Genomic DNA, 57,671 nt, shown 5'->3' with positions numbered 1-57,671 from the left:
TGGTGCTGCTGTATCGGCAGCCGATCCAATCTCCATTGACGTCATACGCGTGCATATGGGTTCCGCTCCCCTGCGCGGTTATCAAGACGGAGCCGTACTGCTCGCACGTGTCGTTGTCCGGATCCGCGTCCGTGATGCTGCTGTTCCCTGATGAGGTGTGGATGGCGAGGTCGTCATAGGCGGTCAAATACCTATGCCTGTATACGGTGGATCCTGCATAGTAACTGGTAGCCCCCGGGATATTCTCCCTCGGATATTCCACCTGGATGACGCCGCAGGCGAGAATGGCGCTGCCTTTGCCCAGGGAGGCGGTATTTCCCAGATGGTCCGATCTCGCCGCTACCTTCGGATAAACATAGTCGTTCTCGATACCCGAGAAGGTGACGCGAATCCTCTGGTCGGGCGTCCCGACGCCCTGGGTCGCCGTCATCGCTCCCGAGTTCATGGCTGCATTGTCCGCGCTTCCGCTCTCCGCTCTGGAAGAGTATGGGAGGACGCGCCTGCCCATATCGGCATCGCCATTGCCGCTCATAACGGTCATATCTTTGCCCAACTGACCGGTGGTGGCGTTGTTGTTCAGAACCAGGGAGTAGTCGTATAGCCGCGGGGTGTAGGCTCCCAGCGTCGCCGACGACGTGTTGTCCTGATACACGCCCGGTTTGCACTTCGAATAGTACCCGGCGTAGATGTCGAAGGACGCCTCGTCGATATCCACGAACATCCCGCGCATCCCCTTCTCCGTCTCGGGAACGGAGGCGTTGAGGGTGACCGCATAGCTGACGATGTAAGAATCCGGCCCAAAGGTGCCGGGATCCTTTATCCCGATTTCTTCGATGTCCACGTCGTAGGCGGCCTTCGCGCTCACGGCGGTGGCGGCGGGCGCCAGCGTCTCCGCAGGGGCGGAGACGTGGTTCTCGTTGTCCCCGTCGTCCAGCCACAGCTCGAAGGTCGGGCGCACCTCGGCGCCGTCCGCCATCGCCTTGATGGAGACGGCGAAGCGCACCGACCCCGTCGAGGGCACGGCGCAGTCGCCCGCGGCCGCCTCCGCGTCGTAGCGGCCGGTGAGCGTCTGGACGGCGCCGGCGTCGTCCACCCGGGCGTCGGAGAGCCAGGGCATGGCGTCCAGGTCGAAGGCCGCCTGCTCCTTGGGCAGGGGCAGGGTCGCCCTCACGTAGACGCCCGCCTTCCTGTAGCCCGAGAACATCCCCTGGTAGCGGTCCTTCAGGTTCAGCGTGTAGCCGACGTTGTAGAAGACCGTGTCGAAGGAGCGCACGACGTCGTTTGACGCCGAGGAGTCGTTGCCCGCCGAGTCGTCCGCGTCGAAGGGCGCGGTGCCGGTGGCCTTGGACACGTTCAGGCCCGAGACCTCGCCCGTGCCCGGCACGTAGTCCTCGGCGACGCCGCCGGCGGGCGCGTCGGTCACCTTGATCTCGACCACGTCGCCGTTCGGGAACGCGCAGACGAGCCTCTCCTCGGTGGAGAAGGCCGCGAGCGACGCCAGCCTCCAGTCGCCCCCCTCCCGCTCCACGGAAAGGAGGGCCGGGTCGCTGAACTCGCAGGAGACGACGTCGGCGGCCTCGCGGCCCACCGACAGGCGGGAGAAGACCTCGGAGAGCAGGACCGAGGACTCGCCGGCGATGGAGAACGTCCCGCCGTCGAAATGGAAGTCCACCGTCCAGGTCACCGCGCAGGTCGGGAAGCCTTGCGTCCTTGTATCGGCCGTCTTCTCCTAGGATGGGGATGCCCGCTTCCCGCGCGTATGGAAGGAGACCAGGTATGGGTTCAGCAGGTATCGTCAATCACAGCGTATGCATGTCGGAACAGACGGCCTTCGGCGATCGGCTCATATGCGACTACATCGACTTCTTCGTAAGTATGAAGGAACGCAGCGGCGCCATCGAACGGTCGACCGTGCGGGACTATCACGCGGTGGCGAGGCTCATCGTGCGTTATATCGGCACCTGCACCGTTTCCGATATGGAAGTGATGGCTGTCAGCGATTGGATGGCGTCGATGGTCAGAGACGGCTATGCCCCGAAGACGTGCAGCAAGGCGTTCCGTCTGTTGAGCCAGGCGTTGAAGTTCGCTGTCGGTCAAGGAGCGATCGACAAGAACCCCTGCGACTTCTGCAAGCCTCCCAGGCAGATACGATCGCGCTTCATCGCCTTGGATCGTGCGGAAAGATCTCGGATGCTCTATCTGGCCAGGCAGGACGATAGCCCTCTTGGTTTCGCGATCGAGATCGCCCTGACGACAGGCATGCGGAGGGGCGAGGTGTGCGCTCTGAAGTGGTCGGATTTTTCAAGCCGAGGAACCCTCACCGTCCGCAGGGCGCTCGGCAACGCCGAGGGAGGGTTCTACATCAAGGAGCCCAAGTCGTTGAGCGGCATTCGCACCATTCCTCTGGCGAGCGACACGAACGAGGCCCTTGGAAGGCTGAAAGGTGCGTTTTTAGAAGCGAATCGGAGCGAGGGCAGCGCTTCCGCGGACGGTTATATCGTCGGTGCGGGCGAATCGGGGGATCAACCTTATAACCCTGATCGACTGGGCAGGGATTTCGCTCAATTCTGCCGCGACAACGGTTTCGAATGCACATTTCGGGATTTGCGCCATACCTTCGCGACGTTCATGGTCGGCGCGGGCGTGGACGTCCGTACCGTGGCGAGCCTTCTCGGGCATGCGAACGTCGCGATGACGCTGAATATCTATGCAGAGGCCGATCCGGAAGCGAAGCGCCGGGCGGCAGGCGCGATAGAGCGCGCATTCGATGACGCGGCCTGGCAAAGGAAGGCGTTGACGGCTTTGGCATCCGAAGCCGTATCAAAGGTTGACGGAGCAGGCCCGTGCCTTCGCATGGGTTTTTCTGTAAGTTAACGTCGAGGCATTCTAGGTTTCTTCGGCGCCGCGGCGATGTCGGCGATTGGACGGCATATCCAGGTTGGGGAGGGTATATGGTTCCGCGTATATGGAGGATCTCGGCCGCGTTCTTCATTGCGGCGGTTGCGTTGGTTCTCGTGGCAGCCTATACGGTGGTCGCGTCTGCGGATACCGACAATGCGGCGGTCTCCCCGACCGAGGTCGCGGCTTCTGCGGCGGATGAAGATCCGGATACCGCCGAGGCGCCTGCGGCGACCGACGGCCAGAAGGCTGCGGCGGATGATGCATCTGACGAAAAGGCTGGCCAGCCCGAGGGGAACGCGACGGCCGATTCAGACGGGGACGCGACGGCTCCGGATAACGGGCCTTCGAACGGCGGCGCTGCTCCTGATGACGAGAAGAAGCCCGCCGACGATCCCGCCGCGCAGAAGCCTTCATCCGACGAGGGATCGACGGAAAAGGATCCTGCGCCTGACAACGGAGCTTCGGATGAGAAGAAGCCTGCGCCCGAGGGCGATTCCGGAGGCGGTGCGAGCTCCGATGCCCAGCCGCAGGCTCCGTCTCAAGATCCTGCCGAGCCGTCGGAACCCACGGATCAGCCCAGCGCTTCCATTGTCGAAGGACCCGGAGACGAATCGGCGGATACGCACGGGGCCGGCGGGCGCTCGGAGCGGGGTGAAACGACCGATGGCCAGCACGAAGATTCGCGCGTGTCCGAGACATGGAATATCGATTATGCCGTTCCGTCATGGGCGACGTCGGGAAACGTCGACTTGCGGGGTAGCCTTTCGACCGCTTGGGAGATGCGGTTGCTTGAAATAGGTCTCGAGAAGGATGCGGAGTCCGTTCGTTTCCTTGCGGCAACCCGTATTATGCCGGGCTTTCGCGACGCGCGTATCGCGGGCGAGCGCGATGTCCTCGCGATTTACGCGGTCATGCGCGGCGAGACCGACGGCTTTCCTTACGGCGTCACGATAGATTCCGCCGCCGACGCCGAACTCCTCGGCAGCGTCTACTGGGCTGCGAACCGCGTCACTGCATCGCCCTCGGGCGGACTGAAGGCGGAAATGCTGAGCCTCTCCGAGACGGGCAAGTCGCTGGGGCTTTCCGACGAAGAGATAGCTCGTGCGCAGAATCTGTCCGATGCGGATACCGGTGCCGGGGTCGGCACGATGCTGGAGGGCGCGATCTCTTCGAAACTCACGGAAGACGAGCTTTCGGCCATCGATGCACGCATTCCTGACGGGATTTCCTATGGCCGCAGGGCGGTTCTCGAAGCTGCTTTGTCCCTCGAGGGCAAGGTGGATTATTTCTGGGGAGGCAAGAGCCGGGCGGTCGGCTGGAACGACAGCTGGGGAAGCCCGGGTATCGTCGCGAGCGCGGGAAGCACGGCCACCGGTTCGATCGAGCCCATAGGACTTGACTGCTCCGGCTTCGTCGAGTGGGCCTTCGTGAATGCGGCGGGCGATCCCGCTGCAGCACGCTACATCGGGACGGGAACCTCCGAGCAGATCGGGAATTCCTATCCTGTCAAGTGGAACGAAGTCAAACCAGGCGACCTTCTCTTCCTGGCGGGAACGAACGCAGGGGCCCTCAATCACGTGGGCATCGTGCTCAGCGTGAATGACGACGGTACGCCGCGGGAAGTGGTGCATTGCTCGGGTTCGGCCGATAACGTCGTCGTGACCGGTCCTAACGTATTCTCCATCGCACGAAGGCCGTACGTGTACGGAGAATAGCCATCCCGACAGCCGCCGGCGTCGAGCCCTTCTTCGCCAAGGCCGTGCGTGCCTGGCGGCGGCGTGGTGTGCACATGCTCCTGGCAGCGTGCCGCGCGTACGCCTCTCGGCAACGTCTTCGGCTCCTATGGCGCGTCAAAAGTGCCCTGCCGCCTATCGACCTGCGACGCAAGCCGCTCTCCGTGTCGTTCCCATGAATGCCTCGCGCTAGGAGTATAGTGCGCATATACCCCTATGGGGTAACAACGACGTAGATGGAGAACGCGCATGGCCGATGAAGAAGAACACGCCGCAAGCACCCATGCATGCGGGTGCCGGCATAAAGACACCGAGCGGAGCCTTGAGTTCCAAGAGGACCTCAAGAAGCGGTTGAATCGTGCGATCGGCCAGCTCAATGGCGTGAAGAATATGATCGACGACAACCGCTACTGCGGCGACGTGCTGATGCAGCTCGCGGCTGCAGAGGCCGCTGTGCGTCGCGTATCGGAGCTCGTCCTGCACGATCATCTGGAAACCTGCGTCGTCGAGCAGGTCAAAGCCGGCAACACGGACGTGCTCGACGAGGTCATGGATCTCATACGCACGTTCAAATAACCGCGGCTCGCCGGCACCTACGGCTCGCCGACGATCCCTTCGCTGCAGCGAGCGAATCGTCAGGCGCACCGATCCGGTCGGGGCCGTCTCGCCGGCCAAGAGGAAGAAGGCAGGATATGAAGCAGACGTTCGATGTGACGGGCATGTCGTGCGCAGCCTGCTCGGCACGCGTCGATACCTGCACGCGCGCCGTCGAAGGCGTGGCCGACGTGTCCGTGAATCTGCTGAAGAACAGCATGGAAGTCGAATACGCCCCGGATCTTTCGCCCGAGGACGTCGCGCGCATCAACGAGCGCATCGCCGCTTCGGTCGACAAGGCGGGCTACGGGGCCGAGCCTCGGCGCAAGGCTTCTGCGTCCGCGTCGACCGGCGGGAAGAGCACCGCGCAGCTTGCGCACGAGGCCGCGACCACGCGCGCCGCTGCCGAGGAAAAGCGCATGCGCATGCGCCTCATTACCTCGCTCGTCTTCTGCATTCCCTTGTTCTACCTGGCCATGGGCCATATGATGGGCTGGCCTCTTCCGAGCGTCTTCCTTGGCCGCGAGCATATGATGGTCACGGCCCTGGCCGAGCTCGTCTTGGTCGCCCCGATCATCTTCGTCGATTTCAAGTTCTTCAGCAACGGATTCAAAAGCCTGTTCCACCGTGCTCCCAACATGGATTCGCTCATCGGGCTCGGCGCGGCGGCATCCACCGGTTACAGCATCTGGAAGATGTTCGTCATGGCCGCTTCCCTGGGCGCAGGCGATCTGGAGGCCGCGCACGATGCCTTCATGGGACTCTATTTCGACTCGGCGGGCATGATCTTGACGCTGATCACGCTGGGGAAGTATTTCGAAGCCCGTGCGAAAGGCCGCACGACCGACGCTGTGAGCAAGCTCATGGACCTTGCACCCAAGACGGCCACGGTTTTGAAAGGCGGCGTTGAAGAGGTCGTCCCTGTCGAGCAGGTCCGCATAGGCGATGTGCTCGTGGTGCGTGCGGGTGAAGGCGTGCCTCTCGACGGCGTGGTGATCGAAGGCAGCGCTTCCCTTGACGAGAGCGCCCTTACCGGCGAAAGCGTACCGGTGGACAAGGCTGCGGGCGACGAGGTCACGGGTGCGACCTTGAACGTCGCGGGATATTTCACGATGGAGGTCCGCCGCACCGGCGACGACACGGTCCTTGCGGGCATCATCGCGCTCGTCGACGAAGCTACCGGGTCGAAGGCGCCGATCCAGAATACGGCGGACAAGATCGCCGGCGTCTTCGTGCCTGTCGTGATCGGATTCGCGGCGCTCGTCCTCTTCGTCTGGATCATGCTGGCCGCTCCGTTTTCCAGTGCGCTCAACTTCGCCATCAGCGTGCTCGTCATCTCCTGCCCCTGCGCGCTCGGCCTGGCCACCCCGACGGCCGTCATGGTCGGCACGGGGCGCGGCGCCACGCATGGCATCCTCATTAAATCGGCCGAATCGCTCGAGATCGCGGGCACCGTGCGGACGGTCGTGCTCGATAAGACGGGAACCATCACGGTCGGCCGTCCGAGCGTGCAGGCCTTCCTGACGTCCGAAGGCGTGGAAGTCGAAGAGGCGCTGCGCACGATTGCCGCCATCGAGCAGCGTTCCGAGCATCCGCTCGGCAAGGCGGTGGTCGCATACGCCGCCGAGAAGGGCATCGACGCATCCGGCGTAGATGTCGACGATTTCGCGCAGGTGCCGGGCCAGGGCGTGCGTGCGCAGATCGGATCGGCGTCATGTCTGGTGGGAAACCTTGCGATGATGCATGCGCATGATGTTCCGGTCGAAGGTTTCGCCGCTCGTGCGGCATCGTTCGCCGACGAGGGCGCGACCCCGTTGTTCTTCGCGCGCGGAGGACGCCTGGAGGCCGTCGTCGCGCTTGCCGACATCATCAAGCCGACGAGCGCCCGCGCGATTCGGGAGCTTTCCGCCATGGGCATCCGCATCGTGATGCTGACCGGGGATAACGAACGCACCGCCGCCGCCATCCAGCGCCAGGCGGGCGTCGACGAGGTCATCGCCGGCGTGCTTCCCCAGGACAAGGCCGCGGAAATCGCGCGCCTTGCCGATCAAGGCCGAGTCGCCATGGTCGGCGACGGCGTGAACGATGCGCCCGCTCTCGCCCGCGCCGATGTGGGCATCGCCATCGGAGCGGGAACCGACATCGCGATCGAGTCGGCCGACATCGTGCTCATGCGCAGCGATCTCATGGACGTGCCCGCCGCCATCCAGCTTTCCCGGCGGACGCTTCGCACGATCAAGCAGAACCTGTTCTGGGCGCTCATCTACAACGTGATCTGCATCCCTATCGCCGCCGGATTCTTCAGCTGGGCAGGGCTGACCATCAATCCGATGATCGGCGCCGCGGCCATGAGCGTGAGTTCGGTGACCGTCGTCGGCAACGCCCTGCGTCTGCGCAGGTGGAAACCGCGCTTTACCGATCAGGCGCCGCAGTCGTCCCCGCATGCCGAGGATGCACGTATGCAGGGACGCGTGGGCGATGCCGTCGCTTCAGGCGAGGAATCGACCGAAACCGACGCGATTCGAGCATCGATGGATGGTGAGGCCCGGGTATCGGCGGGCAATGCGGTCGTTCAGAAGCGCGCAGGCGACGAACCTGCGCACGAATCGGAAGGAAAGGAACCTCTCATGGAAAAGACCCTGAACGTCGAAGGCATGATGTGCCAGCACTGCGTCGCCCATGTGACGAAGGCGCTCGAGAAGGTGGAGGGCGTCGCGTCGGTCGACGTCAGCTTGGAAGAAAACCGCGCTACCGTCGCCCTTTCCGCCGATGTCGCCGATCAGGTTCTCATCGACGCCGTCGTCGATGCCGGATACGAGGCGGCGATCGCTTAGGATCCAGATCACCTGGGATCCGGATCGCCCGGAGTCAGGCGCACGCCGTTCGCGAGGAACCGGTCCGTTCTTCCGGCGCCGGTCGGCTATCTGCGAATGGCCGATGTGGCCTCCAGGGTCGACCGGTTGCCTGCGCGCGGCAGATGCGGCCTGCGAGGAATCTGCCCTGGCGCCGGCCCCTCGGGCTCCTCATTAGTTTTCGGGGCCTTCGACCTTCAGATCCTTGAAGGCCGCACGAACGTCCTGCCGGACGATGATGCGCGAGAGACGGCTTTCGGGGTTATTGATCAGGACCGTCAGCCACATGCCGAGGACAATAGGCAGGTAGAAGGTGTACAGGCGCCAGATGAAGGTGGAAAGCGCCACGAGCGAACTGCTTGAATACACGGACGAGAAGAACGCCACGTAACTTCCTTCGGCGGCTCCCATCGCGCCGGGCAGCGGCACGAACGACGAGATCATGTACACGAAGGCCTGGTAGGTGATGACGGTCAGGATGTCGCTTCCGGTTTCCCCGAAGCCCAGATAAATGGCGAAGGATATCGAAAAGAACACAGTGAGCTGCACGAACGTGACTCCTGACACCTTGAGGAGCAGCTTCGGTTCATGCAGGAGGAACGAAACGCCGTCGTAGGCCTCGTCCATGGAATGCAGCGCGCGCTCCTTGGTGCGTTCGGGATGCCTTACGATCCTGATCTTCGCCAGAATGCCGATGACCCACAGCGCGAGCCGCGTGGTCGACTTGCGCGCGAACGCGAGCGCAAGCAGGGCGGCCACGAGTCCGATGCCTCCGACGAACCCGACGACGACAAGCGCCATAAGCGCGTCTATCTGCGACGATATGCGATTGAAGTGCAGTGCGAGCACAATGAACGAATAGAGCGTCACGGTTGTCTGGTAGACGATGAAGCGGCAGAGCAGCATAGGCATGGCATCGGAGAGCGGAAGCCCCAGACGGCGGTAGTAATAGGCCTGCATGGGCTGACCGCCGCTCGAAAGCGGCGTGATGCCGTTGAAATACTGCCCGATGATCGTGACGACGTTCGTCTTGAGGAACGAAAACCCCGGATGCAGCTTGTTGACCAGTATCTGCATACAGAGGGATTCGAGCAGCCAGTAGACGGCCATTCCCGCGAACGCGACGAGCAGGAACCAATAGTTGAACCGGCGTACCGCTTCGAGCGTCTTAGGGCCTTCATCGGCGATGAAAAGGTATCCGAACAGCATCACGAAGGCCAGCGCGATGAGGATGGCGTTGAAACGGCGGCCGGTGATGCGCGGCGGCTCGGAAGGGAAATCCGTGCGGGAAGAGCCCTGCCTCGCGCCCGATGAGGACCTTGCGTTGTCTTCTGTGCGTCTCGCGTTCACGAATGTCCGGCCTTTGTCGAAAGCTTGCCGCCTAGGCAAACTTGTATTTCCTCTGCGCGTACGAGAATACCGCGACGGCGGCCTTGCGGAACAAGGCGGTGCGCCGGTTCGCAAAGCCGGCGAGCGATCGTGCGACGCGCGCGTGCAGGGCGGGGTTGGTTCGCTTCATGTATGCCCAGAGCTCGCGGTTCTTCGCGATCGCCTCAGGGGTTCCGATCATGAACAGGTGGATGGTCGATACGCTCATCATGGCCGATACGTAGCGCGCGTAGAGTTCCGCCATCGGCGGGTCCTGCTGCTTGAGGCGGTTGAAATCGTGATCGCCGATGCAGAGGCGCGTGGCCAGAAGCTGCTGGTCGATGCGCTTCTTCACCGTTTCGATGCCGATGGACTGGTCTTCGCGGCCGATCAGGTAATGGTAGACGTCCGCATTGACGTAGTAGAGCCGCTTCACGAGCGGCAGAGGATGCAGCATGAGATAGCCGTCCATGTAGCAGACGTTCGTGGGAAGGGTCACGCCGCTTTCGCGCAGAAGATCGGTCCGGTACCAGGTTGCGTGGACCATGATGTACTGGTCGATGCGCGGCTTTCCGAATTCTTCCCATCCGAAGGGCCGGTCTTGCGGCATGAGGCCGTCGTAGCGGATGGCGTGCTTCGTCCCATCCGTCACATGGTCGTAGACGAAGTTCGAGAACACGAGGTCGAAGGCGGTCTCGGGCGTGGCATGGGCTTTAAGCACGTCGAGGACCCGATTGAATGCGGGAACGTCGAGCCAGTCATCCGAATCGACCACCTTGAAATACGTCCCGCGCGCGCAGGCGAGCCCGTTGTTGACGCCGCCGCCCCATCCGGCGTTCTTCTGATCGATGACGCGGATGGAATCGGGGTGTGTCGCTTCGTATTCGCGGGCGATGGCCAGCGTCGCATCGGTGGAGCCGTCGTTCACGATGATGGCTTCGCAGCAATCGAGGGCGGGCACGAGAGAATCGATGCAGGTGCGCATGTAGGCGGCCGAGTTATAGCAGGGTACGACGAACGAGACGATCGGGCGGGTCGAAGGCGCGGCCGGCATGCCGGATGCGGCCGTCGCTGCATATGTATGCACCACGCGCCCCTCCGTATCCTGATGCGTTCGCGTTTCGGTCGTTCGGGGGGAACCGCATGCGGTGGTCTGGGATGATGAGATGCGCCCCCGAAGCATCGATTCATTCTATAGAAAATGTCGCGGCTATGGGCAAGGCAAGGCGGTATTCGCGGATAGCCATAGAACTTTTGCGCATCCGTTACCCGCGCGTGAGGTTGCGAAGGGCGGGCTCGACGGCATTCCCGCGCCATCCATCAGGCGATGGCATTCTTGTCCGGAGCATTCCGTTCGGGGGTCTTTCTCATGCGCGCAAGCTCGGGGATCTGGGTCATGGCGATGCCGGCGAGCACGAAGGCGACGCCGAGGACTTTGAGCGGCGTCGCCGATTCTCCGAGCACGAGGACGGCGAGCAGAATGCCGACGGGCAGCTCGCTCGATGCCATGATGGTCGTAAGGCCTGCCGGAAGATGCTTCGTGGCGATTCCGAGCAGCACGATGGGTAGCAGCTGCCCGACGAGCCCGAGCGAAAAGCCCGGAAGGGCGATGCCGTGCGCGAGGGCTCCGGACGTGAAGAAGGCGGGGCAGAAGATGAACGCAGGAATCATCGTGCCTATGTTCACGAACAGGCCGCGCACGGCCCAGTTCGTGAAGACGCCCATTCGTCCGCTGAGAAAGAGGTTCGCGGTGTAGCAGGCGGCCGTTCCTACGCCTGCGACAAAGCCGACGATGCTGAGGGCGCCGATGCCTTCGTCGGCGAGACCGCTTCCAAGATACGCTCCTGCCAGCACGAACGCCGTCGCTACGAGCTCGACGGGCTTGGGAGGCCTACGGGCGAGGATGGCTTCGAGCGCGATTCCCATCCAGACGAACTGGAAGAGCAGCGTGAGCGCCATGCTCGCGGACACGAGCGAGAGCGTGAATGTGTAGAGCAGCGTGACCGAGCAGGTGATCAGGCCGAGCGTGACGAGCCTGAGCGCTTCGCGCAGGTCTATGCGCGTGCCCGGCGCCTTTCGCGCAACCGCCCCGGCTGCGGCGACGGCGAACAGGACGAGCCCGAAGAGGCACTGTGCGAACGTCGTCTGCTGCCACGTGAAGCCGCTTGCCTCGGCCGCCTTGATGATCGGAGGCGATGCCGCATAGCATGCTCCCGCCAGGAACACGATGGCGGCGTAGAAGGCGGTGGGACGGGTTCGAGACCGCGGCTCTTCGTGCACGCTCGAGCAACCTTAGCGCTTGTTGAAGGGGACGAGCGTCGCCGGACGGCCGCCCTCGAAGACGAGCTTGGGCTCTCCTTCGATGAGCGGGCGGAAGTAGTCGAGCGCTTCTTCGGTCACGCCCTGGTAATCGGGCAGGATCCATTCGGCGGGGAAGTTCCTGACGGCGTTCGCGAATTCGCTTGCGGGGCCGGCGAAGAACTCGGCGTTATACGCTCCGTCGGCGGAGGCGCGGCGGATGCCGACGACCTTGCCGGTGAACGACGGGTCGGCTGAGCGCATATGCGCGCTCATGCCCAGTTCGAACGCTTCGGTCACGTCCACGAGGCTTTGCGCGAAGTTGCTGGAGCGCGCGGCGCGCGACAGGTCCTGCACCACGCCGCGGGGCGCGATGCCCGAATCGAGGATGATCTGCTTGAGCGCCTGGCCCGCGCCGCCGAGCACGGCGTGCGAAAAGCCGTCGTTGGCGGCTTTGCCTGCGGCGATGTAGGTGCCGTCGGCATAGTGGGCGCCTTCGCTCACCACGATGTAGCATTCGCCTTTGAGCGCCATCTTCTTCTGAACCTGGTTGAGGAACGCCTTGGCGTCGAAGTCGACCTCCGGCAGGACCAGCAGGTCGACGTCGCCCGAAACGCAGCAGCTCGCGGCCAGCCAGCCGGCGTCGCGCCCCATGGTTTCGAGGATGAAGACTTCGGGACGGGTGTAGGCGGCGTAATCGAGATAGGTGGCATGCGTGATTTCGATGGCGACTTTGGCAGCGCTCGGGAAGCCGGGGCAGTGGTCGACGGGGACGAGGTCGTTGTCGACCGTCTTGGGGATGCCGATGAAGCGCTTGGAAATACCGTTGGCCTGGGCCCATTCGGACAGGGCGTCCACGGTGTCCATCGAATCGTTGCCGCCGATGTAGAACATCGCGTCGATGCCGTGTTCATCCATGACTTCCACCAGGCGCTTGTAGTCCTTGTCATCGCCGCGCTTGAGCTTGTAGCGGCAGGTGCCCAGGGCGCTCGAGGGAGTCTGCTTGAGGATGTCGATATCGCGGCCGGAAAGATCGGTCAGGTCGTACAGGGATCCGTCAAGGACGCCTTCGATGCCGTGGATGCCGCCGAAGACGCGGTCGTACACGGGATTGAGCTGGTTGGCGCGTATGACGCCGGCGAGGCTGGCATTGATGACGGCGGTGGGGCCGCCCGACTGCGCGACGAGGCAGTTGCTCATGGTTGGTCTCCTCTATGGATTCGATGCGGTGCGCGCCGCCTGCCCGAGGGGAGACGGCTGCGTATTCGTGCCCAAGGCACGTGCCATTATACGGCGTTGCAGCCGCGTGCGGGATGCCTGTGGAAACCCTCCGCATTGCTGCCAGGTTTCATGCCGGAAGGTCGAGTCGTTGGAAAGAGAGGCGGCTCAGAACAGCCCGACGAAGCTCGCGATCGTGGCATCCGAGAGCCGGACGATCTGCTCGCGTTCCCGTTCGGCGGCCGGATCGAGCACGCCGATGATAGGGAATCCCGCACGCTTCGCCGTCTCTATGGCATGGAGGGAATCTTCCATGACGACGGTCTGGGAGAGGGGCGTGCCCAGACGTTCGCGCGAGAGGTTGAAGATACGCGGATCGTTCTTGTCGGAGCCGACGGTTCCGCAGGTGTGCAGGAAGCCGAAGCGGTTCCAGACGCCGAGCCGTTCGAGCGCGGCGCGCGCCAGGTCGTAGTCGGTGGCTGTGGCGATGCCCATGGGGATGCCGTTGCCGTCCAGCACGTCGAGCATCTCGCGCACGCCGGGCTTGAGGGGGATGAGTTCGCGATAGGGGCGTTCGATGCCGGCGACGATGCCGGAAATCACCTCTTCGACGGGCTCTTCAAGGCCGTAGGCTTCCTTCATGTAGGCGGCGGAGCCTTCGAGCGTGCGACGTTTGAATTGCGCGCGGATATCAGGAGCGGGCGTCTTGCCTCGGGAACGCAGGTAATCTTCGCCAAGATTTTCCCAATAGGGCATGGAATCGAAGAGCGTGCCATCAAGGTCGAAGATGATGCCGCGGACGTCTATAGGCAGGTCGGCGATGCGCATGGGGCTCCTTCTATGCGGGTGCGTGCGGAAGATTGTACGGCATCGCATCGCAGTGGCGCCCGAGAGCTTTTCATGCCTCATCATTCAATTTGATGCATCAAACTTCCAGCTGATGATGCATCAAATTACGATTGCCGTGCACGGCGTCATCCGCGTCGGGGGTTCGAGCCTGTCGGCGGCCCGCGCGATCATAGCTTCTTCGCACGGCCGCGTTGCCGTCGGCCGATCGGCGTTCGTGGGTGATAATGGCGGGAAAGCGAATCGATGCGAGGAGGCGTGCGTGCGCATGGAATTCAAGGGCGGGGAAACGCCGCGGCTCATGAAGGCGGATCTGCTGAGTCCTGGCTGGCTGAATAAATTCGACCTGCATTTCGAGCTGCCTGACGGAAGCGTGCATACCTATGAGACGGTGTCGCGCAAGAAGGACGCCGTCTATCGCGCCGCTCTTGACGCTGCCGCTGCGGGCGAGGATGTTGCAGGAGACGGCGATGCCGTCTGCATCGTCGGCGTGACGCGCGCAGGCGCCTTCGTGCTGACTCGGGAATTCCGATGCCCCGTGAATGCATGGACGATCGCGTTTCCCGCCGGTCTCGTGGAGCCGGGCGAGGACATCCTGGAGGCCGCCGATCGCGAGCTTCGGGAAGAGACCGGCTATGCGTTCGTGCGCGAGGCCGACGGCACGCCGACACGGGCATTCAGGTTCGCGCATCCCGGGTTTTCGACGCTTGGCGTGACCGACGAAAGCGTGGCCTTGGTGTTCGCGCTGGTGGAAAGGGCGGGAGAGCCCCATACCGAGCCGACCGAATTCATCGAGGCGTTCGAGCTCGCGCGGGCGGACATTCCGTCGTTTCTTGAAGCATGCGCCGATCCGATGTGCGTGCGTACGCAGATCGTGCTCGGCATGACGGCATTCGGGCTGGTGGGGTAAATGACGGAGAAAAGAACCAGGGAAACGGCCGGTGCCGCGCAGGACGGCAGGGAGATCGGCGGCCTTGAAAACCCCGACGGCACCGCATCGAGCACCGCTGCATTCGCACATGATGCCGCTCTCGAATGCCCGGTGTCGCGCATCGGCGAGATCGTCGTGCCCGACCCTTCGACGGGGCGGGATGCGAAGGTGCCCGTATGCGACAAAGGCGCCGATCAGTTCGCTGCCCGCCTGCGCAAGGTCGCCAAGGAGCGTCGCAAGTGGGCCGCCAAGTCGGGGGTGTCGTGCTATCGAATCTACGACGCCGACCTGCCTGATTTCTCGGTGGCGATCGATCGGTACGACGGCGTGCGGCAGAGCGCGGGCGAAAGCTACGTGGTGGTGGCCGAATATCAGGCGCCGAAGACGATCGACCCCTTACGTGCCCAGGCGCGTTTCGCTGATGTGATGAGCATCGTGCCGGTCGCGCTGGGCGTTCCGGCCGAGCATGTGTTCGCCAAGACGCGCAGGCACGAGCGCGGCGGCGGGCAGTATGTCGATCAGCAGAAGGAAAGCTGCGTGGCCTACACGCAGGAGGCAGGCCATGTATTCGAGGTCGATCTGGGAAGCTATCTGGATACCGGCATCTTCCTCGATCATCGCGACACGCGCGTCATGGTGGGGAAAATGGCTGCGGGCACGCGGTTCCTGAACCTGTTCGCCTATACGGGCACGGCGACGGTGCATGCGGCCGCGGGCGGTGCGAAGGCCACGACGACCGTCGACCTTTCGCAGACCTATCTTGCATGGGCACGGAAGAATATGGCGTTGAACGGGTTCGATGGGCCCGAGCATCGATTCGTGAGAGCCGACGTGCTGCGTTGGATCGAAGAGGAATGCATGCGCGGCGGGGTGTACGATCTGATTTTCGTCGATCCGCCGACGTTTTCGAATTCCAAGGCCATGGGGAAGAACACATGGAGCGTGCAGCGCGACCATGTGCGCCTGCTCGCATATGCGGTACGCATGCTGGCGCCGGGCGGCACGGTCGTGTTCAGCTGCAACCTGCGCAATTTCCGCCCCGATCTCGAGGGGCTGGCACGTGCCGGCGTGGCGCTGGAGGACATTACGAAGCGGACCATCCCGCACGATTTCGAGCGCAATCCGCGCATCCATTGCTGCTACATCGCGACCAGGGCGTAAGGACGCTTTAGCCCGGCGTGTCGCGAGGCTTTTCATTAGAAAGGGCCTCGCGATAAGAGGCTGCTGTCCAGGAAATCTTCGGTCAGGTTCTGCATCGTCGTCCAGACGCGTGTCCTCATGATCCCAACCAGGTCTGACGGAAAATCGTAAAAACCGCAATCCTCTTGAAGGCGTTCTCCGCGGCTCTCATAGTGAGGCTTGACGTACAGGGGGAGGGACGTCGTGAAACGGGCAAGGGGTTGCCTATCGGTTGAAGGCCGCCCCATGCGGACGCTTCTCTTCCCCTTCATCAAGTTCGAGGGTAAGGGGGTACCAATGTCTCGAAACACAGAGGATGGGTCGAAGTCTCTGCGGCGTCGAAGCTTCCTGAAGCTGGCGGGCGCGGCCGGTATCGGAGCCATCGCTCCATCGGTGCTTACGGCCTGTTCCGCGGGGTCCAACCAGGAGAAGGCGCCGGCGACCGGCATGGCGCAGCCCGACCACGACAGGGTCGCGCGATGCACCTGCGCGCCGAATTGCGTGGGCAGCTGCGGCATCAACGCGTTCGTGAAGGACGACACGATCATCAAGGTCGAGCCGGCGGACTTTCCCGACACGAACTATAATCGCATCTGTCTGGGCGGCATTTCGAATGCGATGCAGCGCGTGTATTCGCCTGACAGGGTGAAGTACCCCATGAAGCGCATAGGCGAGCGCGGCGCGGGGGAATGGCAGCGCATCTCGTGGGATGAGGCAATCGACCTCATTTACGAGAAGATGAGCTACAACATCGAGCATTACGGCCCCACCGCGAATTCCTGGTTCACGATGGTGGGCAATTACGGCATCATTCCCCAATGCTATTCGGCCATGATGGCCAACACCTACGATGGAACCCAGTGGACCAACTTCGGCATCATGGGCGACCTTGGCTGCAATATGGGCTGGATGCCGACCATGGGCATACAGCAGGACTCCGCGGGCTGGGAAGACATGGTGGGTTCTAAGTCCATCATCATGTTCGGCTGCAATTATGCAGAGACGAACAAGCAGGAGATGCACTTCGTCTTCGATGCCCAGGAGGCCGGCGCCCGTCTGATCGTCGTCGATCCCCGCTTCTCGAGAACGGCGGCGAAAGCGGACTGGTGGGTTCCCATCCGTCCCGGCACCGATGCCGCCTTGATGATGTCCATGATGCATTGCATCATCAAGGACGAGGCATACGACAGCGACTACATCAGGACGTATACCAACGGCGCTTTCCTTGTGGACCCCGAAACCCGCAAACTTGCGAAGTCGGGTGCGAACTATCTTGTGTGGGATGCGTCTGCGAAATCCGTGGCCGAGGTCGCGCCTCTCGACGACGCGCTGAAGCCCGCCTACCCGTCGGTGACCGTTCAAGGCGAGGTCCCTGCAGCGTGCGAGGTTCCCAAGAACGCGGCTCTCACGGGCAGCTACGAGGTCGAGCTCGATGGCGTGAAGCGCAGCCTTGTTCCAGCCTTCCAGCTCATCGTCGACTCGGTCAAGGACTACGATCCCGAATCGGCAAGCGCGATATGCGAGGTGTCTGCCGAGGACATCGTCGAGCTCGCGCGCATCTACGTCGAGGAGACGCCGAGCAAGCTGCAGATCAGCCAGGGAACGAATCGATACTGGAACGGGCATCTTCCCACGCGCGCAGCCATTCAGATGGCGGCTATAACCGGCAACGTGGGAAAGCCCCACGCGAACGTCAACTGGGCGGGAGGCACCCTCATGCGCATCCTGTTCAGCGTGAATCCCGAAGGAGTCGTTCCTCGTCCCGGTCATGCAGCGACCCCTCTTCCAGGCACGCAGTGGATGGATCTCGTGGCGAGCCAGCAGCCGCATCCGGTCAAGCTCGTCTGGTTCAACAATTACGGATGGGGCTCGCAGATGCCCGAAGGCGTGAAGATGATCGAAGACGTATTGCCTCAGCTCGATTTCATCATCACGTCCGAGCAGATGATGAACGGAGGGGCCGACCTTTCCGACCTCGTGCTTCCCATAACCTCGTATTACGAGGAGCCGTGCGAGGTCATCAGCTCCTGGTCGAATTTCTACCTTCAGATGAGGAAGCAGGTCATTCCTCCGCTGTACGAAGCGAAGACCGATTACGAAGTGGGGCAGATGCTCGCCGAGCGCTTCGGGATCAAGGACGAGACCTCGTGGAAGCATGACGTGAAGGATTGGTTGCGCAAGTTCGCCATCGAAGGAAACGCCGCTCCCGAGTTCAATACCGTAAGTTTCGACGAGCTTGAAGAGAAGCAGGTCGTACGCGCGAATTTCGACGACCCGTATATCCCCTTCACGAGCCAGCGCTATGCGACCCCGTCGGGCAAACTGGAGATCTACACCGAAGGCCTGACCGATTTCGGCGAGGAGATCGCCACCTACTACGAGCCCATAGAAAGCAACCGCAAGAAGATGGCGGGGGATTATCCGCTGACTTTCATGAACGCGCGCACCGTGTACACCACCCATGGGCAGCACGTGAATCTACCGTGGATCCGCGAGGTCATTCCCGAGCCGTGGATAGAGATCTCCGCCTACGATGCGCACGAGCGCGACATACGGACGGGGGATATGGTGCGCGTCTTCAACGAACGCGGGTCGTACAAGGTGAAGGCTCTGGTGACCGAAGAGATCAAGCCGGGCTGCGTGAACCAGCGTCAGGGCTGGTGGCCGAGGGATTTCCCCGAAGGGCACTACAGAGATCTGCTTCAGATGGAGCTCAATCCGGTACAGGATGCGATCTTCGAAACGAACTTCGCTCCGTACGACAATCTGGTCGAAATCGAGAAGGCATAGGAGGTGCGAGGGATGACTACGTACGCTTTCGCAATCAACCTGCATCGTTGCGTCGGATGCCGCACCTGCACCATAAGCTGCAAGATGGAAAACAAGGTAGCCGACGACCTGCAGAGGATTCGTGTGCTGAACGCGGAAGGCACCACGGTGCTCGATACGCCGACGGGATCGTACCCGAAGCTTGAATTCATGTGGCGCCCCGTGCCATGCCAGCATTGCGATACGCCGAGCTGCATAGAGGTGTGCCCCGTGGGTGCCACGTCGAAGCGCGAAGATGGCGTGGTCGTGGTTGATAAAGATATCTGCATCGGCTGCGCATCGTGCGTATCGGCCTGCCCGTACGATGCTCGTGCAATCGATGCCGATGCGGGCGTGGCAGACAAATGCGAGATGTGCGTCCACCGTCTGTCCAACGGCGTGGAAACCACCATGTGCCAGCTGTGCTGCCCGAATCGCGCAATCGTCGTGGGCGATCTGGACGATCCGGAATCCGAGGTCTCCAAGATCGTTTCCGGCAAGGACGTGGAGCGCTATCTGGAACACGAAGGCACGGCGCCGAACGTCTATTACTGGCGATCCGTTCCCACCTCCCGATAGGGTATTCGGCCAGCGGAATGCCGGCAGCGCTTCGGCATTCCGCTGGCCAGGCTCTCTCGCGCATTCCGTGTCGGCTCCTGCCGATTGCGGCATCTAAGCGGAGGGCGATCTATCGGGCCGCTTTCTTCGATAGGAGGATGGTGTTTCATGCCTGTATGCGAAAACGCGGCGCTTGCCCAATCCGATGCCGAGCTCGCCGAGCTTCTTGCCCGTTGCTTCCTTCAGCCGTCGCCCGACTTCGCGCTCGAGGTCAAAGGAGGCTCACTGACGCAAGCGCTACGTGAAATCCTGGGAGAATGCTCCGATTCGGAGATACGCGCGGCCTTGGATGACGTGGAGTCGTTCGCGCGCGACCTGTCGGCCCTTGACGAGCAGGCCGCATATCTGAAGCTTGAGGCTGATTACAATCGGTTGTTCGTAGGGCCGGGAAAACTGCTTGCTCCGCCGTATGAATCGGTCCATGCGACGAGGGACGGGCTCGAGGGGCGCGGCCGTCTCCGGGGCCCCGCCGAACGGGAGGTGCATGCGGCGTACGTGGCCAGCGGGTACGACATGCCCGAGCGGTTTGTCGAATATCCTGACCACATCGCCGTCGAACTGGAATTCCTTGCGATGCTCGCCGCGCAAGAGGCTGAGGCGTGGGAGCAAGGGGATGAATCGGCGGCTTTCGAACTGCAAGAACGTGCCGATGCTTTCCGCGAGGAGCATCTTGGACGCTGGCTTTCCTCGTTTGCCGAAGAGGTTCGGTCGGGCGCGAAGCTGCCGTTCTATGCATCCGTGGCCACGTTGGCGCGAAAGACCATGCTAGCGCCCGGTGAGTGAATCGCGCGAAATGGGCTCGTCGTTGAGCATGGCATCGTAGAAGCGGTCGAACACGCTCAGGGCCTCGGTCGCTTCGAAAACGCGGCCGAGGCTCAGATCGTTCTCAACGACCTTGATCATGCCGGCGGAGACCAAGCGGTCCACGGCATCGTTGGTGGCCGAAAGCCCCTTGCCTATAAGACGTCTCGCGAAGTCGACCGTGATATAGGGATACCCGGGCAGAAGGCGCATGAGGGCTTGGGCAGCGGAACCGCGGCTTACCTTTCCGAACCGGCGTTCCCAGTTCTCTTCGAGCCGAGTGTAGACGTCGATGAAATCAGAGCTTATGCCCACGGCGGCCGCAAGGCTGATGGCGCAGAAATTGGTCCAGGAATCCATGGCTTCACCCAGGCGCTGTTCGTTCGAGAGGTCTCTGAAGCTGTAAGGGAGCAGGTGTTTGGCATGGTCGGGAGTGTTGATGGCCGGCCAGAGAGCGATGGGCGCGATGATGCCCTTCGTGAGCCCGCGCGACTTGAAAAGCGCGTGGCAAAGCGCCCTGCCCGTGCGGTCGCGGCCGCTCTTGAACGGCTTTATGCACTCGAATTGGAAATGCATGAAACCCGATTGCGCTATAGGCGAGAACCATTCGTTATTCATGAACAGGCAGAGGTCGTCGATATAGACCGGCAGGTCCGTGGGAGCAGGCGGGCGTAGGCCGTTCATGGGGCCGTCGGATACGGGAATGAACTCCCTGTGCCTGAATCGCGCTCCCGTCTGGTCGGCTGGTTTGCCGTAGATGCACCGCGAATGCACGTCGAGTATGAATTCGGGTGTGAAGACGAATCCAGGATGCACGGTTTGCGAGATCCATCTCAGCGTATTGAGGTATTTCAGGGCATCGAGCGTGGCGGCCCGTTCGCAGAAGCAGGAATCGACCTGGCGGCTATGCAGGAAATCTCGGGAATCGATATCGCCGAGGATATCGATGAGCGCAAGGTCGCGCATGGCGGGGATCTGCCCGTCTATGCGCACCGATGTGATGGCTTCGATACGGGCGATGGCTTGAATGAGGGCCGGGCCGATCGAGGAGCCTGCGATCTCGTGTTCGATGCGCACGAGGGAGGTCTCCGCCTTGTAGGCGTTGGCCGAGGTCCTTCCATTGAGGACGAATCTCTGATCTCGAAGATAAGCTGGCGTATACACGATGCATCCCTTTTTGCCGCGCATACCTGCATCGGATCGTCGAGGCAGCCCCTTGGAATCTCCGACCGATGCAACTCCCCTTCATAGATTATATTTCCTCGCAGGCATGTTCCCCAAGAGATTGCGGTTTCTTGAGTTTTCCGCAAAGAGGCAGGTAGCAGGGCAGCACGCTGCGCTGCTACCTTTGCCCAAGGTTGTTCAATAGGTGCGAAGCGAACGGCCTCTTTCTTGACGGCGCACCGCCTTCCTATGCCGTCGCGGCGATCCGTCCGGCTCGACGGCCGAAGGTGGCGGATCGTCCCGCTGCCAGGCCGGGCACCAGGTCAGGATAGGAATGGCTGAAGAAGCTGCCTGAGTCGTTTCCTCCCACGAACAGCCCCTCGATGGGCTTCCCATCCGGATCGAGGGCTCTCATGTCCGTATCGATGGGGATGCCATCCATGGTGCAGAGCATGTAGCCGGTCTGCCGGATGCCGTAGAACGGGGGCGTATCCACGGGGGACAGGCGGAAAGCCTCCTTGCCGAAGTCGCGATCGTCTCCAGCGGCGACCATCTCGTTGTATCGTTTGACGGTGGCGGCGAAGGCATCCGCAGGGATATGCAGCTTATCGGCCAGCTCTTCGATCGGGTTCATCGCATATACGCTCGTATTCCTTCGCTATGAAGGATTCAGCTTCAGCGCGACTGCGGAGAAGCTTGAGTCAAGCCCGCGTATTGAGGCGGATGTGCAGAAGGACAGGGCGTTCGTCGCGCAAGACCTTATCGAGGGGCTTGCGAAGGAACATGGTCTGACGCCGCGCGAGACAGAGGTTTTCTCGCTCCTTGCGCGAGGGAGGAATGGCAGGGTCATCCAGGACGAGCTCGTCATCTCATACAACACGGTCAAGACGCACGTAGGGCACATCTACGATAAGTTCGGCATACATAACCATCAGGAGCTGCTTGCATATATTGACGAGAGGCGCGCGTCGCAGGGGGCTTTGCCGTCGGACGTGTAATGCGCGAAGAACCTTGCGGCGCTCTCATGCGACTTCTCGTTGCTAAATTGCCGCATGTGCGGCAAGGGCTTTCCCAAGAGACCCGAGGTCGGAGAAGCGCGCCGGTTGATGAACGAGGCGGAGCCGACGGGAAAGAATCCGTCGGCTCCGCCTTTTGAGGGAACGAACGCGACGCGAGTCGCGCTTCGTCTTCGAAGCCAAGGAGCTCCGACTCGCAAGAGCTGCGGTCCATCGATTTCGGATGCGATGGACCGCGTGCTCAATCGTCGGGCAGCGTTGCTCCGGCTGGAATCGTTACGCGATGGCTTCGGCCACCACATCGCCGACGTTACGGCCGAAAGTCGTGACGTCGCAGACCGCGTTGCCGCCGATGCGGTTGTTGCCGTGAATGCCGCCGGTCACTTCGCCGGCCGCATAGAGGCCGTCGATCTTGGTGCCGTCGGCACGAAGGGCTTCGTTGGAGGTGTTGATCTTGATGCCGCCCATCTCGTGGTGGACGCCCGGCGACACCTTGATGGCGTAATAATTTCCGTCAACGAATTCGATGCAGCCCTTGGTGCGGCCGAATTCGTCTTCCTTGCCTTCGGCGGTGATGGCGTTGTACGCATCGACGGTGGCCTTCAGCGTATCGGCGTCGACACCGATCTTAGAGGCCAGGTCGGCGAGATCGGATCCGGTGACGACGAGGCCTTGGGAATCGTAGTTCTTGACGGCCTTGTTGTTGTCGTAGACGGTCTGGTCGAAGACCTCCCAGGCGTATCCGCCCGGCTGCTCGAGCTCGGCAGCGGACACCTTGTCGCGCGTGCTCATCTCGTCGAAGAAGCGCTTGCCGTCCTGGTTGACCAGGATGGCGCCGCCGCCGCGCACGGCCTCGGCGATGAGCGGGGCGGGCTTGCTGCCATCGGCGCCTTCGACAAGGCCGACGGTCGGATGAATCTGGATCTGATCCATCTGCACGAGCTCGGCGCCCGCCTCTTCAGCCATGACGTAGCCGTCGCCGGTGGCGGCGGGTTGGTTGGTGGAGGCGTAGTCCTTCAGGTCGGGGCGGTACTTGGCGATGAGCTCCTTGTTCGAACCCAGGCCGCCGGTCGCGAGGATGACAGCTTTGGCGTTATACGTCGCTTCGGAGCCGGCATTGTCGGCCATGACGCCGGTCACGACGCCGGAGTCGTCGACGATGAGACTCTTGACCTGGCAGTTCTTAACAACTTTGATGTCACGGTCCTTGACCTGCGCCTCAAGGCCGGGCACGACGGTTGCTCCCACGGGAGAGCCGTCGGTGGGACGGTGGCAGCGCTTGACCGACATGCCGCCTGTGCTCGTGATGTTGTCCAGCCTGATGCCTAGGCCGTCGAGCCAGTCGATGGTGCCGGCGGAATGATCGCACATGAAGTCGACGAGCTCGGGGTCGCCGGTGTTGTGCCCGCCGTCGAGCGTTTCCTGAGCGAAGAGCTCGTTGCTGTCCTCGATGCCCTGTTCCTTCTGGAACTTGGTCTCGGAGGCGTTCATGCCCGACGAGCTGAAGCTCGTGTTGCCGCCGACCATCGATGCCTTCTCGAGGATGACGAGGTTCTTGATGCCCGCATCGAAGGCCGCGATCGCGGCGCACATGCCTGCTCCGCCGGCACCGACGATCACGATGTCGTAGTCTTCCGCGGTCGCATTCGATGAGTCGCCGACCGTGCTCGGCGCGCCGCAGGCCGAAAGCCCGAGCATGCTTGCGATAGCCGTGGCGCTCATGCCCACGACGAAGCTTCGGCGCGTCATGCCGGAGCCGGAGAATACGTTCTTACGTGCGTTTTCCATTCGAACCCCTCCTGGTCGAATCGTGAATGCGCTGGCATTTCCATGCGCCAGCATCCCTGAATGTAGGCCTGCGCAGGTGTGGACGATACACCCATATATGGGTAATATTGTTTGAGGGTGTTGGGATGATGACGGATAGATTATCCGTTTCAACTGGGATGATAAGTGCTATTCATACCATGGCATTAATGGGAGGGGCATGAAGGGGACGAGTCGCGCGCGGGGTATCGCAGCGATGGCGGCCACGGGACTGGCATGCCTGTTCGCGGGCATCTGGATCATGGATTCGTCGCTTGCATGCGTTCTCTCTCTTCCGAATGCCCCTGCGATCGCGCGTATCGTCACCATCTTCGACTATGCCGCGTTCTTCGGAATCGTCGCGCTCGTTCATCGTCGGCGTGCGCGAGGCGTGGCGCCTTCGGATGCCGCAGCGCGCGACAGGGGGCTTCGCATCCTGCTTCTTTCCGGTGCCGGATGTCTTGCGGCGTCCGTTCTCGGCGCGATGCTTCTCGGTTTCTTACGCGCGGGCCTTGCTTCGCACGGTCTTGCCGGATTCCTGCTTGTTCTGGGTCTCGTTTTGGCGAAGCTCCAGGCGGTTCCTTCCTCTGCAGCGTACGCAGGTCTTTTCGTCGAGGTCGACGGCGACGCCTTGGCGGGTGCGTCCATTGCGGGAATTGCAGGAGCATACGTGCTCGATACCGCGATCACGGCCGTGTCCGCCTCTTGCGGGCTTTCCGTATCGGGCCAGATGGCGGTTTCGTGCGCGTTCGTGCTGGCCGGAATCCTGATCGGCGCGTTCATCTTAAGGACGGTTGCGAAGGAAGAAAGCGATAAGGCCGATCGGCCGCGTGCGGGGTCGGGCAGGCTGCGCGAGGCGTTTTCGGGCCGGCTCGTGGTCACCATGCTCATTTCCTCCTTGATGCTTGGGTTCTTCCGTGGCGGAGCGGTGGAGGGGGCATCGTGCAACGTGGCGTTTTCCTCCGTTATGCTCGCCGTCGTGGCCGCGTTGGTCGTTCGTCGCGATGCGTGGGGCATTCAGGAGATGCTCAGGTCGGGGGTTGCGTTCGTCTCCGCAGGCGTTTTGCTTGCGCCCCTGATCAGCGCTGCGGTACCGGGATCCGACGTGGCTCTCGAAGCGGTCGGCATGGGGTTTTTCGAGGCGACGACCTGGCTTCTTGCCGTGCGCTGCGTGCGGTTGAGCCGCTGGATGGCGGGTGCGGCGGCGGGAGCGAGGCTGCTTGCGACGCTCGGGCACAGCTTGGGTGCGGCGCTTGCGGCCGGGGCGACGATGCTGGCTTCCTTTGGAATCAGTATGCAGGCGGCTTCTCTGCTGCTGGTCTTCGTGTATGTGATGGCGGCGATGTTCTTCTTCAGGGATCCGAACCATTTCATGAACATGGCGCCGCTGCCTGATGTAGTTAGGCGCAATGACAAGGCCGAGGAGGATTCAGCCGGCCTTGTGTCGGGCGGCGTCGCCGAACGCGAGCCAGTCCCTTCGAATTCTTCGGGCACCGAAGATGCGAATCGGGCATCGCTCGAAGCCATGGAAGACGCGTTCTACCGGGAACCTTGCCGAATCCTTGCGGAAGAGCATGGGTTGACGCCGCGCGAGCTCGACGTGCTTCGCTATCTTGCGCAGGACAAGACGCTGGGGCAGATCGCAGAAGGGCTGGTGCTCTCGCGCAATACCGTTAAGATGCATACCAAGCATGTGTATCAGAAGCTCGAAGTGCACAGCAAGCAAGAGGCCATTACGCTCGTGAACGAGGTTCGGGCGCGAGGCGGTGCGTAAACGCCGCTTCGAAGGACGGTGCGGCCCACGCAGGGCATGATGGCTCGCGAGCGTCGTGCCGAAAAAATGTTGCACCCTATGCGGGCGTGTCGCCATTGAGCGTGGCGGCGCGTGCAGGGCATGGTGGCTCGCGCAGGCGGCTTGTCGCGAGCAGCGGATTCATGAAACGCGCATGCTGCACGATGAACGGCGCGTGTAAACATTACCGATGGAATGGTCCACGTGCGTGTCATCGGATTGGTTGTGGAAAGGTGGAATCATGAAGCTCGTCATCGCATCCGATATTCACGGATCGGCTCATTGGTGTCGGAAGTTGATGGATGCTATCGATGCCGAGACTCCGGATTCCGTCGTGCTTCTGGGAGACCTGCTCTATCACGGCCCGCGTAACGGCCTGCCGTTCGCATATGCGCCGAAGGAGGTCATTCCGATGCTGAATTCCCTGGCGGGGAAGGTTATCGCCGTGCGAGGGAATTGCGATGCCGAAGTCGATCAGATGGTGCTCGACTTTCCCTTGGAGTCGGATTACGCGGTAATCATGGACGCCGATCGACAGCTGTTCTGCACGCACGGGCATGTGTTCTCTCCAAGCGATCATCCGACGCTGCCCGAAGGGAGCGCGTTCCTGTCGGGGCACACGCACGTGAAGACGAATGTGGTACGGGACGGGATCCGGTATGTGAACCCGGGAAGCGTCAGTATTCCGAAGGACGGATCGAATAGCTATGCCGTGTACGAGGACGGGGAATTCACGTTGAAGGAGCTTGCGTAGCGACGGTTGTGGAGATGAGGCGTGCGCAGCGGGCGTGACCAAGGCGTTCCTTGCAATCGGTCGCATGCCGGTGCGGCAGGCTGATGCGCCAAGGGTAGTGCGTGTTTCGGTCTTAGATGCGCTGCGCCTTCGGATGGCTCGATTGTGGAGATGCGGCGTGTGCGACGGCCGCAGTTCGCAGCGTTCCTTGCAATCGATCGGCCATGGGGCTAATATATCTTTTCGCACGTTACGCGTGCCCGAATAGTGCGGGGTGGAGCAGTCTGGTAGCTCGCCGGGCTCATAACCCGGAGGTCGTTGGTTCAAATCCAGCCCCCGCGACCAAAAACAAGCCTTTGACCTGCAGAAATGCAGGTCATTTTTATTTCTGGGGGGGATATTTCAGCCGAAAAAGTTTACCCCGCAGCCCTTTTCAAGGGTGTTCGAAGAGGGGTCTGGAGGCCGTTTCGCGACGGTTTCCAGGCCCCTTTTGTTCTCTCCGTGGATAGCCTCGCGGGGGAATTCGGGGGGGGGGGAATGTTCTCGAGGTCATGGGGGAATAACGGTGCTTCGCGGCACCAGCGGGGGGAATCGGAAAACCAACCCGCGTCGCGTCAAACCGTCCTCGAAAACGCGAAAACAGGCTGATTCCCCCACGCGTGAGCCCTCTCTGATGGCGGCTGGGAATGCCTGCGAACCAGCCCGTTCGCCGTCCCCGAATATGTGGATTGGATGGCTAATGGACGTAGCGAACCCTAGCGGACTATCCGCGTTTTCCGCGACTTGCCGCCATTCCCCGCAGCCTGCGCTGTGTGGATCGCGTGGGCGTACAGCCTCATCCGCGAGGGCAACTTCCGCTCGGGAGAGGAGCACGGTAGCGCCAGATGGGGAACCAGGCGAAAGGGACGGAAGTTCATGGACCCCCGCAGCGCCTCCAACAACATCATCCTCACGAAGCATTACGGCATGGAGATGTCGCGCGCTCGCCATTCGCGCAAGTACGACCGGAACCGCAACGTGCTCGTCATAGGCGGCTCGGGCGCGGGGAAGACGCGCGGCTACATAGAGCCCAACATCATGCAGATGAACGCGAGCTACTTCGTCACCGACCCAAAGGGGACGACGGTCGTCAACCTCGGATGGATGCTCGAGCACAACGGCTACGACGTGAAGGTCTTCGACACCATAGACTTTTCCCATTCAGCCCACTACAACCCCTTCGCCTACCTGCACGACGAGACCGACATCCTCGAGTTCGCCGAGTGCTTCATAGGCAACACGACCGGCGACAAGGAGCATACAGGCGACCCGTTCTGGGAGAAGGCGGAGCGACTGCTCTACGTCGCGCTCATCGGCTACCTCGTATACCACTGCCCCGAGGAGGACAGGTCTTTCTCCGGGCTGGTGACCCTGCTCTCCCTGGCGAAGGCAAAAGAGGGCGACGAGGACTACATGAGCCCGCTCGACCTGCTCTTCGAGAGGGTGAGGACGGGCAGGAAATACGTGCGGACCGGCGATGCCCCGGAATCCTACGACTACGGCGGCAAGGGGGTCTACGGCGGCGCGCAGTCCGGCTGGAGCTGGGTCAAGGTCGGCGAGCCCGTCGACGTGGACAAGGACTTCAGCCTGCTCCACTACAAGATGTTCAAGGACGCAGCGGGCAAGACCCTGAAGTCCATACTCATCAGCTGCAACACGCGCTTCGAGCCCGCCGCGATCCCGCAGGTCAGGGAGATCCTCTCCAGCGACGAGATGGAGCTCGACCGCATGGGGGATGCGGGGAGGCGGATCGCCGTCTTCGCGATCATGTCCGACGCGCGAAAGACCTACTCGTTCCTGCTCGCGATCATGATGTGGCAGACGATGAACATCCTGTGCGACAAGGCCCTCGCCGAGCACGGGGGCAGCCTGCCAACGCCCGTCACGTTCCTCTTCGACGAGTTCGCCAACATCGGCAAGATACCCGACATAGAGTCGATGGCCGCGGTCGTGCGCAGCCGCAACATGTCCATATCGGTCGTGCTGCAGTCGATCGCGCAGCTGAAGGCGAACTACAGCGACGAGACCGCTCAGACCATCGTCGACTGCTGCGACACCACGCTGTTCCTCGGCGGGAAATCCAACGAGACCAACCGGGAGATATCCGAGATGGTCGGCAAGGAGACCGTCTCGGTGCTCACGTTCAACGAAAGCCGCGGGACCATGAGCTCCTCGACGCGCAACTGGAACGTGGTCGAGCGCGACCTCATCCAGGCAGCGGAAGTAGGCAAGATGCCCCGGGACGAGGCGATCGTGCTCATCGCAGGCACCGACCCGCTGCGCGACGCCAAGTACGACATCGAGAGGCATCCGAAGTGGAAGGAGGTGCACCCCGGCCACGAGGGCGCGGTATGCGAGCCGTACGAGCCGGGAACGACCAAGGGGAAATGAGATGAACGGGACGGCCACGCAAGGCGCCTAGGCCGACGGGAGCTTCCACCCTCCCGGGGGCTGCCGTCCCAGATGCAAAGGAGCGCCCCGAAGGGGCTCCGGACAAGATTCTACCAGCAAGGGCGGTCCTTCCACACCTATTCCGCCCGAAGATGCAAAGGAGACAAGCGAAAAATGCTTTCCAACATCATCAGCCTCGTATCGGGGTGCGTAACGTTCCTCGGCGGCTTCCTCATCGTATGGGGCGCCGTCTCGCTCGGCCTCGCGATCCGCGAGCAGCAGGGCGGCGCTCAGATAGCCAGCGCCATCTCCACCATCGCCGGTGGCGCGATCATCGTGGCGGCGGCCGTGTACTTCGGGATGCTCGACACATCCTGGCTCCCGGCGTAAGGAGGCCGCGGATGCTAAGCGTATCAGTGCACAAAGACATCGGCGAGTACACCGAGAAGGTCGTGGGCAAGCTCTCCGCCCGCACGCTCGCCTGCACCCATGCGCTCGTCCGTCGTGTACGGCATGATGCCGAGCGAGTTCGTGCCGCCGAAGAAGTTTCCCACGACCTGGCACATCCTCGCCCAGCCGTAGTCGTCCGTCGCAGGGTCGCGGTAGCCCTTGAGCTCGCAGTAGCGCAGAAGCGGCTCCACCGTGTCCCTCCCGCCGTTCCAGTGCAGGTAGACCCCGAGCTTACGCTGAGGCGTGGTAATGACGGCTCTGTTTCTCATGATGACCTCCTAATCGTTTCGGCCCGCCCCTTGCGGGCCCGTTGGCGCGGGGTTCGTCGGGGTTCGCAAGACGCGCAAGGAGGAAAGCGGAAACCCGGAGGGCGGGAGTTTTCGGTTGCATGACTGTTGGATTGCCGAAAAGTTTTCCGCGCCTTGCGCGTCGTGCGGTTCGCGGCGAAGGTTTGCGCGGCGAGACACTCGGGCGGACGCGATGGGGCGCATGGGAAGCAGGACGGTTTTCCCAAGAGCCTTTAGCGTTTCTTTAGGAAAGCCCTCCAGACTGGTATCCGAAAACGAGGAACCGGAAACGAAAGGAACTGCAATGTCGGGATGCTTTCTTGAGACGCGCGCGCTGACCAAGCGCTTCGGGTGGGGCGCGAGGGCGCAGACGGCGGTGGACCGCGTGTCCCTGCACGTCGAGGAGGGGAAGGTCTATGGGCTGCTCGGCCCCAACGGGGCGGGCAAGTCCACCACCCTCAAGATGATCACGGGCATGCTGCGACCTACGGAGGGCGAGATGCTCTTCGGGGGAAGGCCCTGGCGCCGCGATGACCTCTACCGCATCGGCTCGCTCGTGGAGCAGCCGCCCCTCTACCCCAACCTCACGGCGCGCGAGAACCTGCGCGTGCGCACCACGCTGCTCGGCCTGCCGGAGGGGCGCAAGTAGCGGTACGCCGAGGACCGCTCTTGGATTGGCATTCGAGCGAGGCCGCCATTCACGCGTTTGTCCGAAGCCAGATTCTCCCCTCCAGGGAATGGGCCATCTGAGCTGAAGATCTGGTCGAGCTGGCCAGAGCCCCGAGGCCTTGACCGGAGATGGGGCAGCAGATCTGAGCGACAGTGGCGAAACGCAGCGAAAGAGGGGCCCGTCGCATCTGCGAAGAGCTGAGAGGGCCCAGCTTTGGGAATATCCCGTCGAGGGGCCGGTAGCGTCGGGGTCTCGAAGACGCATAGAGCCGTCTCTCCGGTGTGGGAAAATACCGACCCCGTGCAGAAGCGTCGTTCCACTGAGGATGCGGCAGAACACGAGCTGCATCCGTCCCATCGAGTACAATATGGAAAAGGTGTGTATTGGAGGCGCCGCAGCATGACCGACGAAATCGATATCACGAGAGACGAGTCCGAAGACCGCATCACGCTCCTGTCCCTGTCGCCCGCGAAGCTCGAAGCGGACGAGCTTATAGCATATGACCAGGAGTTTTCGTTCGCGTTCGGTAACGACGACATCAAGAACATAGCGATTTCTGGGCCCTACGGGGCGGGAAAGAACACGGTCATGGAATCGTGGGAGAGGCAGCATGGCGCCGATCACAGCTTCCTCCACGTTCAGCTTGCCCATTTCAAGGACGAGACGGGGCATGGGGGCGAACAGGACCTCGAGGTCGAGATCCTGAATCAGCTCATACACAAGACGGACCCCAAGCTCACCCCCAAAAGCAGGTTCAAGCGCACCAGGGACGGAAGCCCCGTGAAGGACGTCCTCCTCGCAACCGCCCTGCTCGCGTTCGCGCTTTTGAGCATCTACCTTGGATGGGGCTTGAGCAGACCCGCATACCCCGGCCCTTTCGTCTTGCCGACCGGACGGGCTGCTTTTGGCATTGCTTGCGGCCTGTGGGTCGCGGAGGCGGTTGCGGGCATGACGTGGCTGATAAGGACGAGCTTTCTTTCCAGGACGCTGAAAAAGCTGAAGCTCTTCAGCGCCGAGCTGGAGGTTGCCGACGACAAGGGCGCCTCCGCTTTCGACAGGTCGATGGACGACCTCCTTTACCTGCTCAACGGGTCGGGCAGCGACGTGGTCGTGTTCGAGGACTTGGACCGATTCGGCCAGGTCGGCATTTTCGAGAAGCTGCACTCTATCAATTCGCTCGCAAACGCATCCAGGCGCCCGGGCGCGAAAGTGCTGAGATTCGTCTACCTGGTTCATGACGGGCTCTTCCGAGATTCGCACGACCGCGCCAAGTTCTTCGACTTCATCATCCCAGTGATTCCCTACGCAGACACTAGCAACGCCTACGATCTGCTCAAATCGGGGTTGAAGGGCGTGGGGGTAGAGCCCGATGACAGGTTCTTGCGGGGACTCTCGGTTTTCGTCGACGACCCGCGCATCCTCAACGCCATCGTCGACGGGACATACCATTACAAGCGGGTCCTCCAACGCAGCCAGGGAGGGTCCCTGGATTCTCGCGACGCGAAGCATCTGGTATCCGCGATCGCGTTCAAGGAGACGTTCCCGAAAGACTTCGAGCGCCTCCAGGTCGGACGCGGCTACATGCACGCCCTCCTCAGCGGCCGCGAGAGGCTTATCGCCGACGAGCTTCGTTCAATCGAGGAGCAGAGAAGCGAGCTCGAGGACGCGCTTGAGAGATCCGAGGATGAGGTTGCGCGGAGCGAGCGGGAATTGGTTCTCTTGTACCAGACTACGCAAATCGCCGAGATGTTCGTAATAAGCGGTTATTACTCACCTCAGATCACTCGGTTCGAGAATCCGGACGACCTGATGGCGGCAATCGACGGCGACCAAGAGAAGAAGGAGAAGTTCGACGACATTAGGGCGGCTCTGGACGGCAATCCGGATTTTCTCAGACGTCTTGATGACGTCAAGGCGAGAAGAGAGGGCGAGCGCAGGCGGATCGAGTCGAGCATCCGAGTCTTGGACAAGCGTCGGGCCGAGCTCCGCCGAGCTCCTCTGAGGGAGCTGTTCGCGAAAGAGGAGTGCTACCTCCTGGAACCCGAGGACCTTCCCCGGCCTGCAGACTACGGTGAGCTCGATTTCGATGATGTCAAGCGGAGCCCGTATTTCGGGCTGATTCCCTTCCTGATCAGCACGGGGGGCATCGACGAATCCTACGAGCGGTATACGAGCAACTTCTACCCCACGAGCCTCACGCGGGAAGATAGGAATTTCGTGACGGCCGTTCTCGGGGGGGGGCGGTCCGACGTCGATCCCGATTACATCCTCGGGGCGCCGAAAGCCGTCGTGCTGTGCATGGACGAGGCCTGCCTGCCGAGGAAGTGTGCCCGAAACCGCTCCCTCCTCAAGGTCCTGATCGAGACGGGGGAGCCGTCTCAGACCGCCGCATTCCTCTCGGGCGTTGAGATGGACTGCGACACCGAGTTCCTCTTAGGGTACATGGCCTCGGACCAGTGCACCCCCAAGGCGTTTCCCGCCATGCGTGAAGGGGCGATGAGGACGATCGAAGCCATGCTGGAATCACGCGATCCCGCCGATGCGTATGCCAAGCGGATCATGATGCACAGGCTCCTAGCTGAAGGCGGAAGCCTGCGCGACGACCCAAGGGTGGTGGCGCTCATCAAATTGGCAGCCGAATCCGATCCGGAATTCCTAACTGCAGGGAAGAGCCGAGCCGGTCAAGTTGCGGATGGGCTCGAGGCGATAGGCTACTCGGCCGAGGAGATTGTATTCGACGGTTCGGACGCCAACCTCGTAGAAGAGGTCTATGCCAGGAGGCTGTTTGTTCCCAACGCCGCCCTCGTCGCGGGTTTCCTCGGGCATTTCGGGGCCAGCGACGAAGCGACTGGTTTTGACCGCCTTGTCGACAGCGTCAACAGCTCGGGTGCCGTACCGGACCCTGAGCCCTTCAAGGAGTTCGTGCGCGACGGCATGGAGTGTTTCATCTCCTCGCTCGTCGCGGGTTTCGATGGGGAGATCGACGCTAGCGAGGAGGCCGTCTGCTGGGTCATGAACGCCGACGGGCTGTCGAACGAGTCCGCGTCGTCCTTCGCCGCCCGCCTGTCGGGAAGGCCCGTTTCCGACGCTTCCCTCGTCGTTTCGGTCGACAAGCGCTCGGCGCTGTTCGCCCACGACCGGGTGGTCGCAAGTTCCGACAACATATTCGGATACTACATCGCGTGCGGGTCCGAGGTGAGCGAAGTGCTGGTCGGCTTCCTCGAGCGGAACGATCCACCTGCGGACCTCGGCTTGCGCAAGAGCAAGGAGGTGCTCGGCGCGGAGGGCGACTTCTTGGAAGACCTGATGAAAAGCGATATGGCAGCTGCCCCGTTCGAGAAGATCGCCAACGGATACGGGGCGGTTTATCCGGATTTCAACATTACGGATATAGGGGTCGACAAAGTCGGCGCTCTGATAACGATCGGAGCCATTCCCCTCACAGCCCCCAACCTCCAGTTCATCAGAGAGGAACATGGGACGTTGGCAGTGCGGCTCGCCTCCTCCGACGCCGACGCGTACGTTGATCTGGTCATCGGCGACGAAGGGGGCGCCGCCCTGCCTTTCAAAGAGGCCGAAGCGCTTGAGATCTTCGAATCGCCCGGCTTCCCCGAATCCTCGAAGGTGCGGCTGCTCGGCGGGTTCAGCTCGCCGGTGAAGCTCGTTGACGGTTACCCTCCGAGCTTGTTGGCGGCCATCATTCGTGGGACGAATTTCTCACCAGATGACCTCTCTGCCCTGCCCGGCTTATTCGAGTCGGGCGAGCCGGACTTGCGCCATGCGGTACTGGCACGTGCCTCCTCGTCATATAGAGAGATGATGTCTGCGAGGGTGAATATTCCCTGGACTATGGTTGCAGACATGACGAAGGCGGTCGCCGTCGAACATGGCCGGGAAGCGGCTCTCGCCTTGATATCATGGCAGCTGGAAATGAGCACGCTTACGGAGAAACGGGCGGTCCGTCGAGATCTCGGGAAGTGCTTCTCATCAGCTGGCCAGGACGAGTACGTCAAGCTGCTCGAAGGCTCTCAGGTGCAGATACCCGACACGCAGGCTGATCGCACAATGGTGGATTCGCTCGAGAGATTCGGGCTATGCACGATGAGAAAGCAGAAGCTCAGCAACTCCGGCAAGATGATCGTGTATCCCAAAGGCTACACTGGGCATCCTGGCAGGAAGCGCGGCTGATGCATTATCGTTCTTGCTCTGGTAGGAACGTGACGGCGCGCTTACAAAGCGCAGGCGCGCCGTCGTTCAGTAGGCTTGAAGTGATTGGAACCTGTTGAACGGAGTTCGATTTCTGTGCGACTTTATCTTCCCTGGTGCAAGTTCCAGGATGTCCGGCTTGGCAGCAGCGAGCTTCGGCAATGGATGGCCGGCAGGTACCCGGCGGACCTCGCTTGGGCAGCGGTCACCAGACCGAAGTTGTCAGCGGAGATCCCGTATATCTCATCGAAGTGTTTCATGGCGCAGTTTTAATATTCTCATTAAAGAATTGATACTCCTATCCCAGGTATTGCACGAATTTGCGGTTCTACAGGCCCAGCAAGTCGAGCACGCTCACGTCCGGGCGCACAGCCGAGATGGCGGCTTTAAGCGACGAGCCGTCGGCCATCCGCTGCGCGATTGCCGCCCTGTCCGCATCGTCGAGCGTCGGCCTCTGAGGCTGATCGGGTTTCCCCGCAGCCTCCCCGAGGATGCCCCCGATCGTGTTCGCGGCGATGCGGTCGTTTTGGGCGATGAAGTGCGCGTAGATGTCCATGGTCAGGCTCGCAGACGAGTGCCCCAAACGCTGTTGGGCCGTTTTGATGTCGGCACCCGAGCCGATGAGCAGCGTCGCCTGAGTGTGCCTGAGCTCGTGCAGGTTGTAGCCGACGTACGCCCCCTTGCGCCAGCGCTTGCGGCCCTGAGAGTCCGTGTACTGGACTGAAGGGCCGAACTCGCCGAGACCGTGCTCAGCGAAGTACTGACGGCGCCAGCGGTTGAACGTGTTGGGATCCATGAACTGGAAGACTGAGTTCGTGCAGACCGGGGTCTCGCCCGACTGGTCAAGCCCCTGCACCTCCATGTCGCGCGCCTGCCTCGCCTTCCACTCGGCGAGGAACGTCACCGTGCCGTTGTCGATGCCGAGCCAACGGTGGGACTTCTCGCTCTTGGGATCGCGGATGGTGTGGTCGGCGGCGTACTGCTGGCCCACGTAGACGCGCCTGCGGTCGAAGTCGACGTTGCGCCACACGAGGCCGATGATCTCGCCGCGGCGCATGCCCGTGGCGAGCGCTATCCAGACGGCCACGGTGTTGCCGGTCTGCTTCTCTGTGCGCAGCGCCATCGCGAGTTCGAGCGCCTGTTCGTCCGAGAGCGCCTTGCGCTCCTTGGGCTTGGGCCTCGGAGCCTTCACGAGGTTGCACGGGTTCGCCTCGACGAGCTCGTTGGCGACCGCGTGGTCCATCACGAGCGAGAGCGTGCCGTTGATCTTGTGGATGGCGTTGCGCGACGCCTCCCTGTTGGCGAGCAGCCGGTCGTATGCGGCGGAGATCTTCTTCGCGGTCAGGTTCTCGAGCAGCGTGCCGCCCCAAAGAGCCTCGATCTTGCGCACCTGCAAATCGTCGTCCTTGAGGGTGAGCGGGGAGTAGCCGCCCGAGTCCACCCTGCGTTCGTGCCAGAGACGGGCGTAAGCGCCCACCGTGTACTCCTCGAAGTTTCCGACTTCGCTTTCCAGCTCGTGCCTGTAGGTCTCGAGCTCACGGCGCGCGTCGGCCTTGGTGCCGTAGACGGTCTTCTTCGGCGACCTGATGTATCTGCCCGTCTTGGGGTCCCTGCCGAGGTGGTGGCGTATCCGGTAGATCTTGCCCTTGACGACCTCTTCGATCTCGCCGGAACCGGTGATCTTCATAGCTATTCTCCTTTGCATCCTTCGGTCCGGCGCCGGCCATGTGGAAGTTGCCGGACCACCCTACCGTTTCCGCGGGAAAGCTGGGGTGATGTTGGAAGCAGCTCGCCGCGGCACCATCCCGGAGTGTTTGTGGAAGCAGTCACCGGAACGGCCGTTTCCGAGCGTATCACACAAACACTGCGCGGGGGAATAGGAGACCTCGATTTTCTGAAATCGGGGGGAATCCGGGGGGAATGCTAGAGAGCAAGAGGAAACACGAGAATTGCGAGCTGATACAAAAATAACGGTTTAGCAGGGAATTTAGTTTTTTCAACGGGAGAAGCGGAGCATCCCGACAGCAAGGACACAAACTCATAACCCGGAGGTCGTTGGTTCAAATCCAGCCCCCGCGACCAAAATTACAGCCCTGACCTGTGCAAACAGGTCAGGGTTTTTCATTTGTGGGGGAATTTTCCGACCGACATAGTTTACCCCGCAGCACGCACGCCTTGCGGGCGACCAGGAGGGCCTGTGCTACAATCCGGACCATGGAGACGGCCGCCGCATACCGCAACCCCTACGAGGGCGGGAACCCCTCCGACGTCGGCGGGACGCTCAGGCGCGCGGGTTTCAAGCAGGCCAACGCACCGCTGACCCACATGAGCATGAACTACGTCGAAGGCCCCGACAACGGTCTTCCGCTGGTGCTTATCCCCGCCCAGATGGGCATATGGCAGACCTACGAGAAGGTGCTCGTTCCGCTTGCCCGTTCGTTCCACGTGTTCGCGATAGAAATTCGCGGCCACGGGCGGAGTAGCTGGACGTCGGGTGACTACACCTGGAGCTCGATGGGCGGCGACGTGGCGGAGTTCGTCGAGAGGGTCGTGGGCGAGCCGGCGATAATCTCCGGCAATTCGTCGGGCGGCATCATAGGCCTGTGGTGCGCCAGTCACGCTGCCCGTTGGGTGAGGGCGCTGGTGCTGGAGGATGCCCCGGTGTTCTGCGTCGAGATGCCGCGCTTCAAGGAGCGGGACAGGTTCACCTACGAGGGACTCAGACACCTCGTGAACGCGATCGGCGACATCGGTGACCGGGATTTGGCCGACTATTTCAGGGGCCAGGTTATGCCGGTGTCCGAGACGCGCACCAAGGAGATGCCGGAGTGGTTCGTGTCGTTCATCTCGAGGAAGCTCAAGCAGACCGCGGCCCGACAGCCAGGCAGCCCCGTGGCGCTCGACCAGTGGTACCTTCCGGCGATCCTGAAGCGGCAGTTCCAGTCGCTCAAGACCTTCGACCCCGACTTCGCGCGTGCCTTCGTCGACGGGCGCGTCTACGAGGACTTCAGCCATGAGGCCGCGCTGCGGCAGGTGGGCGTCCCCCTGCTGGTGATGCATGCGAACTGGCACCGATACGAGAGGTACGGCCTGGTGGGCGCCATGGATGACGACGATGCCCGCCGCATCGCGGAGCTGGTGCCGCACGCGGACTACGTCAGGATACCTGCCAACCACGTCATCCATGCGTTCAAGCCGCGAGCGTTCGTGCGGGCGCTCGAGGACTTCGCCGATGCACACGGCCTCCGCTGAGCCCATCGCCAGGCGGCGGCCCGCTCAAACGCCAGTCTGCCGGCGGGCGGCGTTACGCCACTGCCATGCCGATGACCTGCGCGCGCTGTAGGCGCTTTTCGAGTGTCCTGCGGTTCACGCGGATCGTCTTGGTGCTCAGCTTCATGGCCGATATCTCGCCCTGGTGGATGAGCTGGTAGATCGAGGTGTTGGAGATCTGCAGGGCAAGCTGCACCGCGCGCACATCGAACCTGTGGTCCGTGGGTTCGAGCTCCTCCCTTCTTTCCGTCTCAGCCTCATCTACCCGAACCTGAGGTTCGGCCTCAACGGACTATACGGACTGTGCGCCATCAGGAAATGACAGTTTTACTCGAACCTGCTTGTACCTGCGAGGAGGGTGCCACCGCAACGGACCATGCGACTTCAACTGCCGTATGGACGTTCCCGGCGGGGGATGTTCTGCTGAGAGCGTCGCAATATCCTGTTTGTCGTGATATTCGCGACATATCGAGACTCCGCCGCAGCGCTCTCCACGCTTTCTACCAGGGCGGGTGGCGGAGGGCCACGCGCAGCCCGCAGCCGGTCTTCCTCGGCGGGAAGAGTGGTGAGGGCCTCCGCACTTCCAGCAACACTCCGTCCTCCTCAGGTTCTAAGGCCGTGGCAGAGGGCCCTAGCCAACGTCGAGCGATTGCGCGAATCGAGAGAAGGGTCGATACCGTCGCGTAGCCACCACGCCTGGCAGAACCATGATACGCACGGCATTTCACATCGAATAATTGTGCAATATATTGCATTTTGTTAAACTGTGCAATATATTGCATTTAACGAGAGGGGAAGGGTCCGTGAAGGTGACGACGACAGAGCAGCTGGGCTCCATCGTGAGGAACGCGCGGGCCGAGCTCGGTCTCACGCAGAGTCAACTCGCAGCGGAGGCAGGAGTCTCGCGCAGGCTCATCGCAGCCGTGGAGGACGGTTCGGCAGCCAATGTCGGGTTCGGGCGCGTGCTCGCCATATGCTCCGCACTCGGGATATCCATGTGCCTGGGAGAAGACCTGCCATCTAGGCCCCTTCCGCCCGCCGAGGAGAGGCTCTCGGAGAAGGCCCTCTTGGCAGGGAGCGCCGCGCTGGAAATCTTGGGAGGCGGCAGCCGATGAGGGAGAGAACGCTGCACCTGCTCGTGGGAGGGGACATCGCCGGCGAGATCCGACGCGATTCGCAGGGCAAGCTGTCCTTCCGATACTCCTCGCGCTACGCGGGCCCTTCGGTATCGCTTTCAATGCCGAAGGGCTCAAGGGAATACGGCGATGCAACGATCCGCCCGTGGCTCCTGGGCCTACTGCCCGACGACAGGGAGGTGCGCCGCAGAATCGGCCGCGAGGCCGGTATATCGCCAGATGACACCTTCGGACTGCTCGAGGAGGTCGGCCTCGACTGCCCGGGCGCCGTGCAGGTCTGCAACGACGACACCCTGGAGGACGCGCTCTCCCGGAAAGGCGAGTTGAAGCCCATCTCGGACGGGGAGATACGCGACAGGATCGCCGAGGCTGAATCGCCCTCCCCCCAATGGACCGCGCCCGACGAGAGCTGGTCGCTCGGCGGCAACCAGGGAAAGGTCGCCCTTCGCAAGCAGTCCGGCGAATGGTTCCGCTGCACCGGCTCCGCCGCCACCACACACATCGTCAAACCAGGCATCGCGGGCATGGTCCTTGAGGCGCTCGACGAGTACCTCTGCCTGAGGCTCGCCCGCGCGTGCGGCATCCCGGCCGCGCAAGTCGAGTACCGGGAGTTCGGAGGGAAGGGGGCGATCGTCGTCGAGCGCTTCGACAGGGCGCAGGGAGGGGACGGCGAGGTCGACCGGATCCATCAGGAGGATTTCTGCCAGGCGCTCTCCGTCCCGCCCGACAGGAAGTACAGCTCGGACGGCGGCCCCATCGCCCGCGACTGCGTCGCGCTGCTCAGGCGCGCAGGCAACGCGGAGTCCAACGTCGCGCTCTTCGTGGAGATGCTACTGTTCAACTACGTGGTCGGGGCTACCGATGCCCACGCCAAGAATTACTCGGTCCTGCACCTTGCGAACGATGAGACCGTGCTCGCCCCCATGTACGACGTCGCCTCTGCGCTCCCCTATATTCCCCGGCTCGGGAACCCGTGGCGCAGCGCCATGAGCATCGGAGGGGAGAACCGCATTGGCCGCCTGCACAGGAGCCACCTGGTGAAGTTCGCGGAAAGCGTCTCGCTTCCGGCAGAAGGGTGCTGCAGGCTCGCCGGCGAGGTGGCGCAACGCGTCCTCGACACGGAAGGGTCGGTGTTCAACGAGGAGGCAGGCGTGCCCGGCATGGCAGAGCTCCGAGAGCGTCTGGAGAAGCCGCTGCGGAACAACTGCGAGAGGCTCTTGGCGTCTTTGGGAGACTGACGCTCGAAGACCCACTTACACCAGGGCCGTCTCGTTGGCGAAGCGCTCGCCCGCATCTTTCGGACAGACTACGGCTTGACCGAGAGGGGAGCGTAAATCGCTGTGCTGATAGCTCGCGGCCGTAGCAAGAAAACCATCGCCGAGCGCTTATTCATGACCGACAACACGGTGCGCACGCACTCGAAAAGCGCATAGAGGCCCACGAAGCCCCGAAGCAGAAGGTCTTCTTCGACGGGTAGACCTGGGCCGCCTTCGAGCTGCTGGTCTCGTTGGTCAAGCGCGCCGAGCGCGAGATCGTCCTCATCGACGGCTACGTCGACACGGGCACGCTCAACATCCTGGCGAAGAAGCGCATAGGCGTCGCGGCCACCATCTGGACGCACCCGAGCACGCGACTCACCGAGCAGGATGTGGCCGCCTTCAACGCGCAGTACCCGCGGCTGGAGGTAGAGCGCACGATCGCCTTCCACGACCGGTTCCTGATCCTCGACGGCGGAAGGGCGATCGCCGAATTGACGGCTACTTCGATTTCGTCATACCGCCACTCGAGGGCTTCTGGTGGCAGGACGGCGTGGTGGGCGTGGATTACGCGCGCAAGGAGGACTTCAGGTTCATCTCCGCGATTCGCCTGCCCGGCTTCGTGTCGGTGGAAGATTTCGACTGGGCCGTCTCAGAAGCGGCGCGGAAGAAGGGGATGGACTTTTCCAGGGTGGAGTTCCTGTCTATTGACGAGGGGCTATGCGTCCAGTGCATGCGCATCGGCCCCTACGACGACGTCCACAGCATCGGCCGCGTGCTGCACCTCGGCGTCGCGGCCTTGACGGATCAGACGTCCAGGACTTCGAGGGGAGGAATGGCGAGAGCCGACTCGACGCGTTCGGCCAGGGCGCCGTCGGCTTGGCGCAGGTGTTCGACGTCGGGGTACACGACCATCGTCTTGTCACCCGCGACCCAGAAGTCGCGGTCCCACGTCTCAGGGTGGGACCAGAGGTCCTCCTGGCCTGCGGTCCAGTCGGGCAGCTTCCGCTGGGTCTTGGTGGCGACGGCCAGCTGGCCCTTGGCGGTCTGGTAGACGGTGTCGATGCGGGTCCCCTCGGAGGCCGGTCGCCTGACGTGGATTAGGCGCCGCCCCATGAAGGCGACCCGGTGGTCCACGCCGTCGGTGCGCAGCGCGAGCTCGACCTCCTCGTAGCCCTCGCCCGCCTGCCGATGCTTCTTCACGTAGTCGCGGAGCGCCTCCGCGACGGCCGCCGACAGCCCGCCGGCGATCTCGCTGGCTTCGGTGAACAGGCTCAGGTCATCTTCCGCGACATACACGTTTCTGCTGGGCATGGTCATAGCTCCTTTCTACTATACATAGTCATAACTATGCACATATTTGTGGCGCTTGTCAACCCCGGCCCACGGGTTGCTGGCTGCCCCGGCGGGCTACCGCTGTCGCGGGTGTTCTGGAGGCTCCGACACTGCCCCTTCCCGTCCGCTCTCACAGTGGATTGGCGACACCGACGACCGGGATCTGGCCGACTACTTCAGGGATCAGGCCACGCCGATGTCCGAGATGAGCACAAAGAGGACGTCAGAATGGTTCGTACCGTTCGTCGGCGTTCCCACCGTGCATGCGAGCAAGCTGCACGGCGTGGCCGAGCTGAAGTACTCGTACCCCGGCAACGCGGCGAGCGTGATGGTGGCGCGCCTGGTTGCGCTCGCGCTGGTCTCCGGCATGGCCCTCATGAGCATCGCGACCATGGGCATCCGCGACGCCTATGCGCTTCTCCGCCTGTCGCCATCTTCTGCTGGACGGGTTTTCCGTGGGGGAATCGAGTGGTTTTTCACATTTTCGAGGCCGTTTCGACGCGACGCGGGTTATGAGCGAGTCAGAGGCCGTTTCACCTCAAATCTTGCCAATCCACAGCATAGCCGATATGCGTCTGACCTGTTGTTTTTCTAATCTCCCGCTTCTTCAAAATCTCTAACTTCCATGTCTCCATCTTCGGTCTGGTGGTCATTTGGTGGTCACTTTGGTGGTCAAAATGGTGGTCACCTTGGACATCTACGCCGACGTTGACCCCGACGCAAAGCGCGCCGCCGTGGACAAAGTGGCGGACTCCTTCGACGTAGACCTCGACTCGCTCTACGACTTCTCGAGCCCAGGCGCAGCGCCGAGCACAAGTGCTGGCGCGCTCACGTTCTCGGTGGATCAGCTCAAGGCGATGCTCAAGCCCATATCCAGCCACACGTTCTGCAGGGGCGTCTTTCGCTACCTTACCAAGGACGGGCGCGCGCTCGCCGCCGACTACCTGAACCTCGACGTTCCCGAGCGCGAGGGCGGCATGCTACTCCTCTCCATGCGCTGGTACCCCGTGCCGGGGCAGGACGCGCCCGCCGAGCCGGAGAACCTCCCTATAGCTCGCAGGTGCGACGGGCTCTGCGTCGTCGTTGCGGACAGCGTGGTGGTCAAACAAAAGCCCTGGCCTGCGAAAACTGGTCGGGATTGCAGCTTGGTCGCTTTGCGAGACTATTGCATCGTCGCCTCGCTCTTCAGGTTTTGCTTACGGCCTGGTTGGGTCTCTTCGTTCCAATGCCGTGCGACTCCGTGAGGTCGCTGTCAAGCATGACCCGCCTGTCCCCTTGAACCTTCAGCAGCGCAAAACCGGCATTCCAGGCTATGCAATACCCTGGAATGCTGGCGAGGCGAGCTTTCTATTCGGTTAGTCGGAATCAGGCCGGATCACGCATCAGGCCTCCGCAAGCGCCGATTGCGCGGCGATGCGTCCCGTGACGGTGCCCATGCAAAGCGACGCCCCGCTTACCGCATAGCGCAGGTAAAACAGCTCGGCATTCGCGATCGTCCCCGCGGCGTAGAGGCCGGCGATAGGCTGGCGCTGCCCGTTCAGAACCTCGGCCTTCGTGCTGATGGCAAGCTGGCCGAAGGAGTCGTTTGTGTTCGGCGTGATCTGCACGGCGAAGAAGGGCGCCTGTTCGACGCGCTGCAGATCCTCCGGCTTCTTATGGAATGCGGTATCTTCCCCGGCATCGCAGAGCGCATTGTAGGCCTCCACGGTCTTGGCGAGGGGATAGCTCGGCAAGCCGGCCGCAACCGCCAGCTCCTCGATCGTGTCGGCTGTGTCGACGACGCCCTTCTCGACGCCCTGCTTGAGAAGCTCGAGCCGCGTTTCGGGCTGATTCGAGTCGCAGATGATGGCGAACTGCTTTCGTCCGCTTTCGACGAAGGGGATGAAGTAGTCGAACTGGCTGGTCATCGATTCATTGGCGCATCGATACGCCAGATCCGTCACGAAGATTCCCGTATTGATCATGCGCAGCTTCGAGACTTCGTCATTCAGGGCGAGCGGCTTCTTCCCGACGAGATGGATCTGCGAGAGACCGCCCTTCAACAGGATGAGGGCGTCGGCTTCCTTCGCGAGCTCTATTCCATCTCCGGTGTTGCCGGGGCTGGAGAAGGTGTGCCAGCCGACGGCTCCGGGAGCGTAGAGCTCCTTCGACCAGTCCTGTCCGTCGAATCCGCCGGAAGCGATCACCACGGATCGCGCCGAGATGTCGTATTCGGTGGTGCCTTGACGTGCGATGACGCCGGTTACGCGTCCTGCGTCCGTCTTCAGCCCGATGGCCCGGGTCTCCATCATGAGCTCGGTGCCGTTCTTCTCCGCTTCGGACACGAGCACATCGACGATGCCTTTGCCGCCGGTCTTCGACAGCATGGATCGGTCCGATACGTTGTCGCCGGGCTTTTTATCGAATTCGCAGCCCATATCGACGAGCCAGTCCAGGGCGGCACCGCCGTTTTCGGCTACCAGCCGGCAGATATCCATATTGGCATCGCCGTCGGATTGCGCGAAGAAGAACTGGGCGATATCCTCGGGCGTGCCGTAATCGGTGTAGCCGAGCTCGTCCTGCGTCTTGGACTCGCAGCAGTAGAAGTTGCCGCTGCAGATAGACGAGTCGCCGCCGGTGATGGCGGTCTTTTCCAGCACGACAACCGTCGCGCCCGCGCGCGATGCTTCCACGGCTGCGCTCATGCCTGCTATGCCGCTGCCGATGACGACGAGGTCGGCGGATTTTGTCTCGGTGTTCTTCGCAGGCGTTTCGGCAACCGCTTGAACGGTGTCGGGGGCGTCGCCCTTCGCTGTTGGCGAGGAATCATCGCCCTGCAAGCCGTCGCTTGGCGCGGCGCTTTCCGATTTCGGCGCACAGCCTGCGAGCCCGTAGCTTGCGACCGCCGCCGTCGCGCCTAGGCCGAGCAGGAACGTGCGACGCGAGAAATCGCGTTGCTGAGTCATCTTCTCGCGTGATTCTTCGAGGTTGGCCGAACGTATGACGTGTTCTTGACGCACGGATTCGGCCGCCTTGATCGTTTGAGTTCCTTCGGGTGCGCGACCTTGCACCCTCTTTCCCATGCTGCGTTTCATGAAGCATCCTCCCTTTCCTCTGCTGACGATTTCCGGATTCCCTTGACCCGGGGTCATGGCCAGTGTGTTTGGAAAGGGATTCGCTCGCTAGCACCAAAGTGGGTTGTTTACGGCGCGCGCCGCGGTTGGGGCTGAAAGGAACGGTCATCCTCCTTTTTGGAGGGGTATGCTACGACCTGCGTTTTTCTTCGGAATACCGCTCGATGCGATCGAGCAGGTCCTGCTTGTCGCGCGCTTCGGATTTTTGATAGAGGGAATGGATGTATCCCTTGACGGTGTTGGGCGAGAGACCCAGCTCCGCGGCAATGTAGGTGCGCGTTCGTCCTTGCCGCAAGAGCATGAGCACCTCGCTCTCCCGTGTCGTCAGCGAATGCTCGTGTGCGAATGCGGCGATGAGGACAGCATCCTCGGGCTCTTGCGCGCCCGCGACGGCCCGACCCATCGGCGAGGCGTGCGCCTCGGAATCATGGGAAGCGCTCGCGTGACCGAAAGGGGTATCGCCCTTTCCGCTTCTCTCCAGGAAGGATGACAGGATGGGGTTCAACGCAAGAATGAAAAGCGATATAAGCGAGATGAGGGCAAGACCGACGGCAGGATCTTCGCGGTCGATCGCGAAGGCCCCGAACGCCACTCCCGCAAGGATGAGCAGGCCGCTTATGCCCAAGGCCACGCTGAGGTACACCCACAGCGATACATTGTCGCGCTGGCTCAGGCGCACGATGATGACGCGCGCATTCATTCCGGACAGATAGAAGGCGATGAACACGAGGGTCACCGCGACGGCACGCGCGGCCGATGCCGTGAACGGCAAGGCGATCAGCGAAAGCGCGACGATCGGGAACAGCATTCCGTACAGGTTCGATAGGGAAGGGGTGTGGCGGCGGATATGCCCGACGACGGCCATGGCCAGCGCAGCTATGACGATGCCGGCAACGGCTTGGAATTCGATCGAAGGCGACGTGCCGTCCGTGACGTTCGCCACTTGGCTGACCGCTCCGAACGTGAAGGAGAACACCCCTAGGTACGAGACGGCCTTCATGAAGTCGGTCGCCCCCGCGCTCGATATCCCGATGCGTCGCCTCTCCTTTTCTAGAGGTTGGGCCTTTATAAGGGGCGCAGCCGCTATGACGGTCGAGACGAGGGCGAAGATCAGCTCGAAGGGCCATTCCGCCCAGAAGATGAAGGCCGTCATCAAACCGCCTATCAGAAAAGCCGCCGGCACGATGCTAAGAATGGAGAAGCTTCCTTCGGCATCTTCCTGCTGCATGGCTATGCGGGCGATCCAGCCGAGCTCGGCCGTGGCAAGGCCGTATCCGATGCAGCTTGCCGATGCGATGGCGTAGATCCAGCCGTTATCGATGAATCCCAGATTATGGAACAGCAGCAGGACGTTCCCGATGAATACGCACGCGAAGGCGGACCGCATGCGCGCTTGGCGCATCTGCTTCCGACGGAAGAGGCAGTCGAGCGCCGTCAGGATCATGGTCAGGATATACATGGCGAAGAACAGAGCGCCGAATGAATGGCCCGCGCCGTGGGCCAGGCTCATCTCCTGCAGGAACGTGCTGGAAACCATCAAGGGGAACATCAGACCGCATACGATTCCGTATCCCAGCGAAGATCCAAAGGCAGTTTTCACCGTATGGACGGGTATGTTGCTTCCCTGGTCTGTCATGGTCTCCCTCTGGATTCGGATCGAGATGCGCTTGAGGATCGCTCATGGTGCAGTCGTTTTCAAGGCGATGCCCATTCTAGCCGACGATCCCTACCGCTCGTTGCGCAGGGAAGGGTTCGAGCTGCATATCGCCCCGAATCGTTCCCTCATCCGGCAAAACCCGCATTTACGGGCATTTTCCAGCGTTTTTAGTGTATTATCCTGTAGACTGTACGGTCGAAATCGCGTGACTTGACGTGTAAAGAAGGGCAACGGCGGATTGACCGCCGTACGAATGCGCCTTCGGTGGATTCCAGGACTTGCAAGGGTAGGAGGAAAACGCATGAAGAGGAACCTATGCTATCTCATGGCTGCGATGCTGGCGTTCAGCATCTGCATGCCGACGGGGGCTCTGCAGGCCTTCGCGCAGGATAGCGACGACATGACGTCTGCAAAGGCGGCGGAGGGTCTGAACTCTCCCGAGGAAAACGATGCGGACGATCAGGAACATGCCGGTCTTGAAGCGCCTGCCGATGAGGATGGGCAGCTTGCAGACGAAGACGAGGCGGCTGGCGAAGCCGCTGGTCAGGCGGATGCCGCCGATTCTATGATCTCGGATATCGCCCAAGTCGCGTCCCTGAGGTCTCCTGGCGTCGAGCTTCCGAATGTCGTCACGAATGCCCACGTGACTACCTCCACCGGCACCACGCCGGTGAACGTCGGTCCTTGGCAGGCGTTCAAGATCCACTTCCACTACGTTCTTCCCAACCACACGGTGCATGAGGGGGATACCACCACTATAGAGCTGCCGGCCGGGTTCAGGAGCGCTGCTCCGACCGACTTCGTGATCAAAGACGGCGACAACATCATCGCCAGAGGCAAGACCGATCCCACCAACACGAAGTACATCCTCACCTACACGAGCTATGCGGAAGACAAGTCCGACATCTCGGGCGACTTCTCGGTGAATGCTCAGATCGATAATGACGTTCACACCCACTCCGGCGTTCTTCCGGTGAATCCTGTGGTAAGCGGCGAAACGGTTCCGGCCGGTTCCGTCAACTACACGGTGCATATTGAAACGGCCTTGCCCATCATCAAGTCTGGCTGGGCGAACGCCTTCGATACCACCAAGGGCGTCTGGCAGATCAAAATCAATCAGGACGGCAAGGAATATACGGATGCCGTGCTCGACGACACGCTCCTGACTCCCGGCGTGTCTATCATTCCCGGTACGCTCGAAGTGTTCGAAGGAACCTGGCAGCTTCAAGGCACGAGCTATAAACTCGTCGGTCAGACCAACGTCACCAGCCAGTATCTCCCTCAGTTCATTTCCACCGGCACGACATTCAAGCTCGGATTGGGTCATATCCCCGCTTCCAAGGGGTTGCTGGTGCGATTCCAGACCAAGATCTCCTACACGCCTCTTCCTGGCGAGAAGTTCGAGAACAAAGGGACTCTTACCGACAACGGCGTAAGCAAGGAAAGCAAGGCCTACTATCTTCTGCCGACTGCTGGCGGCATCGGAGAAGGATATAACTACACGATCAATATCAAGAAGACCGACGAGATGGGCGCTCCTCTTGCCGGTGCGGTGTTCGATATCGTTCGCACCCGCACCGGCATGGTTGTCGGCCAGGTGACCACGAACGCTTCCGGCGAGGCGAGCCTGTCAGGCCTTCTGCGCGATAGCTACGTCATTAAAGAGACCACTCCGCCATCGGGGTATCTTGCGGCTGACGACCAAGCGGTCATCGACACCGACTTTCCTCTCACGACCAAAAGCGTGACGAAGACGTTCGTCGACAAGGTCGCTCCGTCCACAGTCGACGTTGCGGTCGAGAAGACATGGAACGATAACGGCGATCAAGACGGGATCCGCCCCTCCTCGGTCAAGATCAGGCTGTTCGCTGACGGTGCGCCCACTAGCAAGATAGTGACGCTCGATTCGGCCGGTTCGTGGAAGGGTTCCTTCACGGGTCTTGACCAGAAGGATGCATCGGGCAACGATATCGCCTATACGGTAGAGGAAGATCCAGTTCCGCTCGGGTATATCTCAGCCGTGGCCGGCGACGCGACGGCGGGCTACACGGTCACGAACACGCATACGCCCGCGACCGTCGACGTCCCCGTCGTGAAGAAATGGGTCGGGCCCGTGGGCTCCGAGGTGACCGTGCGTCTGCTCGCCGACGGCAAAGACACCGGCAAGGAGCTCAAGCTCGACGCCGATAACAACTGGTCGGGCGCGTTCTCGGGCCTGCCCAAGCACGACCACGGCCGCGAGATCGCCTACACCGTGAAGGAATACCCGGTGCCGAACTACGACGGCGACGTTACGGGCGACGCGGCCTCCGGCTTCACCATCACCAACACGAACACCGAGACCGTGAAGGTCCCGGTCGAGAAGAACTGGGTCGGGCCCAAGGGCTCCGAGGTCACGGTCAGGCTGCTCGCCGACGGCGCCGATACCGGCAAATCGCTCAAGCTCGACGAGGGCAACGGCTGGAAGGGCTCCTTCGACGGCCTTCCCAAGTACGGCGCCGACGGCTCCGAGATCGCCTACACGGTGACCGAGGCCGAGGTGTCGGGCGTCGACGGCTCCAAGTACGGCACCGCCGTCGAGGGCGACGCGGCGAGCGGCTTCACCATCACCAACACGAACAAGGAGACCGTGGACGTCTCCGGCACGAAGTCCTGGGACGACGATAGCGACCGCGACGGGGTCCGCCCCGCCTCGATCACGGTGAACCTGATGCGCGACGGCGCGAAGGCCGACTCCAGGACGGTGACGCCCGACGCCTCCGGCGCGTGGGCCTACTCGTTCACCGGCCTTCCCAAGTACGCCGCGGACGGCCACGAGTACGCCTACACCGTGACCGAGGAGGCGGTCCCTGGGTATGCGACCTCCGTGAACGGAACCGACATCGTCAACTCCTACACGCCGGGCAAGACCTCGGTCACCGTCACCAAGGCGTGGGCCGACGACGGCGACCGGGACGGCGTCCGTCCCACCTCGATCGACGTGCAGCTCTACGCGAACGGCCATGAGCTCGGCGCCCCGGTCACCCTGAACGCCGCCAACGGCTGGACCCACACCTGGACCGGCCTGAACCTGAAGGAGGCCGGCAAGGACATCGCCTACACCGTCAAGGAGGCCGGCGTGCCGAGCGGCTACGACGTCGCCGTGGCCGGCGACGCGACGGCGGGCTACACGGTCACGAACACGCATACGCCCGCGACCGTCGACGTCCCCGTCGTGAAGAAATGGGTCGGGCCCGCGGGCTCCGAGGTGACCGTGCGCCTGCTCGCCGACGGCAAAGACACGGGCAAGGAGCTCAAGCTCGACGCCGATAGCAACTGGTCGGGCGCGTTCTCGGGCTTGCCCAAGTACGACCACGGCCGCGAGATCGCCTACACCGTCAAGGAATACCCGGTGCCGAACTACGACGGCTCCGTCGAGGGCGACGCGACCTCCGGCTTCACCGTCACCAACACGAACAAGGAGACCGTGGACGTCTCCGGGACCAAGTCCTGGGAAGACGATAGCGACCGCGACGGCGTGCGCCCCGCCTCGATCACGGTGAACCTCATGCGCGACGGCGCGAAGGCCGACTCCAGGACCGTGACGCCCGACGCCTCGGGCGCGTGGGCCTATGCCTTCACGGGCCTTCCCAAGTACGATCCCGCCGACGGCCACGAGTACGCCTACACCGTGACCGAGGAGGCGGTCCCGAACTACGCGACCGCCGTCGACGGCACGGATATAACCAACTCCTGCACGCCCGGCAAGACCTCGGTCACCGTGACCAAGGCGTGGGCCGACGCGAACAACCAGGACGGGATACGCCCCGCGAGCGTGAAGGCCCAGCTCTACGCGGACGGCAGGCCCCTGGGCGACCCCGTCGAGCTCTCCGAGGCCAACGGCTGGACCCACACCTGGACCGGCCTGTTCATGAAGGAGGCCGGCAAGGACGTGGTCTACGAGGTCAAGGAGGTTTCGGTCCCCAAGGGCTACGAGGCCTCGGTGGCCGGCGACGCGGTAACGGGCTACACGCTGACCAACGCCCATGAGCCCGAGACCGTCGACGTCCCCGTCGCGAAGAGGTGGGTCGGCGGCGAGGGCGGCGAGGTGACCGTCCGCCTGCTCGCCGACGGCAAGGACGCGGGCAAGGCATTGAAGCTCAACGCCGGCAACGGCTGGAAGGGCTCCTTCGACAACCTGCCTGCCTTCGAGGGCGGCAAGAGGATTGCCTACACCGTGGCCGAGGACGCCGTGGAGGGCTACTCCTCTAAGGTCACCGGCGATGCCAAGGGCGGCTTCACCGTCACCAACACCAAGGACGAGAGGCCCGAGGCCCCCGCCCCCGGCGGCGGAACAACCGATACGACCAAGGGTAAGACGGAATCGTCCGGCTCTCTGCCGAAGACAGGCGACGGTGTGGCGGCTCCTCTAGCTGCTCTGCTTACCGCGCTCGCTGCCGGCTCCGTAGTTCTCATTGCACGTCGTAGGATGTCGTAACAGGACGCTTTGCGTCTGAAGAAAGAGCCCATCAGCCCTTACGGTTTCATAGGATTCTGCAGGGACATGGGTCGGAACTCAACATATCGCATCAAGAAGACGCGCCGACGACCTATATCGACGGCGCGTCTTCCCATATCTTTCATGCAAGGTGTTGGTCAGCGGGAATACGCCACTCAGGAACTTTGATGCCGTATTCCTGCTTGAAGCTTTCGGTCAGCATGAACGTTACGGGGTTTCGTCTGCGTGCCCTGCAGACAACGCCGATTTTTTCCAAATCAGACAAATATTTCCTAGTCATCTGCTGCCCTATATCAAGATGTCGGGCTATTTCGGCAAGAGGTGCGTCGCCTAGGAATCCGAATGTTTCATATTGCATGAGCATGAAGACCGCCGACGATTTCTTCGCATTGAGCTTCAAGTCGCTGTTGATGCGGTCCAGTGCTTCCGTCAATCGGCCATAGGACCGTTGGGCGGTTTCGAGTCTGTTTAGTATGTCGATTTGAGCGTCGCTTATAAGCCCGAGCAGCTGATACGTGAAATGGGTCAGTTCGCCGTGGTTCAAAGGGTCTTGAACGATGGAGAATGCGTTGTAGTAGACGTCTTTATGTTCGGCTATCGTTCTGGACAATGACAGGGATGTTGCCATGGATAAAGGTATGCTCAGGTAGAGCGCAAGGAGATACCTTCCCGTCCGCCCGTTTCCATCATAGAACGGATGCGCGTACTCGAACAGATAGTGCGAGACGATAGCGCCGTAAAGTGCAGGAATCTCTTCCGACTGCGCGATTTCAAGCATGGCCGCCATAGCCTCGTATATCTTCTTCTCAGGCTCAAGGCCTTTGTGCACGACTTTTACCCTGTTGTAGATGTCAACGCCATGAGCGCGGAACAGCGTTCCATCCGGAGTGTCGTTGCGAGACAGCTCTCCATTCATGACCTGGTCGTATATTGCGCGAATGTCCGCAGGCTCTTCCGGCAGCTTCGCCGTCTGGTCGAGGATGCTCATGTAGAGCATTGTGAGCTCTTTGAATCGTTTCTGCGCCGAATCCTCCGAACCCATCGCATTCAGCGCGTCTTTTATTTCACGCTTCGTGCTGCGCACCCCTTCGATTTCGTTTGACGATACGATCTCGTCAAGGACGAGCCCGCGCAGAATAGCGCCTCCTGCGATTCCTGGCATGTTTTGCATGCGCAAGGAGACCTTCCGCTCTGTGCGCAGTATCTTTTCGCTGAGCAGGGTAATTTCTCGCGGCATAGCAAGGAACAATTCATCATTTCCTGCGATATAGCCCGTTCGGAATGTTGATTCGGAATGCAGCCTCACATGCAGTTCGGCCAAAAGATCGGAATCTCTGCTCGTGGATGCATTTGCATGGTAAAGTTTCGAGAGCTCCCTGTATTCCAACTGAGCCTCCAATTGCCATGGGTGCTTTTTAATTTATATTAAATCGTATTTATTATAAGTAAATGAAGTAATTCATGGATTTGTTTATACAAAACCGCGAAAGAGAGTATTCGGCAATCTCGTTCGTTGCCGGTCATGCCGGCGGCGATAGTTTCGTCGCGTGCGTGGCGGCTTCGCATCGAACATAAATCATGCAGCGTTGCACGCTCGGCGGCAAAAGGCTGAATGCTATTTCTTTCCGCCGATGGCGAAATAGCCGCCTTCGCGGATGCTTGTAGAGCCGCTCATCGCGTAGTAGTCGCCATGCTTCTCAAACGTTTTCGCCGCGACAGGACGAGTGTCTTTCCGTGTGCATTCATGTAGCTGCGGTATTCAGAAAGCAACGACTGCGCAGCCTGGCTGGCTTCCGTTAAATCGGCGTCACGTCCGCTTATCAGATTGCCCGGCTCTTACGCACGCATGGACGTCTCCACATATGCGGACAAGAACGGATATGAGCGAACAAGGACGGTCTCGGTTCGATACCGAAACCGTCCTTGGAGTCGCATACGAACGGCGCGTGAGCGCCGCCTGCGCTTGGATCAAGCGCATCCCTTCTGCTCCGCGTCCCATCTACTCCGATCGCGGCAGCTTCTTCGAATTGCGTGCGGCGAGTATGACGCAGAGCGCGATGACCGCGTCGCAGGCCGCGCAGAACAGCCATACGCTGTTGTAGCCGCCAGTCGCTTGATAAATGCTGGTCAATATCGGCACGCCCATGCACCCGAGCGCGTATCCGATAGCCGGCACCAGCGAGTAGATCTTTGCATAGTCTTTGCTTCCGAACAGGAATGCGGTCAGCATGGCTATACCTGTGCCGTAGCATGCATACATTGTGTCGTTCAAGCTTGCTCCGACGAAGGCGAAGGCCGGCATCGATGCACCGATGCCTAGGCAGACGAAGGACAGGATGGTGACGGCGCACCAGAGGATAACGCCCTTGTCCGCCCCGAATTTGTCGCAGGTAAAGCCAATGAGCGGGTTCCATGCGATATCGGAGAGCATGGCGACGGTCACCATGAGGCTGCCGAATGCAGCGCCGTAGCCTACCGATTCGCTGTAGCTGGTGAACAGCTGGTTCGTGATAGTGGTCGTAGTGATCAACGTCATGGCCACGAGCAGCAGGATGAAGGCAGGCGATTTGATCGCATCGCGGAAAGCCACGCCGTCAGTGGGATCTTCTACATGTGCCCCTTCCCGCTCTTTCTCGTAACCGTAAGGGAGCAGACCTAGGATTTCAGGTTTCAAGCGAATGATGAACAGGGATGCGCTGCACATCAGCACGAGGCTGGCCGCGCCGAGGACCACGTATCCGACGCGCCATCCGGCATTGATGATGACTTGTGCGATGAGAGGGCTCATGATGGCGTTGGCAAGCGAGCCGATAGCCCATGCCATGCCGATGGCGAACCCTGTCTTCTTAGCGAACCAGTTCGTCAGCACGATAGCAACGCCGATGGATGTATTGAATCCCATGCAAAAGCCGATGACCAGGCCGGATACATACCACATATGCACGCTGCCGTAGGTCGACATGGCAATGGCGGCAATGGCCTCGATTGCGCAGATTATCGTCATATGCACGGGTATGTTCATTCTGGGTATCGTGCGTCCCGCTATAGGGAAGCTGATGGCTTGGCCGATGCTCACCAAGGTCATGTAGAATCCCAAATCGGATTCGGTCACTCCCAAGTCCTGGCTTACAGGTACGTAGAAGTTACCGGATACGATCGTGAGGAACCCGATCGAACCGGACACCCACATGCCGCAACCCAGCACGACGAGCCAGGGATAGATTCTTTGTTTGGTTGATGGTTCGCCCATGCGAATCGCCTCTTTTCTAGAGGGCCGGAATGCAGAGGATCTAGTACGTGAACAGGGTTCCCGTTTTTCCGGCGAGCGCCTCCTCGGCCTTCGAAAGGCTCGTGATGATGGCGCGTTTGCCGGGATAGGAGCGTACGAATTTCATGCACGCTTCTACCTTGGGCTGCATGTTCCCCTTGCCGAACTGGCCTTCCTTGCAATATCTTGCTGCCTCGGCCAACGTCAGGCAATCGAGATCGCGCTGCTCGGGCGTGCCGAAATCAAGGGCGACCTTCTCTACTTCGGTGAGGATGAGCAGCACGTCGGCGTTCACGTTTTCAGCCAGGAGCTCGGCGCCGAAGTCCTTGTCGATGACGGCCGCGGCGCCTTCCAGCGCGCCGTCGGCATGTTCGATCACGGGGATGCCGCCGCCTCCCGCGCAGATCACGATCGAGGAATTCCAAAGCTGCCTGATGGCATCGATTTCAACGATTTTCTGCGGCTTCGGGCTTGCCACGACGCGACGCCACCCGCCGCGCGCCTTGTCCTCGCGCATTGCGTAGCCGCGTTCCTCTTCGAGGCTGCGAGCTTCCTCTTCGGCGTAGAAGGGGCCGATTGGCTTTGTGGGATCTTTAAAGGAAGGGTCTTCCCCATCTACAATGGTTTGCGTGGCTATCGTGACCACGGGGTAGTCGAGCTCCCGTTTAGCAAGCTCGTGCTTGAGCGACTGCTGCACGTGATAGCCGATATAGCCTTGGCTCATGGCGCCGCATACGTCGAGAGGCATGGGCGGAACCACGTCCTTGGCCGTTTCGCTTGAAAGCAGGATGCGTCCTACCTGGGGGCCGTTTCCATGCACTATGGCCATTTCATAACCCTCGGCAGATAGCTCGGCAAGAAGCCTGCAGGTATCTTTCACAACCTCAAGCTGGGCTTCGGCGGTTCCGTCGCTTCCCTTGGATTGCAAAGCGTTACCACCGAGAGCAATCACGACCTTGGTCAGGATTTTCGAATCGGTCATTTCGAACGCTCCTTTCGTGAGGGGGGGCGGCTTGGACCGATTGCAAGGATCCGAGGCATTGCATCCCTGCGCATCGGTTCCCCATGATCATGCCTGCGTCGTTTCAGCGACGTTGTCTGCGTCGCTTCGCTGCACGCTCTCCGTTCCTCGAGGCATGCATTTCCAGCCGAGCTGTCTGCTGAACAAGATTCCCAGTACGATGACCGCGATGGGGTACAGGTAGCAGAAGAATGCGAACGGCAGGTATTTCAGACAGGGCACGCCCAGGATGGTGACCATGTAGATCGAGCACGTATTCCAAGGCACAAGCACCGACGTGATGCCCGACGCGGAATTGCAGATGTTGCTCCATACTTCGCCGGGCGTGCCGTGCTTCTCGAACGCATCGCCGTACATCTTGCATGACATGGCGATTGCGGGATATTGATCGGGCATGACGATATTGAACAGAGCGCCGCTTGCGACCGTGCCCGCGAGGAGCGACGCATAGCCTTGCAGCTTCGATGCAATGGGTTCGATGAGGGAATCCATCAGACCTGTATGCTGCATGAGACCTACGAATGCCATGACCAAGATGACGATAGTGATCGTCGGGAGCATCTCCGCAATGCCGCCTGTGCTGAACAGTTCGTCGATGATGGCGGAGCCGGTAGTGCTCGTCACGCCGGCGCTGCAGGATTCGAGCGCGACGCCGAAGTCGGCGCCCTGCAAGAACACCGCTTCGATCAGGCCGAGGGCGGCACCCAGCAGAAATGCCGGGATGGCGGGCACCTGAACTGCGATGCATATGATCATCACGATCAGCGGAACCAACGTGAGAGGTCCGATCGAGTAGGCAGAAGACAGCTCGCCCATCAGACCGGCGGTGCTTGCCGCCGCCGATGCTTCGGTCGCATCTGCCAGATGGCCGATGCCGAAGTACAACGCAATGCTCAGCATGCATACGCCGATGACGATAGGTAGAAACCTCTTGCACATGTCGAAGACGCCGACTCCCGCCACTGCGGCGCAGAGAACCGGTCCGTCCGTAAGGGGGGAAGCGATCTCGCTCACGTATGCGCCCGCGATGATGGCTCCTGCCGCCATGCCCAGCGGGATATCCAATGCTGCGGCGATGCCTATGAATGCTATGCCGATGGTTCCTGCGGCGCCCCAGGAACCCAGGACGATGCCGACGAGCAACGTGCCAAGAAACGCCACGGGCAGGAAGAGCTGGGGGCTGATGACGGCAAGGCCGTAGTAGATAAGCGTGGGAACGGTGCCGGACTGAATCCATGACGCGACGAGCATGCCGATGCACATCAGGATGAGCACGGCTTCCATGGAGTCCATGATGCCCTTCATCATGGACTCCAACACATCGTCCCACTTGAATCCGAGATACATGGCGAGTCCGCCGGCAAGGAGACACCCGATGACCAGAGGCATTTGAGGTTCGGTTCCCAAACCGACCACGCAAAACGCCATGGCGACAGCCAAGAACGTCAGGGCGAGCAGGCCATGACGGAATCTGATCGGCTTAATCGTTCTTTCGTTCACGGAAGCATCCTTCATGGCGATGGAAAGGGAAGGCTGGCACGGCGTGCTGAGGAAGCGTTGGGCAACGCGGCCCTAGATCCTGGAAAGGACCTTGTTGATGCGGGCTTCAGCATCGATGGCGATGGCCGGATTCGCGGCCTTTTTCTGAGCTTCGGCCTGTTTGACTAGATAGACGAGGATGGCGCGGATGGAATGCTTGCGATTCTCGGCCTCGATCCAGCACAGGCTGCGTTCGGGATCGTCCATGACCTCGTCCACGACTTCTTCGCCGCGGGTTGCGGGAAGGCAATGCATGAATTTGGAGGTCGGGGATGCGAAGTTCATCATATCCATGGTGACCTGGTATTTAGGATAGAAGATATCCATGTAGCTGCTGGTGCCTTCTTCGTCGTCGTAGAGGCCGTACCATACGTCGGTATAGATGAAGTCGGCGCCCTTGATGGACGCGAGGTCGTCGGAGACGGTCACGGTGCCGCCGGAGGTTTCGCAGTTCTTCTGAGCGATGGCGACCAGATCGATATCGGTATCGACCTGCAGGCCGCCGTCGGATACCTGATGACCTTTAGGTCCGAAATGGACGAAGTCCATGCCCATGATGGAGCAGATGAACATCAGCGAAACGCAGACTTGGGTTGCATCCCCGACGAACGCGACCTTGCAATCCTCGAGTTTCTTTCCCTCGGGCAGGTTTTCGATCATCGTAAGCAGGTCGCCGAGCTCCTGGGTGGGATGGTTGTATTCCGACATCCCGTTGATAACGGGGACGCTACTGTATTTCGCGAGATTGACGATGTCCTTATGGCGATCGACGCGAGCCATCATGACGTCGAGCAAGCTGCCCATGACGCGGGCGGAGTCCTCGATGGTTTCATGGCCGCCCAGTTGGATGGTCCCCGGCCCGAAGAACTGCGCATGT

At 61.5% G+C, this 57,671-nt stretch carries 41 protein-coding genes, 1 tRNA gene and 2 pseudogenes (2 of these 44 only partly in view); 23 read left to right on the top strand and 21 right to left on the bottom strand.

The features are described 5' to 3' along the window. Positions 1-1,684: the 5' end (the start) of a SpaA isopeptide-forming pilin-related protein gene (locus tag HMPREF0762_RS04730; RefSeq protein WP_006362343.1), read on the bottom strand. The gene continues 2,432 nt to the left of window position 1, outside the view; 1,684 of the gene's 4,116 nt are visible here — the first part of the coding sequence; the start codon lies at positions 1,682-1,684; its stop codon lies beyond the left edge, outside the window. 92 nt (positions 1,685-1,776) lie between these two features. On the opposite strand from HMPREF0762_RS04730, the gene HMPREF0762_RS04725 reads away from it, so the two are divergent. The 4 genes from HMPREF0762_RS04725 to HMPREF0762_RS04710 all read left to right on the top strand — a co-directional run bounded on the left by HMPREF0762_RS04725 (position 1,777) and on the right by HMPREF0762_RS04710 (position 8,062). Beyond that, complete coding sequence (locus tag HMPREF0762_RS04725) at positions 1,777-2,874, top strand: tyrosine-type recombinase/integrase (RefSeq protein WP_040619040.1); 1,098 nt, start codon at positions 1,777-1,779, stop codon at positions 2,872-2,874. A 77-nt stretch (positions 2,875-2,951) separates the two neighbouring features. Beyond that, positions 2,952-4,616: an NlpC/P60 family protein gene (locus tag HMPREF0762_RS04720; RefSeq protein WP_006362341.1), complete on the top strand. Its 1,665-nt coding sequence runs from the start codon at positions 2,952-2,954 to the stop codon at positions 4,614-4,616. Positions 4,617-4,883: 267 nt separating this feature from the next. Continuing rightward, positions 4,884-5,210, top strand: a complete 327-nt coding sequence (locus HMPREF0762_RS04715; protein ID WP_006362339.1) for a metal-sensing transcriptional repressor — start codon at positions 4,884-4,886, stop codon at positions 5,208-5,210. A 116-nt stretch (positions 5,211-5,326) separates the two neighbouring features. Further along, a complete protein-coding gene (locus HMPREF0762_RS04710) occupies positions 5,327-8,062 on the top strand; it encodes a heavy metal translocating P-type ATPase (protein ID WP_006362338.1) in 2,736 nt (911 codons plus the stop codon). A 192-nt stretch (positions 8,063-8,254) separates the two neighbouring features. Here HMPREF0762_RS04710 and HMPREF0762_RS04705 read toward each other — a convergent pair whose 3' ends face one another. The 5 genes from HMPREF0762_RS04705 to HMPREF0762_RS04685 form a co-directional block, all read right to left on the bottom strand. Next, positions 8,255-9,430, bottom strand: a complete 1,176-nt coding sequence (locus HMPREF0762_RS04705) for a lysylphosphatidylglycerol synthase transmembrane domain-containing protein (protein WP_115314219.1) — start codon at positions 9,428-9,430, stop codon at positions 8,255-8,257. A gap of 31 nt (positions 9,431-9,461) precedes the next feature. Beyond that, positions 9,462-10,535 carry a glycosyltransferase family 2 protein gene (locus HMPREF0762_RS04700; protein ID WP_245935502.1) on the bottom strand — a complete coding sequence of 358 codons (1,074 nt, stop codon included), beginning with the start codon at positions 10,533-10,535 and terminating at the stop codon, positions 9,462-9,464. A gap of 233 nt (positions 10,536-10,768) precedes the next feature. Then, complete coding sequence (locus tag HMPREF0762_RS04695; RefSeq protein WP_006362335.1) at positions 10,769-11,728, bottom strand: EamA family transporter; 960 nt, start codon at positions 11,726-11,728, stop codon at positions 10,769-10,771. Positions 11,729-11,740: 12 nt separating this feature from the next. Beyond that, positions 11,741-12,946: a diphosphate--fructose-6-phosphate 1-phosphotransferase gene (locus HMPREF0762_RS04690; RefSeq protein ID WP_006362334.1), complete on the bottom strand. Its 1,206-nt coding sequence runs from the start codon at positions 12,944-12,946 to the stop codon at positions 11,741-11,743. Positions 12,947-13,132: 186 nt separating this feature from the next. After that, a complete protein-coding gene (locus HMPREF0762_RS04685) occupies positions 13,133-13,792 on the bottom strand; it encodes an HAD family hydrolase (protein ID WP_006362333.1) in 660 nt (219 codons plus the stop codon). A 286-nt stretch (positions 13,793-14,078) separates the two neighbouring features. Between HMPREF0762_RS04685 and HMPREF0762_RS04680 the strand changes: the two genes are divergently transcribed. The 5 genes from HMPREF0762_RS04680 to HMPREF0762_RS04655 all read left to right on the top strand — a co-directional run bounded on the left by HMPREF0762_RS04680 (position 14,079) and on the right by HMPREF0762_RS04655 (position 20,129). Next, entirely contained in the window at positions 14,079-14,720 is a 642-nt protein-coding gene (locus HMPREF0762_RS04680; RefSeq protein ID WP_281269787.1) for an NUDIX hydrolase, read from the top strand. Further along, positions 14,721-15,902, top strand: coding sequence for a class I SAM-dependent methyltransferase (locus tag HMPREF0762_RS04675; RefSeq protein WP_006362331.1), 1,182 nt, complete (start codon positions 14,721-14,723; stop codon positions 15,900-15,902). A gap of 315 nt (positions 15,903-16,217) precedes the next feature. Then, positions 16,218-18,710, top strand: a complete 2,493-nt coding sequence (locus tag HMPREF0762_RS04665; protein WP_040619038.1) for a molybdopterin-containing oxidoreductase family protein — start codon at positions 16,218-16,220, stop codon at positions 18,708-18,710. A gap of 12 nt (positions 18,711-18,722) precedes the next feature. Continuing rightward, positions 18,723-19,307, top strand: coding sequence for a 4Fe-4S dicluster domain-containing protein (locus tag HMPREF0762_RS04660; RefSeq protein ID WP_009077420.1), 585 nt, complete (start codon positions 18,723-18,725; stop codon positions 19,305-19,307). Positions 19,308-19,454: 147 nt separating this feature from the next. Further along, entirely contained in the window at positions 19,455-20,129 is a 675-nt protein-coding gene (locus HMPREF0762_RS04655; protein ID WP_006362327.1) for a TorD/DmsD family molecular chaperone, read from the top strand. Here HMPREF0762_RS04655 and HMPREF0762_RS04650 read toward each other — a convergent pair. Both HMPREF0762_RS04650 and HMPREF0762_RS04645 read right to left on the bottom strand, forming a co-directional pair. Continuing rightward, positions 20,112-21,311 (bottom strand): Fic family protein, encoded by a 1,200-nt coding sequence (locus HMPREF0762_RS04650; RefSeq protein ID WP_245935501.1) that lies wholly within the window; start codon positions 21,309-21,311, stop codon positions 20,112-20,114. The genes HMPREF0762_RS04655 and HMPREF0762_RS04650 overlap by 18 nt on opposite strands. Positions 21,312-21,558: 247 nt before the next feature. Continuing rightward, complete coding sequence (locus tag HMPREF0762_RS04645) at positions 21,559-21,945, bottom strand: FAD-binding protein (protein ID WP_006362325.1); 387 nt, start codon at positions 21,943-21,945, stop codon at positions 21,559-21,561. A 91-nt stretch (positions 21,946-22,036) separates the two neighbouring features. Here HMPREF0762_RS04645 and HMPREF0762_RS09385 point away from each other — a divergent pair, with 91 nt between their 5' ends. Then, positions 22,037-22,309: a response regulator transcription factor gene (locus tag HMPREF0762_RS09385; RefSeq protein WP_006362324.1), complete on the top strand. Its 273-nt coding sequence runs from the start codon at positions 22,037-22,039 to the stop codon at positions 22,307-22,309. A gap of 294 nt (positions 22,310-22,603) precedes the next feature. Here the strand turns inward: HMPREF0762_RS09385 and HMPREF0762_RS04635 are convergent, their stop codons facing one another. Beyond that, a complete protein-coding gene (locus HMPREF0762_RS04635; protein WP_006362323.1) occupies positions 22,604-24,115 on the bottom strand; it encodes a flavocytochrome c in 1,512 nt (503 codons plus the stop codon). A 199-nt stretch (positions 24,116-24,314) separates the two neighbouring features. Between HMPREF0762_RS04635 and HMPREF0762_RS04630 the strand changes: the two genes are divergently transcribed. The 5 genes and pseudogenes from HMPREF0762_RS04630 to HMPREF0762_RS04610 all read left to right on the top strand — a co-directional run bounded on the left by HMPREF0762_RS04630 (position 24,315) and on the right by HMPREF0762_RS04610 (position 29,478). Then, entirely contained in the window at positions 24,315-25,907 is a 1,593-nt protein-coding gene (locus tag HMPREF0762_RS04630) for a LuxR family transcriptional regulator (protein ID WP_006362322.1), read from the top strand. 259 nt (positions 25,908-26,166) lie between these two features. Then, complete coding sequence (gene yfcE / locus HMPREF0762_RS04625; protein WP_006362321.1) at positions 26,167-26,679, top strand: phosphodiesterase; 513 nt, start codon at positions 26,167-26,169, stop codon at positions 26,677-26,679. A gap of 247 nt (positions 26,680-26,926) precedes the next feature. After that, positions 26,927-27,003, top strand: a tRNA-Met gene (locus tag HMPREF0762_RS04620). 453 nt (positions 27,004-27,456) lie between these two features. Further along, positions 27,457-29,088: pseudogene (locus HMPREF0762_RS04615) on the top strand (VirD4-like conjugal transfer protein, CD1115 family); the annotation flags it as partial. 174 nt (positions 29,089-29,262) lie between these two features. Next, positions 29,263-29,478, top strand: coding sequence for a hypothetical protein (locus HMPREF0762_RS04610; protein WP_006362318.1), 216 nt, complete (start codon positions 29,263-29,265; stop codon positions 29,476-29,478). A 23-nt stretch (positions 29,479-29,501) separates the two neighbouring features. Here HMPREF0762_RS04610 and HMPREF0762_RS04605 read toward each other — a convergent pair whose 3' ends face one another. Beyond that, complete coding sequence (locus HMPREF0762_RS04605; protein ID WP_006362317.1) at positions 29,502-29,807, bottom strand: hypothetical protein; 306 nt, start codon at positions 29,805-29,807, stop codon at positions 29,502-29,504. Between the two features lie 322 nt (positions 29,808-30,129). Here HMPREF0762_RS04605 and HMPREF0762_RS04600 point away from each other — a divergent pair. Further along, positions 30,130-30,468, top strand: a pseudogene (locus HMPREF0762_RS04600) (ATP-binding cassette domain-containing protein); the annotation flags it as partial. A 426-nt stretch (positions 30,469-30,894) separates the two neighbouring features. Continuing rightward, on the top strand, positions 30,895-34,683 hold the full coding sequence (locus HMPREF0762_RS04595) for a YobI family P-loop NTPase (protein WP_006362314.1): 3,789 nt from the start codon (positions 30,895-30,897) through the stop codon (positions 34,681-34,683). A gap of 346 nt (positions 34,684-35,029) precedes the next feature. Here HMPREF0762_RS04595 and HMPREF0762_RS04590 read toward each other — a convergent pair whose 3' ends face one another. Beyond that, positions 35,030-36,388: a tyrosine-type recombinase/integrase gene (locus tag HMPREF0762_RS04590; RefSeq protein ID WP_006362312.1), complete on the bottom strand. Its 1,359-nt coding sequence runs from the start codon at positions 36,386-36,388 to the stop codon at positions 35,030-35,032. Positions 36,389-37,026: 638 nt separating this feature from the next. Between HMPREF0762_RS04590 and HMPREF0762_RS04585 the strand changes: the two genes are divergently transcribed. Beyond that, positions 37,027-37,953, top strand: coding sequence for an alpha/beta fold hydrolase (locus tag HMPREF0762_RS04585; protein WP_245935499.1), 927 nt, complete (start codon positions 37,027-37,029; stop codon positions 37,951-37,953). Positions 37,954-38,005: 52 nt separating this feature from the next. Here HMPREF0762_RS04585 and HMPREF0762_RS09215 read toward each other — a convergent pair whose 3' ends face one another. Then, complete coding sequence (locus HMPREF0762_RS09215) at positions 38,006-38,167, bottom strand: helix-turn-helix domain-containing protein (RefSeq protein WP_248676491.1); 162 nt, start codon at positions 38,165-38,167, stop codon at positions 38,006-38,008. Positions 38,168-38,780: 613 nt separating this feature from the next. Between HMPREF0762_RS09215 and HMPREF0762_RS04580 the strand changes: the two genes are divergently transcribed. Together HMPREF0762_RS04580 and HMPREF0762_RS04575 are read left to right on the top strand one after the other, a co-directional pair. Next, positions 38,781-39,086 carry a helix-turn-helix domain-containing protein gene (locus tag HMPREF0762_RS04580; RefSeq protein ID WP_115314216.1) on the top strand — a complete coding sequence of 102 codons (306 nt, stop codon included), beginning with the start codon at positions 38,781-38,783 and terminating at the stop codon, positions 39,084-39,086. Beyond that, a complete protein-coding gene (locus HMPREF0762_RS04575; RefSeq protein ID WP_006362308.1) occupies positions 39,083-40,345 on the top strand; it encodes a type II toxin-antitoxin system HipA family toxin in 1,263 nt (420 codons plus the stop codon). Before HMPREF0762_RS04580 ends, HMPREF0762_RS04575 begins: the two co-directional genes overlap by 4 nt. Before the next feature lie 68 nt (positions 40,346-40,413). Here HMPREF0762_RS04575 and HMPREF0762_RS09505 read toward each other — a convergent pair whose 3' ends face one another. Both HMPREF0762_RS09505 and HMPREF0762_RS04565 read right to left on the bottom strand, forming a co-directional pair. After that, positions 40,414-40,815 (bottom strand): hypothetical protein, encoded by a 402-nt coding sequence (locus HMPREF0762_RS09505; RefSeq protein WP_006362307.1) that lies wholly within the window; start codon positions 40,813-40,815, stop codon positions 40,414-40,416. Positions 40,816-41,170: 355 nt separating this feature from the next. Then, entirely contained in the window at positions 41,171-41,677 is a 507-nt protein-coding gene (locus HMPREF0762_RS04565; protein WP_174222054.1) for an EXLDI protein, read from the bottom strand. A gap of 217 nt (positions 41,678-41,894) precedes the next feature. Between HMPREF0762_RS04565 and HMPREF0762_RS09100 the strand changes: the two genes are divergently transcribed. Further along, positions 41,895-42,293, top strand: coding sequence for a hypothetical protein (locus tag HMPREF0762_RS09100; RefSeq protein ID WP_006362304.1), 399 nt, complete (start codon positions 41,895-41,897; stop codon positions 42,291-42,293). 82 nt (positions 42,294-42,375) lie between these two features. Then, on the top strand, positions 42,376-42,942 hold the full coding sequence (locus HMPREF0762_RS04555) for a hypothetical protein (RefSeq protein ID WP_040619270.1): 567 nt from the start codon (positions 42,376-42,378) through the stop codon (positions 42,940-42,942). 138 nt (positions 42,943-43,080) lie between these two features. Here HMPREF0762_RS04555 and HMPREF0762_RS04550 read toward each other — a convergent pair whose 3' ends face one another. Then, positions 43,081-44,772 (bottom strand): FAD-dependent oxidoreductase, encoded by a 1,692-nt coding sequence (locus tag HMPREF0762_RS04550; protein ID WP_006362302.1) that lies wholly within the window; start codon positions 44,770-44,772, stop codon positions 43,081-43,083. 169 nt (positions 44,773-44,941) lie between these two features. Further along, the gene (locus HMPREF0762_RS04545) at positions 44,942-46,447 is read right to left on the bottom strand and encodes a helix-turn-helix transcriptional regulator (RefSeq protein ID WP_050759676.1); all 1,506 of its coding nucleotides are present in this window, start codon (positions 46,445-46,447) and stop codon (positions 44,942-44,944) included. A 322-nt stretch (positions 46,448-46,769) separates the two neighbouring features. Here HMPREF0762_RS04545 and HMPREF0762_RS04540 point away from each other — a divergent pair, with 322 nt between their 5' ends. Further along, complete coding sequence (locus HMPREF0762_RS04540; protein ID WP_006362299.1) at positions 46,770-50,945, top strand: Cna B-type domain-containing protein; 4,176 nt, start codon at positions 46,770-46,772, stop codon at positions 50,943-50,945. Positions 50,946-51,087: 142 nt separating this feature from the next. Here the strand turns inward: HMPREF0762_RS04540 and HMPREF0762_RS04535 are convergent, their stop codons facing one another. The 5 genes from HMPREF0762_RS04535 to ptcA form a co-directional block, all read right to left on the bottom strand. Beyond that, positions 51,088-52,353 (bottom strand): Fic family protein, encoded by a 1,266-nt coding sequence (locus tag HMPREF0762_RS04535; RefSeq protein WP_245935497.1) that lies wholly within the window; start codon positions 52,351-52,353, stop codon positions 51,088-51,090. Between the two features lie 612 nt (positions 52,354-52,965). Then, entirely contained in the window at positions 52,966-54,216 is a 1,251-nt protein-coding gene (locus tag HMPREF0762_RS04530) for an MFS transporter (RefSeq protein WP_040619030.1), read from the bottom strand. A gap of 40 nt (positions 54,217-54,256) precedes the next feature. Beyond that, the gene (gene arcC, locus HMPREF0762_RS04525) at positions 54,257-55,216 is read right to left on the bottom strand and encodes a carbamate kinase (protein ID WP_006362294.1); all 960 of its coding nucleotides are present in this window, start codon (positions 55,214-55,216) and stop codon (positions 54,257-54,259) included. A gap of 87 nt (positions 55,217-55,303) precedes the next feature. Then, a complete protein-coding gene (locus HMPREF0762_RS04520; RefSeq protein WP_115314214.1) occupies positions 55,304-56,755 on the bottom strand; it encodes a Na+/H+ antiporter NhaC family protein in 1,452 nt (483 codons plus the stop codon). Between the two features lie 72 nt (positions 56,756-56,827). Continuing rightward, positions 56,828-57,671, bottom strand: the 3' portion of a protein-coding gene (gene ptcA / locus HMPREF0762_RS04515) for a putrescine carbamoyltransferase (RefSeq protein ID WP_006362292.1). The gene runs 209 nt beyond the window's last position; only the last 844 of its 1,053 coding nucleotides appear in the window; its start codon lies beyond the right edge, outside the window; the stop codon is at positions 56,828-56,830.

This window comes from Slackia exigua ATCC 700122, assembly GCF_000162875.1.
Taxonomy (GTDB): Bacteria; Actinomycetota; Coriobacteriia; order Coriobacteriales; family Eggerthellaceae; genus Slackia; species Slackia exigua.
Note: the sequence above shows the minus strand (reverse complement) of the source record. Positions and strands in the feature narration are given on the sequence as shown.

Bases quoted from the DNA above. Each gene is read 5' to 3' on its own strand.
- HMPREF0762_RS04725 (WP_040619040.1), top strand. From the start codon at position 1,777: ATGGGTTCAGCAGGTATCGTCAATCACAGCGTATGCATGTCGGAACAG.
- HMPREF0762_RS04720 (WP_006362341.1), top strand. From the start codon at position 2,952: ATGGTTCCGCGTATATGGAGGATCTCGGCCGCGTTCTTCATTGCGGCG.
- HMPREF0762_RS04715 (WP_006362339.1), top strand. From the start codon at position 4,884: ATGGCCGATGAAGAAGAACACGCCGCAAGCACCCATGCATGCGGGTGC.
- HMPREF0762_RS04710 (WP_006362338.1), top strand. From the start codon at position 5,327: ATGAAGCAGACGTTCGATGTGACGGGCATGTCGTGCGCAGCCTGCTCG.
- HMPREF0762_RS04690 (WP_006362334.1), bottom strand. From the start codon at position 12,946: ATGAGCAACTGCCTCGTCGCGCAGTCGGGCGGCCCCACCGCCGTCATC.
- HMPREF0762_RS04685 (WP_006362333.1), bottom strand. From the start codon at position 13,792: ATGCGCATCGCCGACCTGCCTATAGACGTCCGCGGCATCATCTTCGAC.
- HMPREF0762_RS04680 (WP_281269787.1), top strand. From the start codon at position 14,079: ATGGAATTCAAGGGCGGGGAAACGCCGCGGCTCATGAAGGCGGATCTG.
- HMPREF0762_RS04675 (WP_006362331.1), top strand. From the start codon at position 14,721: ATGACGGAGAAAAGAACCAGGGAAACGGCCGGTGCCGCGCAGGACGGC.
- HMPREF0762_RS04665 (WP_040619038.1), top strand. From the start codon at position 16,218: ATGTCTCGAAACACAGAGGATGGGTCGAAGTCTCTGCGGCGTCGAAGC.
- HMPREF0762_RS04660 (WP_009077420.1), top strand. From the start codon at position 18,723: ATGACTACGTACGCTTTCGCAATCAACCTGCATCGTTGCGTCGGATGC.
- HMPREF0762_RS04655 (WP_006362327.1), top strand. From the start codon at position 19,455: ATGCCTGTATGCGAAAACGCGGCGCTTGCCCAATCCGATGCCGAGCTC.
- HMPREF0762_RS04645 (WP_006362325.1), bottom strand. From the start codon at position 21,945: ATGAACCCGATCGAAGAGCTGGCCGATAAGCTGCATATCCCTGCGGAT.
- HMPREF0762_RS04635 (WP_006362323.1), bottom strand. From the start codon at position 24,115: ATGGAAAACGCACGTAAGAACGTATTCTCCGGCTCCGGCATGACGCGC.
- HMPREF0762_RS04630 (WP_006362322.1), top strand. From the start codon at position 24,315: ATGAAGGGGACGAGTCGCGCGCGGGGTATCGCAGCGATGGCGGCCACG.
- yfcE (WP_006362321.1), top strand. From the start codon at position 26,167: ATGAAGCTCGTCATCGCATCCGATATTCACGGATCGGCTCATTGGTGT.
- HMPREF0762_RS04610 (WP_006362318.1), top strand. From the start codon at position 29,263: ATGCTTTCCAACATCATCAGCCTCGTATCGGGGTGCGTAACGTTCCTC.
- HMPREF0762_RS04605 (WP_006362317.1), bottom strand. From the start codon at position 29,807: ATGAGAAACAGAGCCGTCATTACCACGCCTCAGCGTAAGCTCGGGGTC.
- HMPREF0762_RS04595 (WP_006362314.1), top strand. From the start codon at position 30,895: ATGACCGACGAAATCGATATCACGAGAGACGAGTCCGAAGACCGCATC.
- HMPREF0762_RS04590 (WP_006362312.1), bottom strand. From the start codon at position 36,388: ATGAAGATCACCGGTTCCGGCGAGATCGAAGAGGTCGTCAAGGGCAAG.
- HMPREF0762_RS04585 (WP_245935499.1), top strand. From the start codon at position 37,027: ATGAGCATGAACTACGTCGAAGGCCCCGACAACGGTCTTCCGCTGGTG.
- HMPREF0762_RS04575 (WP_006362308.1), top strand. From the start codon at position 39,083: ATGAGGGAGAGAACGCTGCACCTGCTCGTGGGAGGGGACATCGCCGGC.
- HMPREF0762_RS04565 (WP_174222054.1), bottom strand. From the start codon at position 41,677: ATGCCCAGCAGAAACGTGTATGTCGCGGAAGATGACCTGAGCCTGTTC.
- HMPREF0762_RS09100 (WP_006362304.1), top strand. From the start codon at position 41,895: ATGTCCGAGATGAGCACAAAGAGGACGTCAGAATGGTTCGTACCGTTC.
- HMPREF0762_RS04555 (WP_040619270.1), top strand. From the start codon at position 42,376: ATGGTGGTCACCTTGGACATCTACGCCGACGTTGACCCCGACGCAAAG.
- HMPREF0762_RS04550 (WP_006362302.1), bottom strand. From the start codon at position 44,772: ATGAAACGCAGCATGGGAAAGAGGGTGCAAGGTCGCGCACCCGAAGGA.
- HMPREF0762_RS04545 (WP_050759676.1), bottom strand. From the start codon at position 46,447: ATGACAGACCAGGGAAGCAACATACCCGTCCATACGGTGAAAACTGCC.
- HMPREF0762_RS04540 (WP_006362299.1), top strand. From the start codon at position 46,770: ATGAAGAGGAACCTATGCTATCTCATGGCTGCGATGCTGGCGTTCAGC.
- HMPREF0762_RS04530 (WP_040619030.1), bottom strand. From the start codon at position 54,216: ATGGGCGAACCATCAACCAAACAAAGAATCTATCCCTGGCTCGTCGTG.
- arcC (WP_006362294.1), bottom strand. From the start codon at position 55,216: ATGACCGATTCGAAAATCCTGACCAAGGTCGTGATTGCTCTCGGTGGT.